Origin of the sequence: Colwellia sp. 12G3 (genome assembly GCF_002836775.1) — a bacterium.
Taxonomy (GTDB): domain Bacteria; phylum Pseudomonadota; class Gammaproteobacteria; order Enterobacterales; family Alteromonadaceae; genus Colwellia.
The window spans coordinates 115,344-173,014 of record NZ_PJAQ01000032.1 but is presented as its reverse complement, the minus strand read 5'-3'; the positions used below and the strand labels follow the sequence as shown (position 1 = coordinate 173,014).

52 protein-coding genes (2 of these 52 cut by a window edge) are annotated in these 57,671 nt (G+C 38.4%); 22 read left to right on the top strand and 30 right to left on the bottom strand.

Going from position 1 to position 57,671, the window contains the following annotated elements:
- The 4 genes from CXF71_RS09635 to radC form a co-directional block, all read right to left on the bottom strand.
- A protein-coding gene (locus tag CXF71_RS09635; RefSeq protein WP_101232740.1) for a hypothetical protein crosses the window boundary here: on the bottom strand, nt 1-358 show its 5' portion. It extends 80 nt beyond the left edge of the window; 358 of the gene's 438 nt are visible here — the first part of the coding sequence; it begins with the start codon at nt 356-358; its stop codon lies off the left edge, out of view.
- Nucleotides 345-1,013 (bottom strand): AAA family ATPase, encoded by a 669-nt coding sequence (locus CXF71_RS09630; RefSeq protein ID WP_101232739.1) that lies wholly within the window; start codon nt 1,011-1,013, stop codon nt 345-347. Before CXF71_RS09630 ends, CXF71_RS09635 begins: the two co-directional genes overlap by 14 nt.
- Nucleotides 1,014-1,122: 109 nt before the next feature.
- The gene (locus CXF71_RS09625; protein WP_101232738.1) at nt 1,123-1,434 is read right to left on the bottom strand and encodes a PilZ domain-containing protein; all 312 of its coding nucleotides are present in this window, start codon (nt 1,432-1,434) and stop codon (nt 1,123-1,125) included.
- 97 nt (nt 1,435-1,531) lie between these two features.
- A complete protein-coding gene (gene radC, locus CXF71_RS09620) occupies nt 1,532-2,269 on the bottom strand; it encodes a RadC family protein (RefSeq protein ID WP_101232737.1) in 738 nt (245 codons plus the stop codon).
- Nucleotides 2,270-2,403: 134 nt separating this feature from the next.
- On the opposite strand from radC, the gene coaBC reads away from it, so the two are divergent.
- The 3 genes from coaBC to CXF71_RS09605 all read left to right on the top strand — a co-directional run bounded on the left by coaBC (nt 2,404) and on the right by CXF71_RS09605 (nt 5,834).
- Complete coding sequence (coaBC, locus tag CXF71_RS09615; protein WP_101232736.1) at nt 2,404-3,615, top strand: bifunctional phosphopantothenoylcysteine decarboxylase/phosphopantothenate--cysteine ligase CoaBC; 1,212 nt, start codon at nt 2,404-2,406, stop codon at nt 3,613-3,615.
- Nucleotides 3,616-3,695: 80 nt separating this feature from the next.
- Entirely contained in the window at nt 3,696-4,292 is a 597-nt protein-coding gene (gene slmA / locus CXF71_RS09610) for a nucleoid occlusion factor SlmA (RefSeq protein ID WP_101232735.1), read from the top strand.
- Nucleotides 4,293-4,370: 78 nt separating this feature from the next.
- A complete protein-coding gene (locus CXF71_RS09605) occupies nt 4,371-5,834 on the top strand; it encodes an aminoacyl-histidine dipeptidase (RefSeq protein WP_101232734.1) in 1,464 nt (487 codons plus the stop codon).
- 287 nt (nt 5,835-6,121) lie between these two features.
- Here the strand turns inward: CXF71_RS09605 and CXF71_RS09600 are convergent, their stop codons facing one another.
- Nucleotides 6,122-7,204 carry a GGDEF domain-containing protein gene (locus CXF71_RS09600; protein ID WP_101232733.1) on the bottom strand — a complete coding sequence of 361 codons (1,083 nt, stop codon included), beginning with the start codon at nt 7,202-7,204 and terminating at the stop codon, nt 6,122-6,124.
- A 357-nt stretch (nt 7,205-7,561) separates the two neighbouring features.
- Between CXF71_RS09600 and CXF71_RS09595 the strand changes: the two genes are divergently transcribed.
- Nucleotides 7,562-8,221 carry a response regulator gene (locus tag CXF71_RS09595; protein ID WP_101232732.1) on the top strand — a complete coding sequence of 220 codons (660 nt, stop codon included), beginning with the start codon at nt 7,562-7,564 and terminating at the stop codon, nt 8,219-8,221.
- A 98-nt stretch (nt 8,222-8,319) separates the two neighbouring features.
- On the opposite strand, the gene fre is transcribed toward CXF71_RS09595, so the two are convergent.
- From fre to trxA, 4 genes are all read right to left on the bottom strand, one after another.
- Entirely contained in the window at nt 8,320-9,039 is a 720-nt protein-coding gene (fre, locus tag CXF71_RS09590; protein WP_101232731.1) for an NAD(P)H-flavin reductase, read from the bottom strand.
- Nucleotides 9,040-9,158: 119 nt separating this feature from the next.
- Nucleotides 9,159-10,640, bottom strand: coding sequence for a 4-hydroxy-3-polyprenylbenzoate decarboxylase (ubiD, locus tag CXF71_RS09585; RefSeq protein ID WP_101232730.1), 1,482 nt, complete (start codon nt 10,638-10,640; stop codon nt 9,159-9,161).
- Nucleotides 10,641-10,985: 345 nt separating this feature from the next.
- Entirely contained in the window at nt 10,986-12,245 is a 1,260-nt protein-coding gene (rho, locus tag CXF71_RS09575) for a transcription termination factor Rho (protein WP_101232729.1), read from the bottom strand.
- 244 nt (nt 12,246-12,489) lie between these two features.
- Nucleotides 12,490-12,816, bottom strand: a complete 327-nt coding sequence (gene trxA / locus CXF71_RS09570; RefSeq protein ID WP_101227478.1) for a thioredoxin TrxA — start codon at nt 12,814-12,816, stop codon at nt 12,490-12,492.
- Between the two features lie 164 nt (nt 12,817-12,980).
- On the opposite strand from trxA, the gene rhlB reads away from it, so the two are divergent.
- Nucleotides 12,981-14,267 carry an ATP-dependent RNA helicase RhlB gene (gene rhlB, locus CXF71_RS09565; protein ID WP_101232728.1) on the top strand — a complete coding sequence of 429 codons (1,287 nt, stop codon included), beginning with the start codon at nt 12,981-12,983 and terminating at the stop codon, nt 14,265-14,267.
- 29 nt (nt 14,268-14,296) lie between these two features.
- Nucleotides 14,297-15,265 carry a Ppx/GppA phosphatase family protein gene (locus CXF71_RS09560; RefSeq protein ID WP_101232727.1) on the top strand — a complete coding sequence of 323 codons (969 nt, stop codon included), beginning with the start codon at nt 14,297-14,299 and terminating at the stop codon, nt 15,263-15,265.
- A 37-nt stretch (nt 15,266-15,302) separates the two neighbouring features.
- Here the strand turns inward: CXF71_RS09560 and CXF71_RS09555 are convergent, their stop codons facing one another.
- Both CXF71_RS09555 and CXF71_RS09550 read right to left on the bottom strand, forming a co-directional pair.
- Complete coding sequence (locus CXF71_RS09555; protein WP_101232726.1) at nt 15,303-15,593, bottom strand: hypothetical protein; 291 nt, start codon at nt 15,591-15,593, stop codon at nt 15,303-15,305.
- Nucleotides 15,583-16,197 (bottom strand): TetR/AcrR family transcriptional regulator, encoded by a 615-nt coding sequence (locus tag CXF71_RS09550; protein ID WP_232771434.1) that lies wholly within the window; start codon nt 16,195-16,197, stop codon nt 15,583-15,585. The genes CXF71_RS09555 and CXF71_RS09550 overlap by 11 nt, the downstream gene beginning before the upstream one ends.
- A gap of 79 nt (nt 16,198-16,276) precedes the next feature.
- On the opposite strand from CXF71_RS09550, the gene CXF71_RS09545 reads away from it, so the two are divergent.
- Nucleotides 16,277-16,933 carry a glutathione S-transferase family protein gene (locus tag CXF71_RS09545; RefSeq protein ID WP_101232725.1) on the top strand — a complete coding sequence of 219 codons (657 nt, stop codon included), beginning with the start codon at nt 16,277-16,279 and terminating at the stop codon, nt 16,931-16,933.
- Between the two features lie 62 nt (nt 16,934-16,995).
- Here CXF71_RS09545 and hemB read toward each other — a convergent pair whose 3' ends face one another.
- From hemB to ftsY, 12 genes are all read right to left on the bottom strand, one after another.
- On the bottom strand, nt 16,996-18,042 hold the full coding sequence (hemB, locus tag CXF71_RS09540; protein WP_101232724.1) for a porphobilinogen synthase: 1,047 nt from the start codon (nt 18,040-18,042) through the stop codon (nt 16,996-16,998).
- Nucleotides 18,043-18,072: 30 nt separating this feature from the next.
- Nucleotides 18,073-18,954 (bottom strand): GGDEF domain-containing protein, encoded by an 882-nt coding sequence (locus CXF71_RS09535; RefSeq protein ID WP_232771433.1) that lies wholly within the window; start codon nt 18,952-18,954, stop codon nt 18,073-18,075.
- A gap of 12 nt (nt 18,955-18,966) precedes the next feature.
- Nucleotides 18,967-19,767 (bottom strand): TatD family hydrolase, encoded by an 801-nt coding sequence (locus CXF71_RS09530; RefSeq protein ID WP_101232723.1) that lies wholly within the window; start codon nt 19,765-19,767, stop codon nt 18,967-18,969.
- Between the two features lie 41 nt (nt 19,768-19,808).
- Nucleotides 19,809-20,306 carry a hypothetical protein gene (locus CXF71_RS09525; RefSeq protein ID WP_232771432.1) on the bottom strand — a complete coding sequence of 166 codons (498 nt, stop codon included), beginning with the start codon at nt 20,304-20,306 and terminating at the stop codon, nt 19,809-19,811.
- The gene (tatC, locus tag CXF71_RS09520) at nt 20,290-21,066 is read right to left on the bottom strand and encodes a twin-arginine translocase subunit TatC (protein WP_101232722.1); all 777 of its coding nucleotides are present in this window, start codon (nt 21,064-21,066) and stop codon (nt 20,290-20,292) included. The genes CXF71_RS09525 and tatC overlap by 17 nt, the downstream gene beginning before the upstream one ends.
- Nucleotides 21,063-21,518 carry a Sec-independent protein translocase protein TatB gene (tatB, locus tag CXF71_RS09515; RefSeq protein ID WP_101232721.1) on the bottom strand — a complete coding sequence of 152 codons (456 nt, stop codon included), beginning with the start codon at nt 21,516-21,518 and terminating at the stop codon, nt 21,063-21,065. Before tatB ends, tatC begins: the two co-directional genes overlap by 4 nt.
- Nucleotides 21,519-21,521: 3 nt before the next feature.
- Nucleotides 21,522-21,779 carry a twin-arginine translocase TatA/TatE family subunit gene (tatA, locus tag CXF71_RS09510; RefSeq protein ID WP_101232720.1) on the bottom strand — a complete coding sequence of 86 codons (258 nt, stop codon included), beginning with the start codon at nt 21,777-21,779 and terminating at the stop codon, nt 21,522-21,524.
- Between the two features lie 285 nt (nt 21,780-22,064).
- Nucleotides 22,065-24,563, bottom strand: a complete 2,499-nt coding sequence (locus CXF71_RS09505) for a TonB-dependent receptor plug domain-containing protein (protein WP_101232719.1) — start codon at nt 24,561-24,563, stop codon at nt 22,065-22,067.
- A gap of 296 nt (nt 24,564-24,859) precedes the next feature.
- Nucleotides 24,860-25,717 (bottom strand): RNA polymerase sigma factor RpoH, encoded by an 858-nt coding sequence (gene rpoH / locus CXF71_RS09500; RefSeq protein ID WP_101232718.1) that lies wholly within the window; start codon nt 25,715-25,717, stop codon nt 24,860-24,862.
- 192 nt (nt 25,718-25,909) lie between these two features.
- A complete protein-coding gene (gene ftsX, locus CXF71_RS09495; RefSeq protein ID WP_101232717.1) occupies nt 25,910-26,884 on the bottom strand; it encodes a permease-like cell division protein FtsX in 975 nt (324 codons plus the stop codon).
- Nucleotides 26,868-27,575 carry a cell division ATP-binding protein FtsE gene (gene ftsE / locus CXF71_RS09490; RefSeq protein ID WP_101232716.1) on the bottom strand — a complete coding sequence of 236 codons (708 nt, stop codon included), beginning with the start codon at nt 27,573-27,575 and terminating at the stop codon, nt 26,868-26,870. The genes ftsX and ftsE overlap by 17 nt, the downstream gene beginning before the upstream one ends.
- A gap of 138 nt (nt 27,576-27,713) precedes the next feature.
- Complete coding sequence (ftsY, locus tag CXF71_RS09485; RefSeq protein WP_101232799.1) at nt 27,714-29,186, bottom strand: signal recognition particle-docking protein FtsY; 1,473 nt, start codon at nt 29,184-29,186, stop codon at nt 27,714-27,716.
- 156 nt (nt 29,187-29,342) lie between these two features.
- Here ftsY and rsmD point away from each other — a divergent pair, with 156 nt between their 5' ends.
- Nucleotides 29,343-29,978: a 16S rRNA (guanine(966)-N(2))-methyltransferase RsmD gene (rsmD, locus tag CXF71_RS09480; RefSeq protein WP_101232715.1), complete on the top strand. Its 636-nt coding sequence runs from the start codon at nt 29,343-29,345 to the stop codon at nt 29,976-29,978.
- Nucleotides 29,979-30,023: 45 nt separating this feature from the next.
- Entirely contained in the window at nt 30,024-30,587 is a 564-nt protein-coding gene (locus tag CXF71_RS09475; RefSeq protein WP_101232714.1) for a methylated-DNA--[protein]-cysteine S-methyltransferase, read from the top strand.
- A gap of 117 nt (nt 30,588-30,704) precedes the next feature.
- On the opposite strand, the gene CXF71_RS09470 is transcribed toward CXF71_RS09475, so the two are convergent.
- The 4 genes from CXF71_RS09470 to CXF71_RS09455 form a co-directional block, all read right to left on the bottom strand.
- Nucleotides 30,705-32,285, bottom strand: coding sequence for a serine hydrolase (locus tag CXF71_RS09470; protein WP_101232713.1), 1,581 nt, complete (start codon nt 32,283-32,285; stop codon nt 30,705-30,707).
- Between the two features lie 63 nt (nt 32,286-32,348).
- The gene (locus CXF71_RS09465) at nt 32,349-32,984 is read right to left on the bottom strand and encodes a YjaG family protein (RefSeq protein ID WP_101232712.1); all 636 of its coding nucleotides are present in this window, start codon (nt 32,982-32,984) and stop codon (nt 32,349-32,351) included.
- Nucleotides 32,985-33,304: 320 nt separating this feature from the next.
- Nucleotides 33,305-34,954, bottom strand: a complete 1,650-nt coding sequence (locus tag CXF71_RS09460; protein ID WP_198559865.1) for a hypothetical protein — start codon at nt 34,952-34,954, stop codon at nt 33,305-33,307.
- A gap of 138 nt (nt 34,955-35,092) precedes the next feature.
- Nucleotides 35,093-35,872, bottom strand: a complete 780-nt coding sequence (locus CXF71_RS09455) for a SapC family protein (protein WP_101232710.1) — start codon at nt 35,870-35,872, stop codon at nt 35,093-35,095.
- Nucleotides 35,873-36,099: 227 nt separating this feature from the next.
- Here CXF71_RS09455 and CXF71_RS09450 point away from each other — a divergent pair, with 227 nt between their 5' ends.
- The 6 genes from CXF71_RS09450 (at nt 36,100) to CXF71_RS09425 (ending at nt 46,759) form a co-directional block, all read left to right on the top strand.
- Nucleotides 36,100-36,342 (top strand): hypothetical protein, encoded by a 243-nt coding sequence (locus tag CXF71_RS09450; protein ID WP_232771431.1) that lies wholly within the window; start codon nt 36,100-36,102, stop codon nt 36,340-36,342.
- A 610-nt stretch (nt 36,343-36,952) separates the two neighbouring features.
- Nucleotides 36,953-40,108, top strand: coding sequence for a glycosyl hydrolase family 18 protein (locus tag CXF71_RS09445; protein WP_101232708.1), 3,156 nt, complete (start codon nt 36,953-36,955; stop codon nt 40,106-40,108).
- A gap of 109 nt (nt 40,109-40,217) precedes the next feature.
- Nucleotides 40,218-41,810, top strand: coding sequence for a lytic polysaccharide monooxygenase (locus tag CXF71_RS09440; protein ID WP_101232707.1), 1,593 nt, complete (start codon nt 40,218-40,220; stop codon nt 41,808-41,810).
- 98 nt (nt 41,811-41,908) lie between these two features.
- A complete protein-coding gene (locus tag CXF71_RS09435; RefSeq protein WP_101232706.1) occupies nt 41,909-44,527 on the top strand; it encodes a glycosyl hydrolase family 18 protein in 2,619 nt (872 codons plus the stop codon).
- 270 nt (nt 44,528-44,797) lie between these two features.
- Complete coding sequence (locus CXF71_RS09430; RefSeq protein ID WP_101232705.1) at nt 44,798-46,054, top strand: leucine-rich repeat-containing protein kinase family protein; 1,257 nt, start codon at nt 44,798-44,800, stop codon at nt 46,052-46,054.
- Between the two features lie 99 nt (nt 46,055-46,153).
- Nucleotides 46,154-46,759: a DUF1294 domain-containing protein gene (locus CXF71_RS09425; protein ID WP_101232704.1), complete on the top strand. Its 606-nt coding sequence runs from the start codon at nt 46,154-46,156 to the stop codon at nt 46,757-46,759.
- 65 nt (nt 46,760-46,824) lie between these two features.
- On the opposite strand, the gene CXF71_RS09420 is transcribed toward CXF71_RS09425, so the two are convergent.
- The 3 genes from CXF71_RS09420 to CXF71_RS09410 form a co-directional block, all read right to left on the bottom strand.
- Complete coding sequence (locus CXF71_RS09420) at nt 46,825-47,712, bottom strand: alpha/beta fold hydrolase (RefSeq protein ID WP_101232703.1); 888 nt, start codon at nt 47,710-47,712, stop codon at nt 46,825-46,827.
- Between the two features lie 232 nt (nt 47,713-47,944).
- Nucleotides 47,945-48,874 (bottom strand): NADP-dependent oxidoreductase, encoded by a 930-nt coding sequence (locus CXF71_RS09415; protein WP_101232702.1) that lies wholly within the window; start codon nt 48,872-48,874, stop codon nt 47,945-47,947.
- A 59-nt stretch (nt 48,875-48,933) separates the two neighbouring features.
- Complete coding sequence (locus CXF71_RS09410) at nt 48,934-49,356, bottom strand: organic hydroperoxide resistance protein (protein ID WP_101232701.1); 423 nt, start codon at nt 49,354-49,356, stop codon at nt 48,934-48,936.
- Nucleotides 49,357-49,751: 395 nt separating this feature from the next.
- On the opposite strand from CXF71_RS09410, the gene CXF71_RS09405 reads away from it, so the two are divergent.
- From CXF71_RS09405 to CXF71_RS09375, 7 genes are all read left to right on the top strand, one after another.
- Complete coding sequence (locus tag CXF71_RS09405; RefSeq protein WP_101232700.1) at nt 49,752-51,047, top strand: alpha/beta fold hydrolase; 1,296 nt, start codon at nt 49,752-49,754, stop codon at nt 51,045-51,047.
- Between the two features lie 51 nt (nt 51,048-51,098).
- On the top strand, nt 51,099-52,184 hold the full coding sequence (locus CXF71_RS09400) for a sensor histidine kinase (RefSeq protein WP_101232699.1): 1,086 nt from the start codon (nt 51,099-51,101) through the stop codon (nt 52,182-52,184).
- Between the two features lie 6 nt (nt 52,185-52,190).
- Nucleotides 52,191-52,919 (top strand): LytR/AlgR family response regulator transcription factor, encoded by a 729-nt coding sequence (locus tag CXF71_RS09395; RefSeq protein WP_101232698.1) that lies wholly within the window; start codon nt 52,191-52,193, stop codon nt 52,917-52,919.
- Nucleotides 52,920-53,160: 241 nt separating this feature from the next.
- Complete coding sequence (locus CXF71_RS09390; protein WP_101232697.1) at nt 53,161-53,850, top strand: ABC transporter ATP-binding protein; 690 nt, start codon at nt 53,161-53,163, stop codon at nt 53,848-53,850.
- 4 nt (nt 53,851-53,854) lie between these two features.
- On the top strand, nt 53,855-56,350 hold the full coding sequence (locus CXF71_RS09385; RefSeq protein ID WP_101232696.1) for an ABC transporter permease: 2,496 nt from the start codon (nt 53,855-53,857) through the stop codon (nt 56,348-56,350).
- A gap of 88 nt (nt 56,351-56,438) precedes the next feature.
- Nucleotides 56,439-57,575: a type 1 glutamine amidotransferase domain-containing protein gene (locus tag CXF71_RS09380; RefSeq protein WP_101232695.1), complete on the top strand. Its 1,137-nt coding sequence runs from the start codon at nt 56,439-56,441 to the stop codon at nt 57,573-57,575.
- 81 nt (nt 57,576-57,656) lie between these two features.
- A protein-coding gene (locus tag CXF71_RS09375) for a response regulator transcription factor (RefSeq protein WP_101232694.1) crosses the window boundary here: on the top strand, nt 57,657-57,671 show its beginning. 687 nt of this gene lie beyond the right edge of the window; the window shows 15 of its 702 coding nt (coding positions 1-15); its start codon is at nt 57,657-57,659; its stop codon lies beyond the right edge, outside the window.

The following is a 57,671-nucleotide window of genomic DNA, read 5'->3' as shown; positions in this document are numbered from 1 at the left end:
ATATATGTGATTTAGCTAAGTCTGAACCTTCCGATAAATCTTGTAACTGACCTATCGCTTCTTCACTTAGCGTAAATGTTGCTCGTCTAAAGGGTTTCTCAACACGAGATCGAACTCCTGCTATCACTTCTGCCGCGTGTTGATGTTCGATTTCAGTCATTTCAACATAACGCTTAGCTTCACTAATCGCTTGTTTTAGATTTAATTTCTGATTCGCTTTTTCATCGTTAGTTAATTCACTAACAATTTTAGGCGCACCTTTTGCGTAATCTTCAGCATCAGAAATAAATTCATCAATGGTGAAGTTTTTCCTTTTAGTTTTGCTATCCTTGCCCTTTTTTAAATCAGTTAAACTCATGTGAATTATCCGGTTCCATCGCCAATAATTCTTCGGCAATAGTAATCATCTCTTGGGCTGCTTTACCTGTGGGCTCTATTTCAATAACAGAAGAGCCTAACTCTTCACTATCATCATATACGTTTCGACTATAGGTTACGGCATCTAAAACATTAATTCCATAAGAGCTGCACACTTCTTTTGCTTCAAGTATTCGTCCTAGTTGGTTTGGTAATGATGGGCATTGAGTAATAACAAAAGAAGCCATCATTTTCGGGTTCACCATTTTACAAGTGCTTAGCATATCTTCCATATGGGGCACCGTTTTCAAATCACGCCTTTTTGGCCTTAAGGGAATAATTACGTGATCCGCAACAGACATAGCAGCACGTAGGGCTAGGTTATCTTGACCACCACAATCGACAATAACATAGTCATAGTGTTGAACTAGACTTAATAAGTCATTACGAATTTTTCCATACAATTGAATACAGTTAATTGCAGGTAGTGACGGATCACCATTTCTTGCTTGTATCCAATCAGAGGTCGTTCTTTGAGGATCGCAATCAACCATTAAAACAATGGCTTTCTTATTACTGGCGAAATAGACTGCTAAATTTTGAGCCAAGCAGCTTTTCCCACTGCCACCTTTTTCACCACCCACTAATATCATCATGTTTAGTACCGTCCTTTACCACTATATAATTAACATATTACCGTGCTAATTGTAGTTCACTTTCAGGAAATTGCTTTTAGCACAATAAGCGCAGTGCTGCTTTAAACTGTTAAGCGTCTTTGTCCAATATCAAGCCGATTTCAAACCAGCCATTCTCTTGCTTAACACTTCTCAGAACTTTACCGTAAAGCTTTTGATTACCAGCATTTGCTGATTTAAATACCACAGTTACGGCTGTATTAACGGGTAAACTTTGGTCACAATCTAATTTCAATCCACCACGTGCAAAGTCTAGACAAGCAATTTTTTTATTATGCTCTTTACCCTTTTCATCAGTCCAAACAATATCCACCAACTCTTTTTCCATATCTAAACGAAACGATGTACGGCGTTCCATTCCCTCGCTACTACTATCAGTCATCACATGTTCCTTCTTTTCTTATTTTTACCAAAGTCTTACTTTAAAAGTAATTGCCTTTCATGCTTTTAGCAAATTATCCGCTCAATACCGCTCAAAATTAAAATAATTCATGATGTTCGGCAAAGGAGTAACATTGATTTCCAGCCACAATAATATGATCCAATACACGAACATCAATCAACTGTAGAGCTTGAATTAATTTTTCTGTTATTTGCTTGTCTGCAAGGCTTGCTTCCGCGACCCCAGAAGGATGGTTGTGTGTTAATATTACCGCTGCCGCATGATGCTTTATTGCTTGCTCGACAACAATTCTAGGATAAACCGCCGCCGCATTAAGGGTCCCAAAAAATAAGCGTTCAAATGTTAAAACTTGATGCTGATTATCCAAAAATAGTACGGCAAATATTTCACGACTTTCTAAACGCAACTCACTCAACAAATAATCGCACGTAGCTTTTGAAGAAGTTAAAGCGCAATCTGTCTCTTTCATCTTCTCAGCTAAATAACGTTTAGACATCTCTAAACAAGCTTGTAGTTGCACATACTTTGCCGTACCAAGCCCATGTCTTGCACAGAAATCTTCCTGACTTGCCGAAAATATAGCGCCGAGACTCCCAAAACTGCCCAATAATTTTCGAGCAAGATCTACCACATTACATCCTTTAACGCCGGTACGTAAAAATATGGCTAAAAGCTCCGCATCACTTAAACTCGATGAACCTAAATGTACTAGTTTCTCTCGTGGCCGTTCCGATTCAGGCCAATTTTTTAAAGTATTTTGGTTTAAAGTAAGTTCATTTAACGATGATTCTTTAAATCTTGAGTCTTTTAACATAAGTGCATCCTTGCTTTACATTTTTGTATTTATCATCACTTGTAAATATGACTTATTTAGCAACTCCTATTTCTAAATAAAGGCAATAAATGTTATCTTATCGACCATATTGCTTACTTTAATATTAGCAGGTTATGCAGATTCTTCAGGACAAAAAAATAGTACTAGGTATTACAGGTGGTATCGCTGCCTACAAGACTCCAGAATTAGTGCGTCGACTCAAAGATCATGGTGCAGATGTACGTGTGGTGATGACAGAAGGCGCGAAAGCTTTTATTACCCCATTAACGCTTCAAGCCGTATCGGGTAACCATGTTAGTGATAGCTTGCTAGATAGCCAGGCAGAACTTGCTATGGGCCATATTGAATTAGCAAAATGGGCTGATTTGATTATTATAGCTCCTGCTACGGCTGATATTATTGCCCGCATAAACGCAGGTATGGCCAATGATTTACTGTCAACATTATGTTTAGCAACTAGCGCACCAATCGCTATTGCTCCTGCGATGAATCAACAAATGTGGCATGCCAAAGCAACACAAAATAATATTAAGCAATTAAAGCAATGGGGACTTCATATATGGGGCCCTGGTGCTGGAGAACAGGCTTGCGGTGATATCGGTTTAGGCCGCATGTTAGATGTTAATGAATTGGTTACCCTAAGTAGCGATTTTTTTGCCGACAAATACTTACAAGGTCAACATTGGGTTATTACTGCAGGGCCAACACGTGAAGCAATAGATCCTGTTCGTTATATATCCAACCATAGTTCGGGTAAAATGGGCTATGCCATTGCCCATGCAGCATTGCGTGCTGGTGCTCAAGTGACATTGATTTCTGGTCCGGTGAATATCTCTGCACCAATAGGCTGTGAACTTATTCAAGTGACCAGTGCCGCACAAATGCACCAACAAGCACTCACTTATGTTCCACAGGCAACTACCTTTGTAGCCTGCGCGGCCGTAGCCGATTATCGAGTTGCCAATATTGCTGATGAAAAAATTAAAAAAGATAATGAGCATATGCAACTTTCTCTTATCAAAAACCATGATATTGTTGCAGATGTAGCAAAGTTAACTAACAAGCCTTTTATTGTCGGTTTCGCTGCAGAAACGCAAAACGTTGAACACTATGCACGCAGTAAGTTAATGCGTAAAAACTTAGACTTAATCGCAGCCAATGATGTTGCTAAAGCTGGACAAGGCTTTAACAGTGATGATAATGCTTTAACCCTTTATAGTGCGATTGATAAAATTGAAATACCTCTAGCCAATAAAAAAATAGTCGCCAAACAGCTAGTATCATTAATCAATCAACATTACTTAGCAAAAAGCACTAATAAATAAGACAATTTAAATTATTTTAAGAGCAGGCTAAAATCACCTAGCTTACCGGATAGAACAATAACAGTAGAGAATATTTTTATATGGTCGCCACACAAAATAAAAACCAAAAACCAAACCGTAAACACCAAATATTAGAATCCTTAGCGTTAATGTTACAAAACTGTCCAGGGCAGCGTATCACTACCGCAAAGCTAGCAGCTGAAGTCGGTTTTTCAGAAGCAGCTTTATATCGTCATTTCCCATCAAAAGCACGTATGTTTGAGGGTCTAATTGACTTTATTGAAGAGTCTATTTTTTCGCGTATTAATTTGATTCTATCAGATCACAAAGAGGCCTTAGTACGCTGCCATCATATTCTCCATGTTTTAATGGTTTTTTCTGAACGAAATCCTGGTATGTGTAGGATCTTAGCAGGCGATGCATTAATGGGGGAAAATGAGCGTTTACGTAATAGAGTTCATCAATTCTTTGAAAAATTAGAATCTCAATTTAAGCAAGTATTACGAGAACGAAAACTACGTGAAGGTAAAACCTTTACTATTAGCGAAGCAGCTTTGGCAAACCTATTAGTATCATTCGCGGAAGGAAAAATGAGTCAATATGTTCGATCTGGCTACAGTAAAAAGCCAAGTACTGACTTTAGTGAACAATGGCAATTTTTAATGGCCGACAAATAATAACCGCATAACTAGCTATAAGTTTCTGTAATATCTGCGACTTATAGCAAAAAACCTTACAATTTCTCGAGGAAAATAATGAGTACTCTCTCACAATTAAAGCCTGCTAGCTTATGGCAACTATTTGAAAAAATTTGCAGCATTCCACGCCCTTCTAAGCATGAGCAAAAAATATCTTTATGGATACAAGACTGGGCTAAAGAGCTTAGTTTGGCCATTAAGGAAGATGCTGTTGGTAACTTAATTATCAAAAAACCAGCAACAGCGGGTATGGAAGACCGTAAAGGCATCATTTTACAAGCACACATGGATATGGTGCCACAAAAAAATAACGACACTGAACATGATTTTCTAACCGACTCTATTAAGCCATATATTATTGAATCGGGTGATTGGGTTACAGCAGAGGGAACAACACTAGGCGCAGACAATGGCGTAGGTTTAGCTTCCGCATTAGCTGTTTTAGCCAGCGATGATATCCCCCATGGCCCTTTGGAGGTACTAGTAACCATTGATGAAGAAGCTGGGATGACCGGCGCTTTTGGTCTAGAAGCGGGTTGGCTTGATGGTGATATTTTAATTAACACCGATTCAGAGCAAGAAGGTGAAGTTTACATGGGTTGTGCTGGCGGTATTGATGGTAACGCCAATTTCCCACTAACGCTTGAAGATGTTCCGAGCGATTGCCAAGCGTTCAACTTATCTATCTCTGGCTTAAAAGGCGGCCATTCTGGTGTTGATATTCACACTGGCCGTGCAAACGCTAACAAGTTATTAGTGAGATTTTTACTGAATGCCAGCATTGACTTTGATATCAAACTAACTGAACTAAATGGTGGTAGCTTACGTAATGCTATACCTAGAGAAGCTAATGCGAGTTTCGTGGTTGCTAAAGATAAAATAGAGCCATTACAAGTCGCTTTAGCCGATTATCTAGCAACGATCAGAGCTAATTTAGGTGCTATCGAAACTGATATCGACATGCTATTAATTTCACCTGAAGACTTTGAACAGTGTTGGACACAAGGTACGCAGGCCGCAATTTTACGAGCACTGAACGCTTGTCCTAATGGTGTTATCCGTATGAGTGATGATATTGAAGGTATTGTTGAGACCTCACTAAATTTAGGCGTTATTAATACTCGTGGTAGTAAGCTTAACGCTATGGTTTTAATACGTAGCTTACATGATGACGGTCGTTTAGAAACTCAACGCACTGTTCAATCTGTTTTTGAACTTGCTGGTGCTAACGTTGTTTTCTCAGGTGCTTATCCAGGTTGGAAGCCTAATCCCGACTCTGCCATCATGCAGACTGTTCGAGATACTTACCAAAGCATCTTTAATAAAGTGCCGGCGGTAATGGTAATTCATGCTGGTTTAGAGTGTGGTTTATTCAAAAGCGCATACCCACACTGGGATATGGTTTCTATTGGACCAACAATTAATTTTCCACATTCACCCGATGAAAAAATTGAAATTGCCTCCGTTGAGAAATACTGGCAATTATTAGTTGCTGTGTTAGCAAATATCCCTACCAAATAAGTAATTACTCAATTGAAGAGCTAGCTATATTACTAGCTCTTCAATTTTTATTACTGTTTTCATTCTGTAACGACTCAGCTATAAAATCTATCCAATAAACTTGAATGTTTGACTAGGTTAACGATTTACTTTGAAATCACCATAACAGCGTTAAAGTTTTTTGATTCAAGGCGATATATGCCGTTTGACGACTATCAAGGGAAAATAACTGTGGTACTGGATTGCCTGTAAAAGCATTATGCAATTCAATCACAGCAAGGTTATATTATTCTCTGTTAATCGGTTACTTACGTTAAACTAAAATCTACATTACTTGCTGATATTATCACTTTATTTCTGCCTGCGTTTTTTGCTTGATAAAGTAATTTATCCGCTAGTTCATAAGCGCTTTCTACCGTCATATGTTGGTTGGCATTAATCAATAATAAGCCTGCAGAAATCGTAATTTGTGTCTCGATTTCACAATATTGATCCAAACTTTCTACTGCCCCCCTAATATCCTCTACTAATTTTAAAGCACTCTCTTCATTTTTTGTTTGATATAAAAGTGCAAATTCTTCTCCGCCCAGACGAAAAACAGCATCATTACCCCGCTTCATTCGAATTTTCAATAAATTAGCTAAAGCCACTAAAGCAACATCTCCTGCAGGATGTCCAAAAGTATCGTTATAGTTTTTAAAGTAATCAATATCTATGATTGCTAAAGCTAATAATTCATCACTTCTATTAGCTGCACTCATTTGTTGAGGTAATACTTCATCAAAGTGGCGACGATTAAATAGACCTGTCAGCGCGTCTGTCTTGGTTAATTGTTCTAACATACTCTTAGCGGTAATTAATTTTTCGAAAGTTCTAGAAATGAGAATTTCAGCCAAGTAAGCAAAGAAAAGCGTAAAACATGAAACCATAGTGAAACGTAAAAATTCCATCATAGTGACGGTAGTACTGGTAAATGAAAATAATAATATTAGCAATATAGTTAAAAAACCAATTGATATACGTAGACCTACTTTATGGCCATAAAGTGACATTACTAAGAAAGTATAGAGAAATGACCAGATAGGCGTGTATTCTTTACCTTGATTAAAATATACCACAAACAAAATACCCAATGCCATGAAATGTAGGACAAAGTGTGATGCATATTTACGTTGTTTTCCTGGTAAAGCGAGTATTATCGACATAAGAATGAATAGGGTAAGAGTCACATTAAAGATGGCAGTATTGCTATAAATAAAATTACCAATCAACAAAACAGACAGAATAATAAATGAGAACAATAGAATAAACTTACTCGTCACTTTTTTTCGGTAAAAGTTACTTTCAATATCTTTATCTAATTGTAAGTAGGTTTTAAACCAATTTTTCATTTCATAAATCCCAATTGTTTCTCTTAAACACTGATAAGTCTACCATAGAAAATTATACTCAATTTTTCTTTTACGTTAAATATTACCCAGTAAAACGTTAATTATTAGATATTTATAAATTACTGTTTTCTGTGAGTATCATGCGTAAGTATTAACGGTTTCTCTTCTAGGTGTGAGATACGCCCTAAGAAATACACTGGCCTTAAACATTAGCTAGTCACTGCCGTCTTTACAAATAATAATACGAATTATTCTAATACTGTTACTTTAAGTCGCTATTACGACTATTCACAACTTAGCTTTGTTATTAAAAATTTTTCCGTTAGAATGAACGAATCACTCCTTAGGATACTTGTTATGATTCAGCCAGAAAAAATAATAATAGCTGACGATCATCCCTTATTTAGACAAGCTTTATTAGGGACATTAAAAGCCAAACTAACTTATACCACATGGCTTGAAGCGCAAACAATTGTAGAGCTAGAGCGACAGCTCACTGACAATAATGATAGTGACTTGCTATTGCTGGATTTAAATATTCCTGGTGCTCATGGTTTTAATACCTTAATTCATGTCCGTAATCACTTCCCTCAAATTCCTGTTGTTATTGTATCCGCTCATGAAGATCACGATACCATCAGTAAAGCGATGTCATATGGCGCTGCCGGCTTTGTTCCAAAGTCTACGCCGGTTGATGATATTTATTCAGCGATTGTTGCGGTATTGTCGGGGAGCATCTGGCTACCAGAGTCCTTTGAACAAAAGCAAAGAGACAATAAGGATAAAGGCATCGCTGACCGCGTAGCAAGCTTAACTCAGCAGCAATACCGTATATTAATGATGTTCGCTCAAGGTATGTTAAATAAGCAAATTGCTTATGATTTAAATGTATCTGAGGCAACAATTAAAGCACATGCTACTGCTATCTTTAGAAAACTCGACGTCCGCAATCGAACTCAAGCCGTTATTGCTATCGCTCAGTTAAATTTAACTGAGGCTGGATTTAAACAAAATTAATAGGTGTAAATTGTATATTTCCATAAATTAGCCTGCTCACTATCTAATTTAGACAAAAAAGCACGTCAATGACGTGCTTTTTTATTGAACTGTAACGGTTAAATAAATGCAAATGCATCGGCATACATATGTTCTAACAACGCGCCATGTTCAACAAAATCACTACGAATCGCACCAACCATATCAAAACGGCCTGCCAAATAAATATCGTAAGGTTCAAAACTGACAATATCATGCATAGCGGCTTGATGAACTAAACCTGTTTTCCCCTGCCATGGTTTCTCTGCATTTTCATTAACGTTTTCGATAACAGGAATAAAGTTAGCATGCGCTAGCTTGCCAATAGTACTAATAGTTTTTTCAAGTTCATAAACAGCACTTTCTTCACGTAGTCCCCAATACACCATAATATGGCGCTGTGACTTTTGTTCTGCTAAATACTCAAACATTGATTTGATATATGAAAAGCCAGTACCACCAGCAAGTAACAATAATGGTCGTTCACTCTCGGTGCGCAATTGCGCATTACCTGCAGGTATTTCAATGGTTACCGCTTCGCCACTCTCATAACTCGCTTTAATGCACTCAATTACCTGCATAGGGTAACTATCAGCAACAAAGGCACCTATTTGTAATTCAATTAAATCACTATTTGGCGAGCTAGCAATTGAAAATGGACGTTTATCCTCATCACTCATAACAAAGTTTAAGTATTGGCCTGCGATGAAATCAACTTTTTCACTGGGCTTTAATAGTACTTTATAAACATGAGGCGTTAATGATGATAACGATTGTATTTGACAACTAACTGTCTTCATTCTTGAACCTTTTCTACTTTATTGGTGATTTCTCATCAGCAAACTGATAGTTGTGACAAGAGTTAATAAGCTAAGATTGCTACTGTATCTGAGTATAGTCAGCAATCTATTTATAAGAGCTATAAAATATCTAAGTCGTCCCATAGTTCATCGACTTGATCTTTAATTTCTTGTGTCATTTCGATGGGTTCGCCCCATTCACGATTTGTTTCACCTGGCCATTTATTAGTGGCATCTAGACCCATTTTCGAGCCTAATCCAGAGACAGGTGATGCAAAATCAAGGTAATCAATTGGCGTGTTTTCGATCAGAACAGTATCACGGCTCGGATCCATCCGAGTGGTCATTGCCCAAATAACATCTTCCCAATCTCTGGCGTTAATATCATCATCACATACGATCACAAACTTGGTGTACATAAATTGTCGTAAGAATGACCATACCCCCATCATTACTCGCTTAGCATGACCCGCATATTGCTTTTTAATCGTCACAACAGCTAGACGATAAGAGCAACCCTCTGGCGGTAAATAGAAGTCCTGAATTTCAGGAAATTGTTTTTGTAAAATAGGTACAAAGACTTCATTCAGCGCAACACCTAAAATTGCCGGTTCATCAGGTGGTCTACCCGTATAGGTGCTGTGATAAATAGCATCTTTACGCATAGTGATATGCGTTACTGTCATTACAGGAAAGTTATCCACTTCATTGTAATAGCCAGTATGATCGCCATAAGGCCCTTCTGGTGCCATTTCTTCAGGGTCTAAATACCCTTCCAAAATAATTTCTGCCGTCGCTGGAACCTCTAAGTCATTACTTATTGATTTAGCCACTTCTGTTTTAGCACCACGCAATAAACCCGCGAAGGCGTATTCAGAAAGTGTATCGGGTACGGGTGTTACTGCGCCTAAAATAGTGGCAGGATCAGCACCTAAAGCAACTGAGACTGGATATTTTTCACCGGGATTCTCTTTTTTAAATTCTTGAAAATCAAGCGCACCACCACGATGCGATAACCAACGCATAATAACTTTATTTTTACTCAGAACTTGTTGGCGATAAATACCAAGATTTTGCCGCTCTTTATGGGGGCCTCGAGTAACCGTTAAACCCCAGGTAATTAATGGTGCAACATCACCCGGCCAGCAAGTTTGTACCGGTAATTTAGTCAAATCAACATCATCACCAGATAATACAATTTGCTGGCATAATGGTTTTTTAATGACTTTTACTGGCATATTTAATACTTGTTTATAAACAGGTATTTTACCAATAGCATCACGAAAACCCTTTGGTGGTTCAGGTTCTTTCAACATAGCTAACAATTTGCCAACATCGCGTAAAGCGCCAACATTTTTTTGACCCATGGCCAAAGCCACTCGGTCCGGAGTACCAAAAAGATTGGTCAGCACTGGCATGCTGTATGGTTCGCCATTTTCATTAACTGCGTTTTCAAAAAGTAACGCTGGCCCTTTCGCCTTTAGTGTTCTGTCACTAATTTCAGTCATTGCTAAGTGAGTAGATATAGGCTGAGTTATACGTTTAAGTTGGCCTATTTTTTCAAGCTGACTGATGAAGTCTCTTAAATCACTATATTTCATATAAGTTACCTATTGGTATCATACCCGTTACCATTCAAAGTGCAGGATTACAGTGGGAATTAAAATGACTTTAAGCAAGGCTGATAATTTAAGCGTAGTCATTCTATGCTTTAATTAGTTAACGCAGAATAAAGTCATTTTAAACCCATCGAAGAAGCGTTTGAGCAACATCACGTCATCGTTCCTGTGGCTTATAATGGAACAACCATTATTTCATCACAGCGCCTTGAATTGAAATTGCTCAAGTACTTTGAAACCTGCATCTTGATTGGTAACGGGTATTAAGTAAAAAACCAGTCATTAGACTGGTTTTCATTAATTATGATTGATCATTTAATGCCGCAATTATTTACGCTTCATTGAATCAAAAAACTCATCATTAGTTTTGGTCATGGCAAGTTTGTCGATTAAGAATTCAATCGCACCTATTTCATCCATTTCATGGACTATTTTACGCAAGATCCACATTTTTTGTAATTCATCTGGCTTAGTAATAAGCTCTTCACGACGTGTACCACTACGGTTAATGTTAATAGCAGGGAAAACGCGTTTTTCAGAAATTTTACGTGACAGGTGTAATTCCATATTACCTGTACCTTTAAATTCTTCGTAGATGACTTCATCCATTTTAGAACCCGTTTCTACTAATGCTGTAGCGATAATAGTTAAACTACCACCTTCTTCAATGTTACGTGCAGCACCAAAGAAACGCTTTGGACGATGTAAAGCATTCGCATCAACACCACCAGTCAAGATCTTACCTGATGATGGAATTACCGTGTTATAAGCACGCGCTAAACGGGTAATTGAATCAAGTAAAATAACAACGTCTTTTTTGTGTTCAACTAAACGTTTTGCTTTTTCGATTACCATTTCAGCCACTTGTACATGACGACTTGCTGGTTCATCAAACGTTGAAGCAATAACTTCACCTTTAACAAGGCGTTGCATCTCAGTAACTTCTTCTGGACGCTCATCAATCAACAAGACCATTAATTCTGCGTCTGGATTATTGTGCGCAATACTTTGAGCAATGTTTTGTAGTAATAGTGTTTTACCCGCTTTCGGTGGAGCTACGATTAAACCACGTTGTCCTTTACCAATTGGCGAGGCCAAATCTAAAATACGTGCTGTAATATCTTCTGTAGAACCATTACCACGCGCCAACGAAAAACGATCTGTTGGATGAATAGGCGTTAAGTTTTCAAATAAAATTTTATTACGTGTGTTTTCAGGTCGGTCAAAGTTAACTTCAGTCACTTTTAATAAGGCAAAGTAACGTTCACCTTTTTTCGGTGAACGAATTTTACCTTGGATGGTGTCACCCGTGCGCATACTAAAGCGGCGAATTTGGCTTGGTGATACATAAATATCATCAGGACCTGCTAGATATGAGGAATCTGCTGAGCGCAAGAAACCAAAACCATCTTGTAAAATCTCTAAAACACCACCGCCGAAAATATCATTATCGCCTTCAGCATGTGCTTTTAAAATAGCAAAAATTATGTCTTGTTTACGTGTTCTAGCAAGGTTTTCAAGCTTCATTGTCGCAGCAAGGTCAACCAATTCATTAATGGTCTTTTCTTTCAGTTCGGTAAGGTTCATAGGGGGTTTCTTAAACTATTTTAAGTGATGGTGCCTTGGGGATTGCCGACACTAGTGTGTTTTCAATGTTTTTTATTATAATAAGGATAGAGATAAAGCGATGTTATTTTGTACTCAGGGGGTAAATTTAGCACTAAAACTTGATTAGGTAAAGGTAGAATAAAAATGTAAGAAGATATTTACGCTGTTAAAAACAAAAAGCCTGGTAACTTAGGTATTAGTTATCAGGCTTTTATTTTACAACTTACAAATTTTTATCTAAAAACTCTTTCAATTGAGTTTTCGATAGTGCGCCCACTTTAGTGTCAGCAATTTCACCATCTTTAAAAAGTAATAATGTTGGAATACCACGTACACCGTATTTAGGTGGTGTTACTGAGTTTTGGTCGATGTTTAATTTACCAACAGTTACTTTGCCATCGTATTCTGTAGCGATATCATCAAGTACAGGGGCAATCATTTTACATGGACCACACCATTCAGCCCAAAAATCAACTAATACTAAACCTGATGCTTTTAAGACATCTGCTTCAAAACTATCATCAGTTAGCTGAACAATTTTATCACTCATCATATTCTCCGTTGGTTGTGGCGAAAACGCCTTTGCGGTAATTATACCGTGATTCACTGCTTTTCCAATACTGTTTATGTAACATTCGTATTATTTAAGTCGCTATAATTAATTAATTAATTATTAAGCAACTATTTTGCTAACAAAACTGTTAAGCTAGCGCCATGAAAAAAACACACTTAACAGAAACTAAATTCGCTGACCTAAATCTTGCTCCGCAAGTCGTTACCGGACTAGAAGCCATGGGCTTCGACTATTGTACGTCTATTCAGGCGAAATCTTTACCCGTTCTTTTGCAAGGCACTGATATAGCTGGCCAAGCACAAACAGGTGAAGGTAAGACTATTGCCTTTTTAGCTGCTACGTTCCATCATTTGCTTCAAAAAGAAGCGCCTACACATAATCAACCACGCGCCTTGATCATGGCTCCTACACGTGAATTAGCAATACAAATTCACCGTGATGCTAAAGAGATGGCAGCAAGTACCGGATTACGCCTTGGAGTAGTATATGGGGGCGAGGGTTATGAAAGTCAACGCTTAGAACTTGAAGCTGGTGTTGATATTCTTATTGGTACTTGTGGTCGTTTAATTGACTACATGAAGCAGGGTATTTACAACCTCAAAAATATCGAAGTTATTGTACTTGACGAAGCTGACAGAATGTTTGATTTAGGCTTTATTAAAGATATTCGTTATATGTTTGATAAAATGCCTCCTGCAACAGAACGTTTAAGTATGCTGTTCTCGGCAACCTTATCTTTCCGTGTTAAAGAGCTAGCCTTTGACCATATGAACGACCCTACCAGCGTAGAAGTAGCACCAGGGCAAAAAACAAATATTCGCATCAGTGAAGAACTATTTTATCCATCTAACGAAGATAAAATGACTTTACTACAAACGTTAATTGAAGAAGATTGGCCAGAAAAAGCCATTGTATTTGCTAATACTAAACATGTTTGTGAAAAAGTTTTTGACCATTTACATGCAGATAACATTCGTGTTGGTTTGTTAACTGGTGATGTACCACAGAAGAAACGATTAAAAATATTAGAGCAATTTACTGAAGGTACGGTAGACATCCTAGTAGCAACCGATGTTGCTGCACGTGGTTTACATATTCCTAGTGTAACGCATGTTTTTAACTATGATTTACCTGATGATTGCCAAGATTATGTTCACCGTATAGGCCGTACAGGTCGTGCTGGTGAAACAGGTCATGCAATTAGTTTAGCGTGTGAACAATACGTTTTTAATTTACCAGAAATTGAAGCTTATATTGAGCATGAGTTACCAGTAACCAAGTATGATCATGATGCGTTATTGACTGACTTACCAAGACCTAAACCTCGTCAACGCCGTCCTAGACCTACCGGTAACAGACAAGGTGGTCGTTCTAACACAAGACCGAACAACCGCAGTGGCAATAGCCATAGTGGAAATCGTAGTTAATTAGTTAACTATCTTGGATATAGAGCACATTGACTGATCTAGCGAGCCAAAATCAAGCAATACCACAGTATGATGATAGTCATTATGCTGTGGTCGATTTGGGCTCAAATAGCTTCCACCTTCTTATTACCCAACTAGTTACCTCCCCAACCGGTAAATCTATAAAAACCGTGAATAAGGTTAAGCAAAAAGTCCGCTTAGCTGCGGGATTAGATAATAACAACTTGCTTACCGATGACGCGATAATACGTGGTCTAAATTGTCTTAAAAACTTCTCTTTATACCTTGATAGTATCCCTGTAAATAATATTCTCATTGTCGCAACAGCAGCATTACGCATTGCGAATAATAATCAGGTGTTTTTTGACGCCGCCAAAAAAATTTTACCGAAGAAGATAAAATTATTGAGTGGCGAGCAAGAAGCAAGAACGATTTATTGCGGAGTAGTCCACACTTCACCTATCACTAATACTAAGCAATTAGTGCTTGATATCGGTGGTGCTAGTACCGAGATTATTGTTGGTTTAGCCTGTACACCGAAAAAAGTGGTCAGTTTAGATATCGGTTGTGTTAGTTTTATGAGTAAATATTTTTCTGATGGCCTATTAAAAAAAGAAAGCTTTATTCAATGTATTGCTAATGCCGTGAGTGTTATAAGCACCGTGAAAGAAGACTTTATTCAACTTGGTTGGCAATCTGCTGTTGGTAGCTCTGGTACCATGCAAGCCATGATAGAGATACTTAAGCAACGCCAAAAACCACCTATCATTACCTTAGATTTTCTTAATGAAATCAAGCAAACGTTAGTCCATTGTAAGACTATTGATAATATAGAAATAGCTGGACTAAGGGCGGATCGCAAAGCGGTATTAGCCAGCGGTTTATGTATTTTAATTGCTTTGTTTGAATGTCTACATATTGAAAAGTTATGCCTCTCAAGTGGAGCACTTCGTGAAGGTTTACTTTACGAATTAGTCCCTGACGCTAAAATCATCTAACTATATTTTCATACACTTGTTAACTCTTCAACCTTACTTACCTTTTATTTAATGTTGTCCTGAAATACCAAATTGCTACCGGTATTTCAAGAATACTATAACTAAGTAAGGTAAACCAAAACCAGTTTAGCTCGAACATTAAAAAGTCAAAATGAATCGCTGTACCCCAATATTTATTTGCCACTATGAAAATGGCTAAGCCTGAAGCTACAAAGTCGAATAGTGCTACTTTGTTGATGTTTTTACCCGCTAGTTTGGGATACACCGAGACATAGGCAATGACAATAATCACTGCGTTCAGCAGTAGTATACTTAGTTCAGCTGACATCACGGTCCTCTTCATTTGATAATGAATTAACACCTAGTTTGCAAGCAGCCAAGAGCTCATCACTGAATTTTTCATCATCTAACGCCCTAGACAAGGCCAAACCACCAATCATCAATACCGCGCTTTGCAGGGCTTTTTCTCGACTCACGGTTAATGATTGAGCTTGGTCTATAAAAGATCTAAGAGTCTTAGTATAAGTCTCTTTAACTTGGTCATCTTGCTGATTAATGTCAGAGACTAAAAAAGCTAATGGACAAGGCTGCTGATAATTATTATCTCTATGTTCTTTACTTAAATAATATTTAGCAAAGTCTTTCATATTCAGCGGACAGTTAACTGGTTTACGTTTATAAGCCTCTGTTCCTGCTTTACTTATTGCTTGCGCGTATAAGTCGCTTTTAGAACTAAAGTGGCTATAGAATGCGCCCCTGGTGAGTTCTGCATTTTTCATTACTTGATCTATCGATATTTTTTCAAAACCATGGTGAGTAAACAACATCGCGGCACTTGTTAATATTCTATTCTTGGATTTTTCTTTATGAGTTTCTTGCCACGCCATTATTAAATACCACTTCTCAGCTAAATCATCCAAACAGTATTTCATATTTCCAAAATATGTTCTTGAACATATTTACAATAAGGCTAGATTATTATTAATAACTTTATTTATATAAGAGAAATATATGACAACAACACCTGTACACATTTACGGACCAAGCTTTTCAAATTTTGTTCGTACTGTTATGTTGGTATGCGAAGAAAAACAGATAGCTTATACTGTTGGTTTTGAAGTAAATGGCAGTGAAATTACCTTTAAAGGTGAACAACACCTCAACTGGCATCCTTTTGGTAAAATCCCCGTTTTACTTGAAAGTAAAACACACGCTGAACTAGCTCTAGCAGAAACTGCTAGCATTTGTCGTTACCTTGATACCGATAAACAGTTACAGCCAAGTAATAGTCAGGATTATGCAAAACACGATGCACTTTGTGCGCTTATTTCAATTGATATTGATAAGGTATTAGTACGAGAATATTTGCTTGAATTTTCTTTCCCCAAGGGAGAAAATAACAGTATTCGCTTTGATGTAGTTAAAGAAGTACAGCCCAAAGCTGCTGCCACAATTGCTATCATTGAAAAAATGCTAAATGAAGATACGGCTTTATCTTCTCAACATTTCACTATTGCAGATGCACTATTAGCGCCTATGTTACATTACATTTCCTGCTTACCCGCTGGTTTTAATCTACTCACTGACTTTCCTAAAGTAGCGCAATACTTGGCTGATTTGATGACCAGGCCATCATGTCAGAAAGTACTCATAACTAAGAAGTTATAATAATTTTAGCCCATAAAAAATGCGACCTAAGTCGCATTTACATTAATTCAATCAGTGAAAAATTAAGCGTCTTCTTTCAACCAACGCGCTACTTGCTTAGCGAAATAAGTCAAAATCCCATCGGCTCCTGCACGCTTAAATGCTAATAAACCTTCCATCACACAGGGTTTCTCCGCTAACCAGCCATTTTGAATGGCGGCCATATGCATGGCATATTCACCACTGACTTGATAAGCATAAGTAGGTACTTGAAAAGTATCTTTTACTCGGCGCACTATATCTAAATAAGGCATGCCCGGTTTAACCATTACCATGTCAGCACCTTCTGCAATATCTTGGGCAACTTCATGCATCGCTTCATTGCTATTGGCTGGGTCCATTTGATAAGTGTGCTTATTGCCGCCTTTAATGTTAGCTGAAGAGCCAACCGCATCACGAAATGGACCATAGTAATTAGACGCATATTTTGCTGAGTAAGCTAATATTTTGGTATTAACAAAGCCATTTTCTTCCAATGCCTCTCTGATTGCGCCAACACGACCATCCATCATATCTGATGGCGCAACAATATCTGCTCCCGCTTCAGCATGAGATAGAGCCTGCTTTATTAAAATATCTTTAGTGACATCATTAACAACATAACCTGTTTTACCAGCCTTGTTGTTATCACTTTCACTTAAAATTCCATCTTGACCATGGGTAGTAAACGGGTCGAGGGCAACATCAGTAATCACAGCCAGTTGTGGGAAATTAGCTTTAAGTGCCCGCACTGCTCGTTGAGCCAAACCATCTGGGTTATATGCTTCTTCAGCCATCAGCGATTTTTTGTCACTTGGAGTAACGGGAAACAATGCAATTGCAGGGATGCCTAAATCAACCAATTCTTGTGCTTCTTCTAATAACAGATCAATACTTTTACGTTCGACACCGGGCATTGAAGCGATAGCTTCTCGCTGATTTTCGCCTTCAAGGACAAAAACAGGATAAATAAGATCATTTACTGTTAACTGAGATTCCGCCATTAAACGACGAGTGTGATCATCAACGCGCATTCGGCGCATACGACGAGCGGGATATTGGCCAAAAGCCGAATAGTTACTGTGAGACATAAGAATTCCTAAAATTATTCTGTGAAAATACTAATCAATAAAAGTATATTGTTGTGTTTGATTTCGCCCATTGTGCTTAGCCTGATATAAAGCTTTGTCAGCCCCAGAAAATATTTGCTCGGGGCCAATATCAACTTGTTGGTGATAAGTACAGATACCACAACTAATGGTCAGTGAAACTTCAACCTCTTGAAATTTAAAAACTTGCTCACTTACTAGGGTGCGTAATTGCTCTGCAACTAGTAATGCGCCTTCGGCATCAGTATTAGGTAATATTAAACAAAACTCTTCACCACCGTAGCGAAATGCCTTATCTGCACTTCGCTTCAAACTTTGTTTGATGTATTGAGCTAGCCAAATTAAACACTGGTCACCCGCTAAGTGACCATGATTGTCATTAACTGATTTAAAATGGTCAATATCAATTAACACTAAACTTAGCGAGGTAAGATTACGGCGACTACGACGATATTCGGCTAGTATTTTCTGATCGTAAAAGCGGCGGTTATGTAACCCCGTCAGTTCATCAAGGACATTTTTTCGTTCAAGCTCTTGATTAGCACTTTCTAATTCCTGTAAGGCTATATTTAGCTCTAAAGTACGCTCTTGTACTCTTTCCTCTAGAAAATCTTGACTATCTTGTTGCTCTTTAGCCAAAGTATTCAATGTTTGTTCAGCTAATTGAGCATTGCTTTTTGCCAATTCAAGCTGGCGCAACAGTTTCTGATATTTTCTTCGATAATGTCGATTTAAATACAAACATAACAATAGCGTAAGTAAACAGCCTAAGAAAATCCCCATCCCCAAACATAGGTGCTCGGCGCTCTGTTCAGTCATAGCTTTACTTGCAGGGGAGTATGTCACCAACAAAGAGGTAAAACCTGCAATTTTTACTACAACCAATGATTTCATTTATGAAATTTCTTACTTTGATGGAAAGTTAAACACCTTTTCGGCATTGCCACTAGTTTGCCAAGCTATCTCCTCTTGGTCAAGACCTGTAATAATAGCAATTTCTTTGACGATAAAGGGTAAATAACTTGGTTCATTTCGGCTACTTTTAGGTTTTGGTCGAATCGTTCGGGGGGTTAAGTAAGGAGCATCCGTCTCAATCAGTAATCGATTTAAAGGAATTGAACTCACAATATCCCGTAAGCTCTGACCTCTACGTTCATCACATAGCCAACCCGTTATGCCTATATACATATCCGCAGCTATGCATTGAGTGAGTTCAGCTTTTGAGCCAGTAAAACAATGTGCAACCATCGCCGGAACTTTGTCCAGATAAGGCCTTAAAGTAGCAAACCAAGGCTCAAAGGCATCGCGTTGATGGAGAAATAACGGCATTGTTAATTCAGCCGCTAAAGCGACTTGTTCACTAAATACTTGTTGTTGCTGGATTGGGGCTGAAAAATTTCGATTAAAATCTAAACCACACTCACCTATGGCTTTAACTTGGTCATGTTGTGCTAGTTGTTTGAGTTGCTCTAGATAGTCTGCACTGACATGATCGGCATCATGAGGATGAACACCTGCAGTGCTATATAAAAATCCAGGAAAATGTCCTTGGTATTGTTGGCACAATTCGAATGCTTTTTGGCTTTCTATAACACTAGTGCCGGTAATTAATAAAGCACTAAGATTAGCCATTTGTGCACGGTGAATAATATCTTCACGATCTTTATCAAATCGCTTATTGGTTAAATTGACGCCAATATCTATCAAGGCCTTACCTTCTATACATTGTTATTCAAAGTAATCTCGCTCTATTTAAGCCTTTTAACTTTAATGCGTTTATTGGTATTTTCTTTTTGCAAAAATACGGAGCTAAGCGCTCCCTTGGTAAGAGTTACTTGATCACCTTGTTTTAATCTCAATTTAGTCGCGTCTTTTTGTTGCCACTTTTGACCGTTGTTGAAGGTAATTATCCATTGGCCTCGGGTTGTCATTTCTAGTTTACTGATAGTCAACGATATACTTAAAAGTTCATTCGTTTTTTCTTCAGCTGTTTTTTTGATATGGTCTTTTGAAAAATCATCAACTTGTGCAGCTGAAAATTCAGTTGTCTCTGCTTCGACTATTGTAGCACTTTGTTTCTTTATCAACTGATCAAAGCAAGAAAGTCTTGCTGTATCTAAACTGATTTCCCCACAAATTTGTAATTTATCAGCGAGCTCAGTTTCTTTAGCTAGCACAGATTGTGAAATCAATAAGCTCGAAACTACAGCGTAACAAGCAAGTTTAGTTCTACTTTTCATTTTCATTTTCATTTTCCTTTACATTAATTGACTCGTCTTCATCTTCTTTATGATAAAACGAAGCAATAATAATACCTACTTCAAACAAAAGTAGCATTGGTACAGCAAGCATTGTTTGCGAAATTATATCTGGCGGTGTTAACAACATTCCGATAACGAATGCACCTACAACAACATAAGCTCGCTTTTCTCTTAAGCTGTCTGGTGTTGTAATGCCTGTCCAACACATTAAAATAATCGCAATAGGGATTTCAAATGCTGCACCAAAGGCAAAAAATAGTTTTAATATGAAATCTAGATAACTACTGATATCAGTCGCAATCACAACACCTTCCGGTGCTACTGAAGTAAAAAAGGCAAATACCACCGGAAAAACAAGAAAGTAAGCAAAAGCAATACCACTATAAAATAGTAAGGTAGAGCCAAACATTAACGGGGCAACCAAACGCTTTTCACTCTTGTATAAGCCTGGCGCTACGAATGACCAGATTTGATATAACACAAATGGCATAGCGACAAATAATGAAATAACTAAAGTTAACTTAAAAGGAGCAAAAAATGGCGAGGCGACATCGGTCGCTATCATTTGTGACCCTTCTGGCATCGCAGATAACAATGGTTGTGCGACAAATTGATAAATATCTTGTGCAAAATAAACTAGGCAACAAAAGACAATTAACACCGCTAAAATTGCGCGTAATAAACGGTTACGTAACTCTAAAAGGTGATCAAAAAGGCTTGCTGCTTGGGCAGGAGGAGTATTCATGGATGAAGTTTATCACTTTTTTGATGAACTGATTTAGCTGTTACTTCGTTTAATATCTTAGAGTCATCTGCCTCAACAGTTAGCTCAGATTCAGCAATAACTTTCGGAGCTGAGGCTAATGAAGATGAAATCATTGAGTCTAATGGTCCCCTATCCACTTTTTTGAACGGTTCGGTGACAGAAGCGGCTGCTTCTTGCAAGGTTTTCAAGGATTCAGCAACCTCAGGACTTAAGTTTTGCAAATTGCTTTCTTCTGCTTTTTTTAAATTAGCATGTAATTCATGTATGCGTAATTCTTCTGTAAGCTCAGACTTGACCGTATCACTAAATTTTCGAGCGCCAGATATCCAACCACGAATAGTTCGGATTGCTATAGGTAATCGCTCAGGGCCTAAAATAACTAGACCCATAATTGCAATAAGGATTAATTCCCAAAAGCCAATATCAAACATCAATTAGGCCTGATCAGTGTCTTTAGTCTTACTTTCAGTTGTTTTACTCATATTTTCTGAAGCAGTTGTTGAGTTGTCCGCTAAAGTATCCGATGTTTTTTCTGCATTATTTTTTTGCTCTTTTTCTTCACCTATAGCACTTTTAAAACCTTTTACAGCTGAGCCTAAGTCACCACCCAAATTACGTAGTTTTTTAGTACCAAATAATAACACCACAATCACTGCAACAATGACTAGTTGCCAAATTCCGATTCCACCCATAATAATTTAACTCCTGCTATTTAATACTCACATGTCTAACCTATGTGCTAGTGCATGCCTTTAGTGCAAACATTATATACCTAAATAATACTGGGAAACGAGTAAAAGCAGTAAATGAATCGGAAAATGATGAGCTAAAACAATATTTTTTTTGAGTAAAGACTTATTGGTTCCAAAGCGAATTAAAATAGACCGTCAAATAATGCAATCAAAAAAGGCGACTATGAAGTCGCCTTTAATTTGAGTTACTGAATTATCTATAATATAAGCAGCTGTTTATACTTACTAGAATTTATATGAAGTATTAATGAAGAAAGTACGGCCAACCACATCATAGATGTTTGGTACTGTATTCATATCATTACCATCGGGAACTTCTTCAGGTTCAGTATCCAATAAGTTTTTAATACCCCCCGTTACTTGCCAATCATCATTAATATGGTATGCCGCTGAAACATTGTGATAAATAACATCATCTGTCGCGTACTCATCTCCCCACGCATTACCTTCCATGCCTTGGATATAATTAGCCGTATACAGCAAGGTCAAATCGTCAGTTAGCTCTGTACTAACGGTTAAGTTAGACTTTAACTGCGAGTAGCCACCCATATTGCCATCAATAGTGCCTTCATAACTAATACCATCTTCTTCAAACTCAAGTAAGTAGGTAGTATCAAGTTGCACTTTAAACATGTCATTAGCATAGCTAATATTCCAATCAATACCTGACGTATTCTGTTGGCCAATATTAGTTAGTGTTGACGTCATGTCAGATAAATCACCACCTGGTGTGATGTTAATCGTTTCACAAGACGCTGGATTTGTACCAGAGAAACATTGACCCATCTCATTTTGCACATTTACTCGGCTAATGGCATTAGTAATATCAAATTTCCAGTAGTCCATGGTAGTAGAAAGACCTTCGGCTACTTCCCACACTACACCGGCAGTAAATGACTCACTTTCTTCCGGCTGTAAATCTGCATCACTGGTATAGTTCACTTTGATTTGTTCGTCTTCTTCTCTGCCCCAAGGGTCAGTTAAATAATCAAAAGAACCTGAGTCACCGCCGTATAATTCACTCACACTCGGTGCTCTAAAACCTGTTGCAGCCACGGCTCTAAGCATTAACCCGTCGGTAATACTATAAGTAGCACCTAATTTCCATGTCGCTGCACCACCAAATGTTGAATAATTATCATAGCGAGTTGCAGCCTCGACTGTGAAAGCATCTGTTACGGGTAAAGAAATTTCACCATAAATAGATTGTACCGAATAATTACCTTCAGTTGGGTCTTGTTGCGCTGCAGTACTCTCACCCGCTTGAGTAATTAAGTCTGGTGTGTAATAACCACTTTCAAAACGGCTTTCAACACCAACAGCGTAACCAAGGTCATATTGATTAACGCCACTGTAACCTGCCGCCAAGATAAACTGCTCATTGCCACCTTCATTTTGTTCGGTGTACATAATGCCTTCACTTGCTAAGAAGTCACTATTCATTGGATCGCCACTAAACCACTCATCTTGGTTTAGATAAATGCTTTGTTCCATATTACCTGCATGAATTGAGTTACCAACGCTGTCTTTTGAGTCATTACGTCCATAAGTGGCCGACATATCCCACTGAGAATCATTGCTTAAAAAACCGGTTAAACCTATAGAAGCACGGTAAGTATCGGTAGTTTGCTCATAAATCCGAGGACCGGCATCTGTCATTCTGCGTTTATATAATAACTCATCTGGCAAGTTACCATCTTCATCTACAAATTGGCCTGTATGCTTTTCATCAATACAGTTACCTATATTTGCTTCACCTGGCAGACATACAGCTAAATCAATTGCTGCTGGTTGTGGAGCCATTTGCTGATTTGATTCACGACGTGTATACATCAAATCAAAACTTAACTCAGTATCATCCGCAATTTCTGTATTAAAACTACTAAACAAACTAAAGAGCTCATTTGGTGTTTGTGCATAACTATCATCGGTATAATCATAAGACGTATCACGTTCTTTCCAGCCACCATTTTCTTTATCTGGCACCATGCCACCTAAGGAGCCTTCTGGTACATAGGATGATTCACCTGCAGGTACAAAATCACGGTCCGATTGAATAATCTCACCACGATTTGAATATTGTAAGCCAACAACTAAGTTACCACCGGCAACTTCACTGCCATGTAAAATACTAAGACCGCCACTTTCGCCATCACCTTTATCAGTAATGCTGCCGTCAGCAGTTATTTCTGTACCGACATAATCTTTCTTGGTAATGATGTTAACAACACCAGCGATAGCGTCAGAACCATAAACAGCAGAAGCACCATCTTTTAAGATTTCAATGGATTGGATCATTGATACCGGAATAGTATTTAAATCTACTGAAGAGTCCGCACCTGTACCCGAGGCTACCATGCGGCGACCATTCATTAAAACTAACGTACGCTGAGTTCCCATACCACGTAAGTTAACTGTTGCTGAACCACCTGAGCCGTTGTTAGATGTAGCACCTAAGCTCATACCTGCAGCAGCGGGTTGCATTGAGAGTATTTCTTGTACTGAAGTAAAACCACTCTGAGCGATAAAATCTGAAGAAATCACTGTTACTGGGCTAGCACTTTCTATGTCAGTTCTGTTGATACGAGAACCGGTTACGGCAATACGTTCTACTTCTTCTACGCCTTCTTCGGCAAAGACTTGTACTGTTGTGACCGATGTTGTTGCAAGGGCAAACATTACTGCACGGTTAACTATATTCTTTCTGGCTGTTCTTAGGCTCATTACTTCTACCTTTTATCGTTAGTTTATTGGAAACTGATGTTTATCAATTACCAACAATACTGCGTGATTTATTTGCAAAAGTTCGTGTTCAAGTGTTGTAACTTAGTTAAGCCTGTAACGAAGTGGTGACTTTTGCGTTAGTAGGTATAACTACTTGTAAACAGGATGGTCGTTTTTTAGCTTGTCTATTGAGGTCGGTCCACTTAAAGAAGCATTTAACAAAGTTAAATTGATATTGCGGACATAAAAAAACCGACATTACGTCGGTTCTTTTGAGTGCTTTTTATTACTGAACGTTAATCAAATACCATAGTATTTTTTAATTTTGATAAGGCATTTTTTTCTAATTGTCTTACACGTTCTGCTGATATTTCATACTTATTCGCTAGCTCTTGTAACGTCGTTTTATCTTCCGTTAACCAGCGCGTCTTAATAATATCCTGGCTGCGTTCATCAAGCGTAACAAGTGCTGTTGATAAACGTTTATTAGCGTGATTGTCCCAATTGTCATTTTCAACTTCAACCGCTAAATCTGATTGTTTGTCTTGAAGGTATTGAGCAGGTGAAAAATTACTAGCGCCAAGATTGTCATCATCATCTTTAGATAATTCAAATGCTTGGTCATAGCTACTCATACGAGATTCCATTTCCATAACATCTTTCGTTGTGACACCCAGGTTTTCAGCTACTGTATTGACTTCTTCAGTGCTAAACCAGCCTAAACGTTTCTTATTTTTCCGTAGATTGAAAAATAATTTACGTTGTGCTTTCGTGGTAGCAACTTTAACAATGCGCCAATTTTTCAGCACATATTCATGAATTTCTGCTTTTATCCAATGCACAGCAAAAGAAACTAAGCGGACACCTACTTCAGGATTAAAACGTTTAACCGCTTTCATCAAACCCACGTTGCCTTCTTGTACTAAATCAGCATGGGGTAAACCATAACCTGAGTAACCTTTAGCAACATGAATAACAAAACGTAAGTGCGACATAATTAATTCTTGTGCCGCTGATAAATCATTGTCGTTATAGAGACGAGTAGCCAGATCATGCTCTTTATCTGCAGTTAGCATAGGGATGCTGTACGCGGATCGCTGGTATGCTTCGATACTTCCACTTTGTGGTAAGGTAAGTTGCATTGTTTGACTCATAAAACTCTCTCCATTCTAATCTATTCTTTAATTCGCCGGCGATAATAACACATATCGACACTCTTTGCGATAAAGGCGACATGAACATTAGCCTAATAGAAAGGGCTTCACAAGGCGATCTTTCAATTTTTTTATGAATTAAATGTGACTATTTGTAAGTCTACGAAATTATTACTAAGAAACAGCTAGTTATCAATCTGCATTAGGCTCTATCGCTTTAATATGTTGACTTACTGATATGTAACTACCGACAAGGGCAAGTATGATAGCAAAACCGATCAGCATTAATGCTTCACTTACTGCTAAGCCCTGTAATTGGAAATTACTTTGATAAAGCTCACTTAAATCACTTATAGCGTAACCTAAGTACCAAGCAAGCAGTGTCACTGTGATACAAGAAAGTATGCCACCAAAAATACCATACCAAATACCTGAATATAAAAAAGGTCTCTGAATGAAGCTATCTGTCGCGCCAACCAACTTCATAATAGCAATGGCATCTTTTTCATTTACTATGGCTAATCGAATAGTATTACCAACAATAAGTACAACAGATAAACATAACAATAATGCTACGCCTAAGACAATATTTTCTATTAAACGTGCCATGGCTTCTAATCGCGTTAACCACTCTAAATCAAGCTTGCCTTGTTCGACTTCACGTTCTTTACTCAGCTTCGCTAATAAAGCATTGGCAGCTTGTGCTTGGCTAGCTCTTTGTGTGGGCGTTACTAGCAGTGTTGCGGGTAATGGATTTTTATCTAAATATTCAAGTGACTGACCAAAACCTGATAAAATCTTAAATTCTTTTAAGGCTTGCTTAGCCGAGATATAACGTACTTCTGCAACGTCATTATATAAACTGATGCGTTTTACTAAATTTTGTGCGCTCTTTTCACTGGTTGATAGCTTTAAAAACAAGGTGATTTGAGAGGCGCTATCCCATTGCTCACTGACTTGTTGAGCATTTTTCACAAACAGGTGTAAAGTTGCTGGTAATGCCAAGCTGATACCTAATACAAAAATTGTCATTACGGTAGTAAAAGGTGTTCGCCATAAATTACCTAAACTGCCTACGGCTTGTTGAACATGTCGAATAGGTAACGTTAACAGGCGAGTTAATAAACTTGATCGATCTTTTAACCCACTACTATGAATATTGCTCATCAGCCGCCCCCTGCGCTTGTAGACCTTCAATAATGCCATCATTAATCATAGTGCCCTCTTTAAGGGTCAACGTACGGTATTTCATACGGGCAATTAAACCTAAGTCATGAGTAGCAATTAATACAGTTACACCCGCAGCATTAAATTCTTCAAATAAACGAATAATATCTAAAGACAATTTAGGATCTAAATTTCCGGTCGGTTCATCGGCAAGCAGAATGGGTGGTTTATTAACAATAGCGCGAGCTATACCAACACGCTGTTGCTCACCACCCGAGAGCATATGAGGGTAACATTTCAACTTGGCACTTAAATGTACCTTGTCTAAAGCGGTTGCCACACGTTTTTTAATTTCTTTGTGACTGACACCTTCAATAATCAAAGGTAAAGCAACATTATCAAAAACAGTGCGATCTTTAAGTAGGTTATGACTTTGAAAAATCATGCCGATACCGCGACGTACATAGGGAACTTGCTTGTACTGAATGTCGGATAGCTCAGTATGATTGACTTGAATACTGCCAGAGCTAGGCTTTTCCATTAAGGATATTAGTTTTAATAAGGTACTTTTACCTGCACCGGAATGGCCTGTTAAAAACGCCATTTCACCGCTTTCCAGACTAAAACTTACTTGTTTTAATGCCAGAAAACCGCCTGGGTAGGTTTTATTTACCTTATTGAAATTAATCATATTATTTTTTATTTATTGCACGAGTAAGCTGGCTAACTTAGCACAATTCCGCTGGTATACTCAAACGACTTCAAAGCGCTTATTTCATATAGCGAATAAATTCATTAACCTAGAAGCTGTTTGAGTATGCATTTAAAGCTACTTACTAAACAGAGCCTCAATAAAATCATCACCATTAAAAGGTCTTAAATCATCGATACCTTCACCAACGCCTAAATATCGGATAGGAATACTGTGTTTATCTGCCACGGCAAAAATAACACCACCTTTGGCGGTACCATCGAGCTTCGTAATGGTTAAGCCCGTAAGACCAACAGCTTCGTCAAACAACTTGGTTTGACTTAAGGCATTTTGACCTGTGCCAGCATCAAGGGTTAGCATTACCTCATGAGGCGCGTTAACGTCTAACTTTTTCATTACTCGCACGACTTTTTTCAATTCTTCCATCAAATGCGCTTTATTTTGTAAACGCCCTGCAGTATCGGCAATGATGACATCAACTTTACGCGCTTTTGCGGCGCTGATAGCATCAAAAATAACCGAAGCACTATCTGCACCGGTATGCTGAGCGATAACAGGGATATTATTGCGCTCACCCCACACTTGCAATTGCTCAACGGCAGCGGCTCTAAAAGTATCGCCCGCGGCAAGTATTACCGATTTACCTTGTGCTTGAAATTGCTTAGCGAGCTTACCAATGGTCGTAGTTTTACCAACACCATTAACGCCAACCATAAGTATAACAAAAGGTCCTTCACCTTCAGGAATAACTAACGGCTGGCTAACATCAGCAATAATTTTCTTTAATTCTATTTTAAGCAATTCATACAAGGCTGAAGCATCTTTTAACTGTTTTCGACTAGCACTTTGCGTTAATGAATCGATAATTTTCATGGTGGTTTCAACACCGACATCAGCCAATAGCAAATGGGTCTCTAATTCTTCAAACAAGTCATCATCAATTTGTTTACCACGAAACAAATCAATTAAACCGTCACCTAAATTTTGTCTCGTTTTACTTAAGCCCTGCTTTAAGCGAGCAAAGAAGCCAAGCTTAGTTTCTGCTTTAACCTCATCAGTCTCTTCGTCTTTTGGCTCTGATACTGTAGGGGTATCAACTGACGGCTGCTCTACAACCTCTAACGCTGGTTCGTCAACAACAATAACTTCATCAAGGGGTTCAACTTGCTCTGCAGCTTCCATTGCGGCTAATAATTTAGCTTCGGGTAACGCTTCAATAGCAAGTTCACTCGCTAATTCAGGTTCAGCAAGCGAAACAATTTCTTCAATTACAGGCTCTGTTATTGGCTCAACGGCTACTGGCTCTGTAATATCGACACTTGCATCTTCGATAATGGGATCAAGAGCACTGACATCTTCAGCAACATTACCAGGGCTTGGAATAACAGAAACGGAAGTTTCTTGCTCTTCAGTTTGCTCTATTACCGGCTCAACCGTTAGTTCGACAACTTGCTCGACTGACTCAGCTAAGGGTTCAACTGCGTCTACTACAGTGGCCACTTCGGCTTCAACAGCGGATTGAATTTCATTTTGACTTTCTTCAGTGCTTGGTTGCTTTTCTTTTTTGCCAAAGCCTAACCAAGACAACATACCTTTTTTCTTCGACACTTTTAGTTACCTAAATATATTACAGACTGAATTTGTTTACTGTGATACTAAGAGGATTAATTAATCTACTTGGTATAAAGAGTAAACAAGGATAAAATTGGCGCTATATTAGCACTTAATAGCAAAATTGTCAGTGATATGAATCAAGTAAGAACACAACTAAGTAAAAAGCCCCTTTCAGGGAAAGGTCAGGGTAAGTCTGCCGGTAAAATACGTATTATTGCAGGTAAATATAAAGGCAGAAAATTACCTGTTTTAATGGCTGAGGGATTAAGACCCACAACCGATAGAGTTAAAGAAACTGTATTTAACTGGCTCATGCCTTATATTGCTCAAGCTAACTGCTTAGATTGCTTTGCTGGCTCTGGTGGCTTAGGCTTTGAAGCTTTATCTCGGGGTGCCGATCAAGTCACCTTGGTTGAATTAAATAGAGCGGCAGCAAAACAGCTATTAGAGAATAAGGAATTACTCCAGGCTGATAATCTTAACGTTGTTCATAGTGACGCTCTTGTGTTCCTTAAAAAAGGTTTGCTTAAACCGGGGTCAACAAGTGAACACAAGCCCTTTGATTTAGTGTTTCTCGATCCCCCTTTTAGAAAACAATTAGTAGAGCAAGCCGCGCAATTATTAAATCACTGTGGTTTAGCTGAAGACGCTCTCATTTATGTAGAAATGGAAGCAGAAAGCGAGCAAGTTATACCAGCGAACTGGCAATTACTTAAAGAAAAAGTAACTGGTCAAGTTGTCTATCGCCTCTATCAATATCAACCTTAGCATTAGCATTAGCCTTAGCGACATTTTAGCCTTGGAGACACGACCATGTTTATTGATTACCTCGACACACCGTTAGGCTTATTTGAATTTATGGCAACCGAACAAGGTATTTGCCAAGCCATCTTTTGCGGTGATAAGCCTTCTGGTGATAAAGCTTCTGGTGACCAAAAAGCCCAAAGCAAGGTTAATGACATTACAGTACAGTGCAAAAAACAATTAACAGAATACTTTGCTGGGCAGCGTCAAGTGTTTACTGTACCACTAGACCCTCAAGGCACACCATTTCAGCAGACCGTATGGGACTGTTTAGCAAAAATTCCTTTTGGTACTGTAAAATCCTACGGTGAAATAGCCAAGATGATTAATAAACCAAAAGCCTCTCAAGCGATTGGTGGTGCTAATGGCAGAAACCCCATTACACTGATTGTACCTTGTCATCGCGTTATCGGTGGTGATGGTTCATTAACAGGTTATGCGGGAGGTATTGAACGGAAATTATGGTTATTGAACCATGAAGGCGCTAAGCTCAAAACATCAAATAACAATAGCCAATTAAATATTAATGATGTTATTCATAAGCGCCAAGGTAAAACTCAATTTCTGCGCTAACACACCCACTATATTGATTAATTATCTCTGCGATAAAAACAAAAAAGGAGTACTTATCAGTACTCCTTTATAAAGTCTACTTTCACCAAAATAAACCAGATCATTAATATATAGTGCTTATTTTTTGGGTCTTAGTTTTAAGTCATGAAAATCAAAACTAAAGTCTGTTGCCTTTGATACTGCTTTCATCGTGGCGTAGTTAATAGTCCCTTCTTCATTAAGATTAAAGTTAACAAAAGCATCAGCCTCAAGCGTTCTATCATGCCAACGAACAATAAAGGTATTATGCTGATAATGCTCTAAAGTACCTTTTAAATCTTCGGTATTACTGAACTGCATGTGTAGTTTATTATTTTTAAAGCTAACCTTAATTTCGCCATACCAGTTATCAACATACGTCTGTGCATAATCACGTAATGCTAATGAATGCGCTGAATTTTTATGAACTGAATCAGCCGCTTTCGCTAAGCGCTTCTTTTCTTTCTCAGCATTTTTTTGCTGTTTTTCGTGATAATACGCAATCCAATCTTTTTCTGGTAATTCAAGATACTCATTTAAGATTTGCTGATAAATAGCATTGAAGGCATAACCCGACTGTTGGTTAGTTAGAATTACCATAGCGAGATCTTCTTCTGGTACCAGTACCACTTTTGACACCATACCTAAAATACCACCACTGTGATGAATTAACTTCACCCCATGATAGTCTTTCATAAACCAGCCTAAACCATAAGCAGAAAAGTGAGTTTTATCTTGCTGGGTTTCTTCTTCTTTAACAGGCAATATAGTACGCGCTTGCCACATAAATCGACTTTGTTCAGCTGAAAACAATCGGGCCGACTTACCACTTAATTCATTACCGTATGCGCCGTGATTTAACTGAGTCTGTAACCACAAACTCATATCATTAACGCTAGATGCTACTGAAGCTGCTGCACCAAACCTTTCGATGAAGTTACCACCGACAACATTTAGCTTTCCTTTAAGAGGCACATGAGCTCTGGCAACATTTTTATTATTCTCACCAATCAATGAAAAAGCTGCACGGGTATTTTTCATACCCAAGGGGGTAAAAATACGCGCTTGCACTACCTCGTTCCAAGTTTGTCCCGTAATACGAGCAATCACCTCTCCACCAACAATATAGAGCAAATTATCGTAAGCAAACTCACTACGGAAGCTTGAGGCTTCAGGTAAATATTTTAGCCCTTTAATAACATCAGCATTCGTTAGCGTAGTATGTGGCCAAATCATTAGGTCACCTGCACCTTTACCTAAACCTGAATTATGAGCTAGCAAATCCGTGATGGTAAATTCACGGGTAACATAGGCATCAGGCATTTGAAATTCAGGGATGATATCAATAACCTTGGTTTGCCAAGTTAGCTTACCTTCGTCGACTAAATTGGCCAATAACGCTGCGGTCATTGCTTTAGTGTTTGAAGCAATACCAAACAAGGTATCAGCGGTAACTTTGGCGGATTTACCCTGCTCAATCACACCAAAACCTTTGCTCATTACTACTTTATTATCTTTGATAATGGCTACTGCTACACCGGGTACTTGGAAAGTACTCATGGCGAGGGCAACAGCTTGTTCAATCTTGATATTTTTTTCAGCCGTGCTACTTGCATAGCTTGTTGCAACAAATGACAAAAGCAATGTCATTAAAAACACGGTACAACTAAGTAACTTCATATTGGCTTCCTATAATAAGGTTATTATTTTTATTTGCGCGTTAGACTAGACTTTACTTAACCGCTAAACAATCTCTATACCTAAATTAGATAAACCTTCAGATAGGCTCATCTGCTTAGCTAGTTTACAGGTGCGTTTATCGGCAGCGGCAAATTTTAGAAAATCGAACAACTCATTTTGTGTGTCTTTTTCCCATTGCATGAGTGGATGTTCGTCCATTTGCTCCGCAGTGATAGTAACATCTTCATCAGCCGACTCTTCAAGGTCTTCAAGTAAAAGCAGCTCGATATAATAACTAACACTGTTATGAGAAAGACGACTGATACTTTGGATGTCATCAATATCAATGTCTATTGCTTTTTGTTTCTTCAATGGCTTAACTTGCATTAATTGCCATAAAGCCGATAACGCCATGCACGTGTCAAGGGCAGGAAATACACCAAAAGAATCAAATGCTTCGGGATCAGGGGTTTCAGCTTCCAATTTAAGTAATTGAGCCTCACTATTAATTTTTACCGTACTGCTGTTATCAAGCCATTGCCAAATAATATCGAGTTGATTACGTAATACTTTAGCATTACCAAAGTCAGCGGCTTCGCTAAACATTTGATAATTAGGTAGCATGCGCTCGAGTAGCGCTGCAGAGAAAGCAATTTGATGCCAATGACTTAACTTGACAAAAGGAAGGTGAATAGCCACTTAGGTACATACTCAGTTGAGATAATTAACGGGATTATACCAAACGGATTAATTAAGTGGTCAATTTTTAATGTGGATAAATTTTCAAGAACAAGGCGCTTGATTGAGTAATAGCTGGCTATTGGGATTGAAAGCAACGATGTTATTGGAGATTTAAACCATTTTAAAAGATTACTTAATTGGTCTGATTGGTATTAACCCAAGCTTATTCAAAATGCGAATAAGCTTGGTTTTATTGTGGTCTAAATGTATATACCCACTCGACTTCAAGATGCAGATTTCAGCATCTTCAAGTGGAACGGGTATATATATCGAAACAACTAGCTGGTTAATTGCTTTTGAGCATATTCGAATTTCAAACGATATTCGGTTAATTTATGCTCTAATTCATTTATTTGTTCGTTAAACTGAGCTTTTTGTTCATTATTATCACTGATTAACTGATGATTCTCATCACGTAAAAATTTAATAGTTTCTCTTACTTTATCGTTTTCGACTTCTTGTTTATCACGATTAGTATTAAAGCGGTTCAAGATATTCTCTTGTCCTTCTTGAGCAACTTTAACTTGGTCATTTAGTACAGTCACTTCTTGCTGATATAGTTTGATATCATTTTGTTCAATTTCAACTTTCTTACTAAGTTGCTCATTAGCTTTTTCTAATTCAATAATGCTTTGCTGCGCTGTTGCCTGCAATTGTTTTACTTGCTCTCCCGCGTCATTAATTGCCTTAATCTCATCAAGGTGTAACTGCTTTGTTTTTTCAGCTCCATCATTAATTGCTTTGATCTCATCAAGGTGCAACTGCTTTATTTTTTCAGCTCCCTCATTAATTGACTTTATTTCATCAAGAAGTTGCTGTTTCTCAATGGCTGCTTGTTCAGTTAACTTAATTATTTGTGATTGATAATCTTGGCTTTTTTGTTCAGCTTGTCTATTTTTATCTTGCTCGGTATCAATCGATTTTTGTTGTGCTGATAACTGCTGTTGTAACTCAGCTTTGCCATTTTGTTCCTGTTGAACTTGCTCTGCTAACTGAGAGACCTTTTGCTCCAACCCTTTGACTGTACTATCACTACTTTGCAATGTTTCAGCTCGAATACGAGCACTTTCACTTTCAAGTTGCTGAAGTTTTTCAGTTAACGCATCAATTTGTTGTTTAGTTGACGCTTCAGCTTGAGTCTTTATAGCGGTCACGGCTTCGTTTTGTTGCTGATCACTTAGCTTGAGTTTTTCAGTTAAGACATCAATTTGTTGCTTAGCTGACGCCTCTGCCTGAGCTTTGATGGCTGTCACTGTTTCGTTTTGCTGTTTTTCATTTAATTGAATTTTTGCAGTTAACGCATCAATCTGTTGTTTGGCTGAGGCTTCAACTTGCACCTTATTGGCAGTCAAAGCGTCATTTTGTTTCTTATCACTTAGCTGAATTTGTTCTTTAGCAACTTTAAGTTGATTTGTTAGACTGTGCTCTTGTTCTGTTAGCACCATGATACGGCCATTTAAGCCATCGATCGCTTGCGTTCTATCATTAAGTTTTTGCTCTGTTTCCAGCAGCTTTTCCTCTAACTTATGATCATTATTTTGCTGTTTGCCTTGCTGCTGAGTTTCTTGCTGCTTTAAGTTAGCTATATCTTTTTCTAAACGCTCAATCGTTTCAGTATAATTAATACTGTTTTGCGTAAGTTCTACTTGGAAATTTTGTTTATGAATATCGGCATCAACCTGTTTCTCAGCAAGCTGTTGCTTAAGTAAGTTAATATCGTTGGCTAAAACTCGTTCATTTTCTGAGGAGTTTTTGCTTTGCTGATCGGTAGTTTGGCTAATTTCCGCTTTAACTGCTGCAGCTATCAAGTTAGTTATCTTATCTTCTACTTGAATGTAAACATCACTTGCTAGACTTTGTATTTGTTCTTCTACGTCCTTAGAAAGTTTACTTTTATCGACCATATTATTCTCGTTATTATAAATCACTACTGCCTGTAAATTAACACAGGTTCACCACCACAGGAATATGAAAAGTAACTTTTTTTTACATTAAGTAACAAAAAAGAGGCCTAGGCCTCTTTTTTATTTTTTGAAAAATCGTTTACAGTCAATCTAATTAAAGGATTAACTCTCGGCAGTTTCAGCTTGTGCTTCTTGCTTAACTAATGGCGCAATTTGAATACCTTTAATTTGAGCCTTACCAGTAAGATTACGCAATTGTACTAAACGGTTAATTTGACCTAAAGAGCCTAACATTGCATAAATTGGGACAAATAAGCCACGTTTATGGAAATCTAAAATTTTGTCGTCAGCCAATGCTTTCACTTTATCTTCACTCACCGTAAAAATACCGGTAAGTTTTTTCTTTTCGCCGCTGCTCAAATCAACATTTAATTCAAGCTCTTGTAATAAATCATTTTCTTCTAATTCTTTAATGAAATTCTCTGTCATTTTTTCATTTTCGTATAAACGACCTAATGAATTTTGTACATTTGTTAATAACTCTGATTCTTTACCGTCGGCTTCAAATATCGCTAAGTCTTTATCTTCACCCACTAAAGTGCTATCTGTATCAATGCAGGCTGTTAAGGTATTTTCTTTATCCGGATCTAGACCTAATGCAAATGGTGCCATACCAACACTTTGTGGTAATGACAAACCACTCCATTTTTCTTCGTTATAGAATAGGTTCTCATTTGCTTCTAAACCTAGCATAACAACACTACGGTAACGTGGTGATTCTGGATTTTTAACAAATACTATAGGAAAACTTGCTGATGCTTGTGCATATTCAGCTGCAGTGACTGAAACAATATGTTGTCCGGCAATATGTGCAAGATCACGTTTGCTAGCAATTTTAAGGTTTTGATGTTGTTCTTTTCTAACTGGTACGAAATTAGCCATGATTTTATCTCTTGTAGATGCTTTTATTGAGCATATTTTTATAATATTGTAATTGAATTTCTATGATTAGAATGAAATTACTGCGCTGTTATAAGTTATGGAGACACTTAAGTCGCTTTCAATGCTAAAATTAATATTATTTTATAAATGTTTTAATAAACAAAATTATGGTCATTAAATTTTTTACTTTTTTCACGATACTATTGCTCTCTATTAATGCGTTAGCTATGCCTAAAATAACAGTGAAAAATCAACGTAATATCAAGGGCTTAGCCGAAATACAAGTGAGCAACGCCACAATGGAAAATTTAATTTGTTATGTTGCTATCGATGGTCATAAGATCCTGTTTCGTCTTAAAGCAATTGAATCTTCAAAATGGTTTACCGCAACCGATATTCGATTTAATCATACCAACTTTAGTGTTTGGTGTGATTATTTGAAGTTATACCCTAAATACCAAGAGCATTAAACGCCGTTAATTTATCAGCAATATATACCTTATTTCTCGGCATTTTTCCCTCTATAGTTGAGCACATTAATAAACTGCTATTTATGGTAGCAATTAGCGCAAATATTACGAGCCAATAAAATGACTCGGTCGATTTAATAAATTAATCTATTAGTTGCAATATCTCATGTCAAATAGCTAAGCTAAAATTTAAAAACCTCAGTGAATAATGTTAAACCCCAAGATAAAAAACAGCTCAAAGCAGACTTGCCTTTAGCTATTTCCTCTAATTGGATCATAAAGGTCAACCACATATATACCAATTAAATATATCTTATAACTATTATTACTGCCGTGTGTTTTTTAACCTGGCGCCCTTGTTAAGCAACACCCTTAAAAATTAACAACTAGTTAACACACCTAAATAACCCCGTATAAACTCATAATTCATCCTGTTTGGTGCCATTCCCAACCTAATGGTAAAGTAATGATATAAAACAACTTTAATAGATCAATAATTAACCTGTACATTTATGTATACAAATGACGACATATTGACCTTTAAGATTTTTGTGTTAATTTGAAATAGTGACATGAAAACAACGTTAATTATATGTTAATAGGAAGTAGTATGAAAAAAACAACAAAAATAAATAAACTCTTCAAGTTAGGTGTTATGTCCGTTGCTTTACTAAGTAACACTGCATATTCGGCCAATTATGACTGTACTAACTTATCTGAATGGCAAACAGAACAAGTATCAGTGGCAGGTCTTATTGTTAAGTCAGCTGATCAAGCCTTCAAATCGAACTGGTGGAACAAAACTAACCCCATGACTCATTCTGGTGAATGGCAAGAATGGCAAAACCTCGGTACTTGTGGTGACGAAATCACTGAGAATACCCCCCCTACGGTCTCTTTAATCTCCCCCGAAAATAATAGTTCTTTCCTTGAAAATGACAGCGTTGTCTTTTCTGTGAATGCGACAGATGCTGATGGTACTGTCGCAAAAGTTGAGCTGTATTTAGGTGAGACTAAATTAACTACCATAACGAGTGAACCTTATCTGTACACTTGGTCTGCAGCGCTTGGTGAGCATATTTTCAAAGCTATTGCGGTTGATGATAAAGGTGCTCAAACAAGTATTGATAATATTGCCGTAACGGTGACAGCTAAAGACATAGATCCAGTAAACACAGCACCAACAGCAACACTCATGGCGAGCTTACCTAGTAACATTTTAGTCGGCAGTGCAATCACCTTCGAATATTCAGGTACTGATAGCGATGGTCAAGTAACCCAATTATCATTACTTGAGAATGGCATAGCGATAAATACGGTTAACGCGGCTTCAGGCAGTTATATTTGGACTGCAACCGCTTTAGGTCAGCAAGCTTTCACCCTTGAAGTAACAGATGATAAAGGCGCAACGTCACTCAGTAACGCTGTTAATTTTACGGTTATTGCTGACGGACAAACAGGTAACGATGCTGATGCCTGTCGCCCGGAAGGTTTATACCAAACACCGGGCGTAAACACGCCCTATTGTACGGTTTATGACACCGATGGACGCGAACTAATGGGCACAGATCACCCTCGCCGCGTTATTGGTTACTTCACTAGTTGGCGCAATGGTGCCAATGAGCAACCGAGCTACTTAGTTAATAACATTCCATGGGACAAAGTTACCCATATCAATTACGCATTTGCTCATGTGGATGCCAATCATAAGGTATCGATTGGCGACCCAAATTCGCCAAATAATGCGGCGACCAATATGGAATGGCCTGGCGTTGCAGGTGCAGAGCTTGACCCTAGCTTGCCTTACAAAGGCCACTTCAATCTGCTTAATAAATATAAAAAATTGCATCCAAATATTAAAACATTAGTTTCAGTCGGTGGTTGGGCTGAAACAGGTGGTCACTTTGGAGCTGATGGTCGTGTTGCTGACGGTGGTTTTTACACGTTAACTACTAACGTTGACGGTACTGTCAATCAGGCAGGTATTTCTGCATTTAGCGCCAGCGCGGTTGAATTTATTGAAAAATACGGTTTTGACGGTATCGATATTGATTATGAATACCCATCATCAATGAATGATGCTGGTCACCCAGATGACTTCACCTTTTCAAATGCACGACGAGCACACCTTAATGCTTCATACCAAATACTAATGAAGTCACTACGTGAAAGCCTTGATAAAGCGGGCGAAGCAGCAGGCAAACATTATTTATTGACTATAGCTTCACCATCTTCAGGTTACTTATTGCGTGGTATGGAAACATTTCAAGCAACACAATATCTTGATTACGTAAATATCATGTCTTACGACTTACACGGCGCATGGAACTCACATGTTGGTCATAATGCTTCGTTATTTGATACTGGCTTAGATTCAGAACTTGCTGCATGGGATGTTTATGGCACTAAAGAGTTTGAAGGCATTGGTTATTTAAATACTGACTGGGCTGTTAAGTACTTCCGTGGTGGTTTATCTGCTGGTCGTATCAATATCGGTATTCCTTATTACACTCGTGGGTTTAGGGATGTTACTGGCGGTACTAATGGACTATGGGGACAAGCGGCTTTTCCTGATCAAGCGAATTGCCCAAATGGCACCGGTGTAGGTGATAAAAATAGCTGTGGTAATGGTGCTGTAGGCATTGATAATCTCTGGCACGATACCGAGAATGATCGTGAAGTTCCTGCAGGATCTAACCCGCTATGGCATATAAAAAACTTAGAAAAAGGCATTGTCGGTAGTTACTCTGCCGCATACGGTCTTAATCCAACAACAGATCCAAGTGATGCTTTAACAGGGTCTTACACGCGCCATTACGACAGTGTTGCTGTAGCGCCTTGGTTATGGAACGACAGTAAAAAAGTCTTTATCTCAACTGAAGATGAAGAATCTATGGCAACCAAGGTCGATTACGTTATCAATAATGGCTTAGGCGGCGTAATGTTTTGGGAGCTAGCAGGCGATTTTGATTATGACGAGGCTAAAGGTGAGTACTTTATGGGCTCAACCATGACCACTATTGCTTATGATAAATTTAACCAAAGCGGTACACCTTACAGCATTGATAAAGGCAATAAAACCTTTGTTAAACCACAAGAAATGGTTGATGTAAGCTTTGTTGCTAAAGACTTCCCAAGTGGTGATGCTAATTACCCAATTAGCCCTACTTTTGCCTTTACCAATAGCTCGGCCATCGACTTTTCAGGTGCAAAAATATCATTTGATGTGCCTGTTTCAACGTCTGCAATATTCAAATCCAACTGGAGTGCGACTAAGAAACTGAAAATGGCGATCGATCAAAACGCTTCTAATAGCGCAGGACATAACATTGGTGGTTTTGAAAATGACTTCCACCGTTTCTCAATTACCTTGACCAACGAATGGGGCGGCGAAGCTGAATCATTCGCACCAAGCCAAACAGTTGATGCTCAAGTGATGTATTACATGCCAATTAGTGGCCCTGCTAATTTCACCATAGAGAAAGACGGTAAGGTTTTTGCTTTCAAAGCTGAGTATCCACAGTTACCCGAAGCAACCTCTGGTGGTACTGGTGGCGGCGATGGAGGAACAGGCACTGGCTGTGACGGCGTTGATATAAGTACATTGTCAGTCTATCCAGAGTTTCCTCAAAAAGATTGGGCAGGGAATTCTAGTCATGCCAACCAAGGCGATATGGTTATTCACAATAATGCTGTTTTCAAAGCAAAATGGTGGACCAGCTCAGAGCCAGGTGGTGCTGACTGGGATGACGTTTGTACTTTATAACTGTCTTTTAAAGACTTTATCAAACCGTATAAATTAACCCGTAAAGTGTAATTATTTTTAACAAATAACCAGCGATAAATACTCCGGTATTTATCGCTAGGGGAAAACTATGTCTAAAATTAAGTTCAACGTTAAGTCTGCCGCCTTAAGTCTCGTGCTAACGAGCATGTTAGGTAGCATGAGTAATCAAGTATCCGCGCACGGCTATATGTTTAGCCCTATGGCTCGACAAGCTTTTTGTGAATTACAGCAAGGTTACTGGTGGCCTGAAGATGGCTCTAACATCCCAAATGCCGCCTGTCGTGCCGCTTATCTGAGCTCGGGTCATTTTCAATTTGTGCAACTGCATGAATTTGCGGTAAACACCCGCGATTATACTAATTTTGTGGAAGTAAAAGCCAACATACCCGATGGCACTTTATGTGCTGGTGGTGATGTTAAGAAAAAAGGTATGAACCTGCCCTCACCTCATTGGCAACGCAGTGATGTTGTGCCCAATGCCAACGGTGATATCAAAATAAAATTTCTGGCCACTACACCGCATAATCCAAGTTTTTGGGAATTCTATTTAAGTCAACCAAGTTATAACGGTGACACTATGCCACTTACTTGGTCTGATGTTTTGCGGGTACAAACTCACGAGAATATTAATTTCATTAAAGATGCTGACGGTACACGTTTTTATGAAATGGATGTCAGTATTCCCGCCGATAGGATTGGCGATGCCATTTTATATAGCCGTTGGCAGCGTGATGATGTGGTTGGTGAAGGTTTCTATAACTGCAGTGACGTTACTATAGTGCGAGATACTGTTGAGCCTGATACGTGGTTTAGCGCAGGTTTTTTCCTCAAACAAGGACAAACACCAACTGTTGGAGAAACGGCTAGCTTACGATTATTTGATGCCTCCGGCCAAGAATTAATAAACCAACAACTCGCAATAACTGAATTAAATCATGCCACCTGGGCGAGCGACTTTGCGCAATCATTAAATATTGATTACAGCCACTTACTTAATATTGGTGTAGAAGATAGCCAGGGTGATATTGCTTTTGATACCGCCAACTTGCTCAGTAATATTAACTACGTGACCCATAACGAGCACACTGTTGTACTTACCATCCAAGCAGCGCCAATTAATACTGCGCCAATCGTACATGACATAGCTAATATTGTTATGACCGAATCTGCTTCAGCATCTATTCATGTTCATGCCTTTGATGATGAACAAGCTAATTTGCTTTTCACTTGGCAAATACCGAGTGAACTCTCTTATACCGGCAGTGATGCCAACCTCGTTATTACCGCTGCTGCGGTTGACACCGATACTGACTTCAACCTAAACGTTGCCGTGCCAGACGGACTATTAACCACGATCAAGACCTTTACCGTCACGGTGAAAAATAGCGTGGTAGACCCAACTGTTCCCTTATGGACAAGTACTCAAGCCTATTCAGCTGGCGATAAAGTCAGTTATGAAAACAAAATCTACTCAGCTAAATGGTGGAACAAAAACCAAGCACCTAATAACAGCAATGCATGGCAACTAGATTCTCCAACCGACGGCGGAACTGCCACGTGGAATGCTCAAAATGAATACTCCCAAGGTGCTGTCGTTAGCTATCAACAAATTACTTATCAAGCCAAATGGTGGACTAAAGGTGAACAACCTGATGTCAGCGATGTTTGGCAAAAGCGTTAAAACTTTACCCTTAGAAATCACAGGACAAAAGAATACCCACAACAATGCTGAACATACCCTTGGTATGCCTGTCAGCAATATTATAATAAGAGGAAATTATGAATAAAAGACTACTCACAGTGTGTGCAATCAGTGCGGCATTATCATCACAAAATGTCGATGCAGCTCCTTCAGCGCCTAGCATAGATTGGACACCGCAAAGTTACTCCTTTGTAGAGGTAAACCTTGAAGGTTTAGGCTCTTATAAAGACTTGGTTAAAGCAAAAGAGTTAGTGGATATCAGCATTAAATGGAATGCTTGGAGCGGCTCCGGGGGCGATAACTACAAAGTTTACTTTGATAACACTATGGTTAATGAAGGTAATTTCGCAGCAGGCACAAAAAGCGGCGTAATTAACTTCCCTTATGCTCAATCAGGTCGTCATCAACTCACTATTGCGTTATGTGAAGGCACCGTTTGTGCAACCAGTGCGCAAAAAGACATCATTATTGCCGATACCGATGGGGGTCATTTAGCACCCCTTACCATGAACATAGATCCAAACAATAAAAGCTATCCAACACAAATAGATAACGTTGTTGGTGCTTATTTTGTTGAGTGGGGAATTTACGGTCGTGGTTATGATGTCAGCCAAATACCTGCTGATAATTTAACGCATTTATTATACGGTTTTATCCCCATTTGTGGCGCTAATGCATCACTGAAAGAAATTGAAAACGGCAATAGCTGGCGTGCTTTAGAGACAGCGTGTGCTGGCTCTGCTGATTATGAAGTCGTCATCCATGATCCATGGGCCGCCGTACAAAAAACCTTACCTGGTATTGATGCAACCGATCCTATTCGTGGTACTTACGCACAATTAATGGCGTTAAAACAACGTAATCCTGATTTAAAAATATTACCATCGGTTGGTGGTTGGACATTATCAGACCCGTTTTATGGCTTTACGCAAAAAGCTAACCGTGATGTGTTTGTCGCCTCAATGAAGAAATTCTTAAAAACATGGAAGTTCTATGATGGTGTTGATATTGATTGGGAATTCCCCGGTGGTGATGGTGCTTCTACCAACTTAGGTGATCCAATCAATGATGGCCCCGCTTATGTAGCCTTAATGCAAGAACTTCGAACTATGCTAAATGAGCTTGAAGCTGAAACAGGTCGTACCTATGAACTTACTTCAGCTATCGGCTCAGGTTATGACAAAATTGAAGATGTCGACTACGCTGCAGCTGCACAGTTTATGGATTATATCTTTGCCATGACTTATGACTTCTTTGGTGGCTGGAACAATGTGACCGGTCATCAAACGGGTTTAAATTGTGGTAGTCATATTAGTGTTGATGAATGTAATGGTACTGGCTTAGATGATAAAGGCGAACCACGTAAAGGTCCTGCTTATACCATCACTAATGCAGTAGATTTATTATTAGCACAAGGCGTTGCTGCTAAAAAGATTGTTGTAGGTACAGCAATGTATGGCCGTGGTTGGGAAGGCGTAATGCCAGACAACACCACTATTTTAGATAATCCAATGACTGCTGACGGTACAGGTAAACTTACTGGCTCTACTGCTCAAGGTGTGTGGGAAGCGGGAATTATTGACTACAAAGGCCTTGCTCAACATATGGTTGGCGCTGCCGGTACTGGTGTTAATGGTTTTGAAGTGGGTTATGATGAAATGGCTGATGCGGCTTATGTATGGAATAAACAATCAGGCAAGTTAGTGACGTACGATAGCCCAAGATCTGTTATCGCTAAAGGCCAATATGTTAACGCGAGTGGCTTAGGTGGTTTATTTGCTTGGGAAATTGATGCCGATAATGGCGATATTCTTAATGCAATGCATGAAGGTTTAGGTGGTGTTGTTGGTCCAATCAACAAAAAACCTGTTATAAACTTAGCCAATAGCTTTTCAGTTAATTCTGGCGAGATAATTACTATTGCTGCCATTGCCACAGATGCAGACAACGATAGCTTAACGTACAGCTGGACTATGGATAGTGCGTTAACGGCGACAGCAACGAACACTGCCAACGTGGTTATTACCGCAAATACCGTAACAAAAACTAGCAATTATGCAGTAACGTTAAGCGTATCTGATGGTAAATCAACAGTAAGCAAATCAACAACATTAACTGTGGTTGCACCAAGCACTGGCAATACCGCTCCTGTTGTTGCTGCAATTAATGACGTAACAATAGAAGAAGCAATGCAAGCGAGCATAGCGGTTTCTGCTACTGATGCTGATAACGACTCGTTAACTTACACATGGCAAGTACCTACGGGTTTAACACTTGTAGGCTCAGGCGCCAATGTAAGCTTAACTGCGGGTGATGTTACTGCTGATACAAGTTACACAGTAACTGTTGAAGTTAGCGATGGTACTGCGGTATCAGCTCAAAGTTTTACCGTGACAGTGACTCACAAAACTACCGGTGGAAACGGTACTTGGGACAGCAGTAAAATCTACAATACTGGCGATACTGTTGTTTATAACGAGGTAACTTACCAAGCTAACTGGTGGACTAAAGGTGAACAGCCAGATCAAAGCGCTGCTTGGTCTGAAGTTATCCCTGATGATGGTCAAGTTCGAGCGTGGCGCGCAGATTTAGTTTATAACGGCGGCGATAAAGTTTCACATAACGGCGAAACTTATACCGCAGGTTGGTGGACTAAAGGTGAAGAGCCAGGTGTTGCTGATGTGTGGAAAAAGTAAGCATACATGTTGTAACTGATTAATAGCCTGCTCACACGGACGTGGAAGGCGACTAATTACCCCCATACTTTTGCACCTAGGTTTGCCCTAGGTGCTTTTTTGGTAAAACCACCCAACAGTACATTATTAGTAATGACATTAAATGATTGCCAACTGGTAGCGATAAAATACCTTAGGTCAGCGTTGCTCTTAATCTCGAACGTTGAAGCATTATGATAAAAATTCCAGTAAACTAGCGCCGTTTTTCATCATTTAATCGGACACTTTATTTTGCATACTCTTTCCCAACTTCGTTCAGGCGAACTCGCCGGCATTAGCCATTTAAAGTTATCTGAAAATTTAACCAGTTTCCCTTTAGAAATTTTAACCTTGGCTGATAGTTTAGAGATTCTCGACTTATCTTATAATGCACTCTCTTCATTACCTGATGAACTGGTACAACTGAGCAAACTAAAAATCATTTTCGCTTCACAAAATAAATTTGAACACCTGCCCGAAGTATTAGGCCAATTGCCTAACTTGGAAATGGTTGGCTTTAAATCAAACCAAATAACACAAGTTGCTGAAGCGTCGCTGCCAGCACAATTGCGTTGGTTGATTTTAACGGATAATTTAATTGAGACTTTGCCCAATAGTTTAGGCGAGCGTCCAAGATTGCAGAAGTTAGCCTTAGCTGGCAACCAATTAACGCATTTGCCGCAAACATTAGCGCAAGCTCATCACCTGGAATTAGTACGTATTTCTGCCAATAAGTTAACCGAATGTCCCGAACAGTTATTAAACTTGCCTAAGTTGGCATGGATTGCCTTTGCCGGCAACCCATTTTCAGCGGTTAAAAATAACAGCGAAACTCAAGTCGAAGTGAAGTCAGTACCTCAAATATCATCGGTAAGTTACACCTTAGAAAAAGTGTTAGGCCAAGGCGCTTCTGGGGTAATTTCAAAAGCACATTGGAATACACCACAATCACAATTTCCTGATGATATTGCCGTTAAAGTTTTTAAAGGTGAAGTCACTAGTGATGGTTATCCACAAGATGAATTACAAGCCTGCTTACAAGTAGGAAAACATCCAAATTTAGTCGAATCCTTAGCGCAAGTAAATGAAGACAACTACCTTGCGTTAATTATGAGCCTTATCCCTGAGAGTTATCAAAACCTTGGCCTACCACCTTGCTTTAACAGCTGTACTCGAGACACCTTTCCGCAAGGTTTCAGCTTATCCATTGTGCTTATTAAAAACATAGTAAGCCAGATGCAAGATGTGTTTGCACACTTACATAAAAACCAAGTCTGTCATGGTGATTTATACGCGCATAACACCTTATTTGACGTGCAAGGCAATATCATTTTTGGTGATTTTGGAGCGGCAACTAGTTATCAAATACTAACGCCTGCCCAGCAAGAAAAAGTACAAAATATAGAACACCGAGCGTTAAATCACTTTATTGATGACTTACTGAGTGTTTGTGCTGAAGAAGATAAAACAAGTGCAACATTTAACGCACTAAAGCAGCTCATTGCATAAATAATAACGGCAAACTAAAACAAGGAAGTTTAGAGCAACGCCACCTTGGAATATTTTAACCAGCACAAGTGGTTAATAACTTAATGGGATTGGCATTAAATGCGCTTAAAAGGAAAAATAATTAAATGGAATAGCGACAAAGCCTTTGGTTTTATTACCCCAAATGGCGGCGGTGATGCTGTTTTCATTCACAAAACAGCCTTAGAAAACCGCAGTCGAACCCCCAAAATAAATGATGTTATTACCTTTTCAATTACAAAGGATAATCAAGGAAGGTTTTGCGCCGATCAAGCAAGCTTTTCAGGTGAGAAAATTAAGAAAAAAGAGGCTAAACAAATCAGTACGTTCTCTATCTATTTATCCATACTATTTATTGCCTTGGTAATCGCGGCTTACTTTTTTGGTCATCTACCTCAGAAACTAGTACTCATTTACCTTGGCGTGAGTTTTATTACCTTTCTCGCTTATGCCTTTGATAAATCTAAAGCACAACGAGGTGCATGGCGTACGCAAGAAAGTACCTTACACTTGTTAGCCTTAATTGGCGGTTGGCCAGGTGCGGCAATTGCGCAACAAATGCTGAGGCATAAATCTAAAAAAGCAGAATTCAGAGTAGCCTTTTGGTTTACCGTAGTTGCTAACTCCGCAGCATTAGCTTGGTTGATGTCAGCGCACGGCGAGCCCTTTTTAAGTCTATTTACTTAGTTATTAGTGAAAAATATAACCGCTTATTATGGTGTCACTCAGTAGTCTCCATTTCATAAGTAATCTTATTGATGAGTTTTTAGCCATTCAACCAACAGTGGAAAATGATCGGTAACAGCCTGAGGATGAGTCAGAATATTAATATGATCATAATCTAAGGCATGACCATTCTTCTTTGAAAGTAAATTAAATTTAGCTTGATGATTCGAGGACTCGGCAATAAACGCTTTTACATCTTGCTCATGCCCTAAAACCTTGTCTTTTACTCCGGTAAAGTGCCACGACGGCGGCCATGATATATCTTTAGCCGCTTCATTATAATCAAAGCCATCATGGGGATCGATCCAAGCACCTTTTTTAACCCAAGCAACACTTTGTGCAAGCGACTTTTTCGTTTCATTATCTGAGCCAATACCATACCTTTTAGCGTCTAAAAAGCCGTTTTTATTGGCTAGTTTTATGGCAAAGTTATTCCAGAACAGATTCACTTTTAAAAACTTTCCTACACTTTTTACGCTTACCGTTCTTTTTGTACCAAAACAGGTGTTACTTAACACTTGTGATAAACTCTCCGGATAACGAGCTAAACAACTCGCCATTAACACACCACCCCATGAATGAGAAACTACATGCATAGCTTTGTTGGTCTTTTTAGTGATGTAATCTAAAAACATCGGTATATCTTGGCTAATCGCTTCAAATTGACCAAAGTCAGAATTAGCACTTATTATTGGCGTGCTTTGTCCACGACCACGAAGGTCTGCAACATAAACATCAAAACCCTGTTCAGCTAAATAGCAGGCTAACCCTTTACCTTTCTTAGTGTAAAAAATATAACCATTTTCTATGGCTCCGTGGATCATTAATACCGGCGTGCCAGCTGAATTTTTGGATATATGACGAAGATGTAGCTGGTAATCTTCACCTTGAATATATAACGATTGTTGCTTCATTGCTTACTTATAGCCTCTATAATATGTCACTGACACCAAAGGTCTGACCACTAACCATTAGCATACAGTTAAATAAAACATCAGCAAGAAGCATCATACTTTTGTGATTAAATTTTTTGCTGCAATGCCAAAATACCTTAGAACTAACCTTATATAGATCTAAAAAGGTCGCATAAAGTATGCGACCTTGGTTTTTAAGTTCAGCTAATTCAACTTGAATTAAATTAAGAAATTAACTCACGTCGATGACGATTTTACCGCGTGTGCGCCCAGATTGACTCTGTAAATGCGCCTCGGCTATTTTATCTAATGGAAAACGATGCTCAATAAAGGGCATAAGCTGATCTTTTTCTACTAAAGTATTTAGCTCACGCAAGATACGACTACTTGGCTGGATAAAAACAAATGCGCCCTTAACGTCATGTTCTTTCGCAAGATCTTCGCTTGGTTGGTCAACGATAGAAACTAACATGCCGCCTGGTTTTAATAATGCCCAAGATTGACTCTGCACTTCTCCACCTAACGTATCAACAACTAAATCAACCGGTTCAATCTGCTCGAGTAAGGTACCTTGATTATAATCAACCGCTTGATCAGCGCCGAATTGCGTTAACAATTCTTGATTTTTTGCCGAGGCTGTTGCAATAACTATTGCACCTTTCGCTTTCGCGATTTGTATCGCTAAATGCCCTACACCGCCAGCACCTGCATGAACCAAGACTCGTTGCCCTGCTTTGATTTGGCCTACATCGACTAAACATTGCCAAGCGGTAATGCCCGCTAAAGGTAAAGCGGCTGCTTGTCCGAAATCTAACTTGGCAGATTTCAACGCAACTTCATCAGCTTTTACCGCGACAAAGTCGGCATAAGTGCCATTTCGGCTAATTTCAGGGCGACTAAAAACTTCATCGCCGACGTTAAAATCAGTCACTGAATCACCAACTGCAGCAACGGTTCCTGCTACATCCCAACCTAAGGTTACAGGTAATTTGTAAGGGATAAAATCTTTTAAATAACCTTCTCTAATTTTCCAATCAACCGGATTAATTGACGAAGCTTTAACTTTAATTAAAATATCATCTGCATTGATTACCGGTGTATCAATCTGCTCTAACTTAAGAGTTTCAATACCACCATATTGGTGAATTCGAACTGCGCGCATAATTTATTCCTTGATTGTCATTAGCTAAATTAAGTGAAAATTAATCCGATGGCTATTAATTATAAAGCAACACCATTTACTATTAATTTCACATCGATATTACCGCGTACCGCATTTGAATAAGGGCAAACCTGATGTGCTGTTTTAACAAGTTGAACCGCTTCACTTTGCTCTAAATCTAATACTATTGATAAGGTAACAGCGAGTGCAAAGCCTTTATTATCATTTGGACCAATGCCAACCGTTGCGGTTGTTGGCGCTGATTTTATTGCCACTTTAGTTTCATGGGCTACATGTAATATAGCATTAGAAAAACATGACGAGTAACCCGCTGCAAATAGTTGTTCTGGATTTGTTGCTTCACCCGTTCCACCCATCTCTTTTGGATAACTTAACGCAAGATCCAATTTCTTATCATCTGTTGTTACTTGGCCATTACGGCCAGCATTTGCAGTTGCTGATGTAGTATATAAAATAGTCATTTGAGTATCCTGTTAATGTATAATAGCCAAAGAAAAATGCGCACAATAAGGTTGTGCGCAACTTAATTACAAGTATATTAATAGAATTATAAGGAACACGCAAGTACATTGTGCGCAACTTATTTGTATATCGTAAATAGTCCAACCAAAAACAAAGCAGAAAAAGTGCCTAATATGATGTTATATAAGTCCAAAATGACCAGAGAGGAGTTAGCCACACTGAAAAAATCTTGTGGCACTTTACTCGGCAATGTAAATAAATGACCATTAAAATTATCATTTAACCGCTCATCATAAATTCCCCTTTGCTACTCAAAAACATCGTTATAGTGCGTACATCACACAATATTGAATGAAAAATTCATTAACGAGTTAACCGAAACGAGGTAATTATCATGAAAGTATTTAAAAACGTTATAAAAGGGCATAAACACAAGTCGATAAAGCAATCACTGGCGCTAATAGTCATTAGTGTCTTTAGTATTTTGTCTTTCCATACTGCTGCTGTTACCGCAAATAAAGCGCCACAAGATCAAATGATAAAATTGACAGATAACGCATTACATATGATGAGCTTAGGCGAAGGAGAGTTTACGGTAATATTTGAATCTGGTTTTGGTAATGACTTATCTCATTGGCGCTTAATTGCCCCACAAATAAGTACTAAAGCCAAAGTGGTTATTTACTCACGTGCCGGTTATGGTAAATCTGACCCTATCGATAACGCGCGTACGTTGGTTGAATCTACTAATGAATTACAGCAACTTATCTCGCAAGCGAACTTAAAACCCCCTTTTATTTTCGTTGGTCACTCGTATGGATCGCACATCATTCGAACATATGCGGCTCAAAATCCAGCGAAGGTTGCGGGATTAGTTTTTGTTGACCCTGCCAATGAAAAATTAATGCAAAGGTTAAAACAGTTAGATAAAGAAAAAACGGAAAGTTTTTTAAAAATATACGAAAAAATGGTACCTAAAAAGCTGCAAGCTGAAAGTAAAATATTAATGGCCATTGATGAAAAAGGTGCTTTACCTGATTTTGGTCCATTGCCTAATGTACCTGCGGTTATATTAACGTCTATGGTTCAAGAGTACCCTCAGTTTATTATTCATTCACCAGAAGGAAAGCAGATTTGGCGCGATTTACATACCCAGTTATTTAATCAATTCAGCAATGCAAGCCATATAGTTACCACTAACAGTGGCCATAACATCGCGCTGAATGAACCAGAACTTGTTATCGAATCAATAAACGACGTGATCAAAAAAGCAACGAGCATATCAAAAAACAAACACTTAGCTGCGACATTGATCGATGCGACCAAACTAATCAACAGCAATCACCTTAAAGAAGCTGAAACAACAGTATTTGAATTATTCAGTGATATCAGCTTAAAAGCAGATCACATAAACACCTTAGGATATAAATACCTTGCTAGAAAAGATGTTGCGCATAATGAAATAGTTTTAGCGTCTCTTATTTTAAAATACAATGTCATTAATAATGCTAACTCTGCTAATGTCTTTGATAGTTATGGAGAGTCTCTCCTTGCCTTAGCTAAACCGATAGCAGCGAAAGAACAATTTTTAATTGCGATAAAAATGACTGAAAAAAACAACAAAAATCATCGAGCACTAAAAGGGTATAAAGCTAATCTAGCCAAAGCTGAACAGGCAATAAATGAATAAAGTAACTCATACCAAATAGCCAAAACAAATAAGCAACGTAAGTAATTAGCCATGACAAATAAAGAAAACTTAGCAGCCACAGCAACTATCTATAATAAACGACTGCGTTTTTGGTTATTTCAATTGTGTGGTTGGTTACCCATCGCCATTTTGCTTTTACCTTTTTTTGGTGAAGATCACTTTCTCAGTGTGAATCCACTCTTATTTTCTTTTTCAGTGACCGCCTTTGCTATCGGTACAAGTACTGCTATAAGATTTTTATATCAGTATCTTAATACTAAATCATTAAAAAGCAGTCTTTGGGTATTACTGATAATAAGTGTAAGTTTGTTGTCTGCCTTATTAGTAGATGGTCTTCATCATACTGTTTGGTTTTTTATCGCTAAGCTAAATAATCAATATACGCCGATATACCAAAACCAACCTTTTTTAGCGATTACTGGCTTACTTTGGTTTGCTTATATTTTGTGGAGTAGTTTGTATTTAGCGATAACGAAACAAGACAAACTAAATAACCTGTTGATGAAACAGCAGCAGTTAGAGTTATTGATTAAAGAAAATAAAATTAAGGGCTTATTAGAACAATTAAACCCACACTTTATGTTTAACACCATTAATAATATTCGCGCACTTATACTGCAAGATACTGATAGAGCAAGAGATATGCTATTAAGCTTTGCCGATATTATGCGTTATCAAATTAATAGTCATGACAATGCTTTGGTGCCTCTTGAAGAAGAGTTAAACTTTGTTTTAGAGTTCATTGAACTTAATCGATTGCAGTTAGGCAAGCGACTGAAATTCAGTCAACGTATCGATTCAACCTTACTGAATAATGTTATTCCTCGTATGGCATTACAATTACTGGTAGAAAACGCAATAAAACATGGTTTTAACCAATCAGCAAAGCCAGCAATGCTACAAATAACAATCAAAACCGAGTATACAAAAGATAAGCCTCAAGCGTGGTCAATCTCCGTTAAAAATGATGGTGTACTTAATAATGAAAAAAGTAATTCAGGTATCGGCCTACAAAATTTAGATGCTAGGCTTAAGTTAAGTTTTGAACATAATTATGAATTAACCTTAATCGAGGAAAATGAAGTAGTTGAATGTAAAATATTATTCAATTATTAAACCGTTATGATAAATACCGTCATAGTAGAAGACTCTGAACTTGCACGTTTAGAGCTTAAGAATTTATTGCTCGCTCATCCTGAAATAAAAATTATTGCAGAAGCGGAAGATGTTGATTCTGCAGTAGCCATTATTACTGAAAAGTCACCTGATCTCATTTTAATGGATATCGACTTACCGGGTGGTAATGCCTTCGATATATTATCTCGTTTAGACGTTATTCCTCCTCTTATTTTTACCACGGCATTTGATAACTTCGCACTTGATGCGTTTGAATTTAATACCGTTGACTACCTACTAAAACCAATCAAAAAAGAACGGCTCGAAAAAGCACTCACTAAGTTACTTGCCAAGGAGGATGCTAATACCAGTAAACAACCGACTAATGCAGTTGAACTTTTATCAGGTGAAAGCCAGTTTTTCGTTAAAGACGGTGAGAATTGTTGGTTAATAAAAGTTAATGAAGTACGTTATATTGAAGCGATTGGTAATTACAGCCGCATTCATTTTTCTGAGCATTCCCCAATGCATTACAGCTCAATACAGAAGATTGAACAACGACTTGATCCAAAAACCTTTTTTCGAATAAACAGGCAAGAGTTAGTAAACTTAAACTATGTTGTGGCGATAGAGCCATGGATAACAGGTGGCTTAAGGCTAACACTCTCCTGCGGGAAGGAATTGGATGTATCTCGACGACAATCCAATCATTTTAAAAGTTTGCTGATGTTATAGCCGTTCATCTGATAAATAATTAGGTAAATTTTTACACTCCAAAGCGGCCTAGAGCCTCAATACTAGCCCTAATCTAGCCAAGTTCTACCAACACTGGGGGACAATATCGCTAATGCCATTATCACTTTCGGGTTAAAGGATCGGAAAGTAATAGCTTGATGTACATGTCTTGATTTCACATCCATTTCACAATACGAATCTTAAACTAAGCGCATACCATTGTTAATAATAAGTATTGCCCATGTCCAGCTACATTGAATTAAAAAATATAAGCCAATCGTTTCACGTTCACTCATCGAAAATCACCTTATTCAACGATCTCAATTTATCCATTACTCAAGGTGAGTCTTATGCCATAACGGGTCCTTCTGGCGCGGGAAAATCAAGTTTACTGATGTTAATGTCAGGTTTAGACCAACCGACAACAGGACAAAGTAGCTATGTTAAAGCGGGGATAAGTAGAACATTAGATTTTTTAAGAGCTGATATAGGTTTTATTTTTCAGCAATTTCATTTATTGCCAGAACTCACAGCGCTTAACAATGTGGCTTTACCGTTAAAATTAAGAGGCGACAAACAGGCAATAAATAAAGCGTTAATTTGGCTAGATAAAGTTGGTTTGAGCCATCGAAAGGATCATAAACCAAGTGAGTTAAGTGGCGGTGAACAACAGCGCATAGCGATAGCGAGAGCTCTCGTTTTTGAGCCCCGTTTCATTTTTGCCGACGAACCAACCGGTAATTTAGACCAGCAAAGCGCAACAGAAATTGCTGATCTATTGTTTGCTTGTTGTCATGAAAATAATGCTGGTCTCGTTGTAGTTACCCATAGCGATATTTTGGCTAGTCGGGCGCAACATGCTTTCTTACTGGCTAACGGTGCATTGCTCGATGCCCAGTTCAAACAAACATCAACTAAACGCTTAGGGTGATGTCATGTTAACAAATAATATCAAACTTTCCTGGCACTTTTATAACCAAGAGTATCAACATCCCCATCAACGGCTATTGCGTTGGACCCAAGCTGTATTGTTGTTGTTTATTGTTACCTTAAGTCAATCAAGTGACAGCATACAAAGTTACCTTCATAAAAATCTACAAGGATTACTGGGTGCTGACGCGGTGATCAGTCAGCAACAAACATTAACTGCTGCGCAATTTTCAACAGTATCGGCATTAACCAATAAAATTATTGCTACCCAGCAAATTCAGGCAACGTTGACCCATAATGGTCAATGGCAACAAGCCAAAATCAAAGCTGTTGATAACCAATACCCACTCCAAGGGGAACTGTTAACGTCTCGACAATTGCAAAGCAATAATCAGCAAACATCAGGCGGACCTGAGTTGGGCGAAATATGGCCAGATAGCAGACTATTTGCCAGCTTAGCACTCAAGATTGGCGATCATTTAGTGCTGGCAGAACAACGTTTTTTGGTCTCACGAGTATTACAACATGAACCTGACAGATTGATGGAAGGTCATAGTGTTGATATGCGTGCCATGATTAATAGCTTGGATCTGAACACCTTGAATTTTTCTTCTGACCTTATTGATTATCGCTACCTAATCGAAGCAACTACCGATCAAATGAGTAACCTTATCAAATGGCAGAATAAAAATTTACCCGCGGCACAAATACATCATAAACAGGGTGACCATCCGTTAGCACTTTTTTGGCAACGAACAGAAAACTTTATCGGCTTGGCATCCATCATATTGTTTTTTATGGCAGCAATTGCTATTGAACAATTAACGCAAGTACATATGAAAAAGGACCAATATTTTTCAGCGATATGCATGAGTCAAGGTGCGTCAAATGCTACAGGTATTCAAGTGTCATTCTTTAAGTGGCTAATTGGCATAGTCTTATTATTTCCTGTGGTAGTGTTGTTATCGACTGGCTTTCATTGGTTAATTATTGACTGGTTAAATGATGCATTTGTCGATTTAGTTTGGCAGTGGAATTATTGGCCAACACTAAAAGCGATCATTGCCGTTGTAGCTGCTTTTGCCGTGTTTCATGCTCCGGTTTGGTTTTCTCTGCACTCTAGCTCTGTTGCTAAGTTATTTATCGGCAATACCAAAGGGTTAGGTCATTGGTTTACCCGCATAAGCAGTATATTGGTATTGTCCTGCGTGGCGATAACCTACTCAGATAATGGCCTGTTAACCTTGATGATGGTTGCAGCAATAGTCATCACCATAGGATTACTGATACTGATCAGTTGGGCCACGTTAACCTTTGGGGAAAAACTGACTCAAAATATTTCTGGGTTAGTTCCTTTTACCTTATTTATGATGAAGCAACGACTAATAAGTAAAAGTACGCAAATATTAGGGGTCGGTCTCTGTGCTTTTTTACTGCTGTTTACGCTGATGTTACTAAAAGACCTTGGGTCAACTATGGCGTCGTATCAACGACAACATGATGGTAATGTCATGGTCTCACAAGCTACTCAGTCGCAACTTGCTTTTATTGAGAGTTTGGCACAAGAACCGGGGGTCACTATTCGGCAAGTAAAACCTTATATATACGCCAAATTAATTGCAGTAAATGCGCAGTCACTCGACCAGTTCAGCCAAAAACCAAGTGATAGTATGGCTACATTTACTCGCGCTATTCGATTACATTGGCACGAGTCAATTCCACAAAACAATAAGCTGGTTGATGGCCACTACTGGCAAGCAACAGGGAAGTCCACTAGTCAAAATTGGCAGCAAATTTCTGTTGAACAAGAAGTCATGACTGATTTGGGATTAATCATTGGCGATAACTTAACCTTTTTTATTGGTCAGCAAAGTATCACATTTAACATTACCGCCAGCCATGCGTTTCTACCCGGAGCTGGTTCTATTACTTTTTGGGTGCAAATGCCAACGGCTGCATTGGCACATATTCAATCACCTCGTTACAACATGGCGAGTATCGAGCTTGATGCAGAGCAATGGCCATTGTTAGCCGTACTATGGAAAAAATTTCCAACACTGCGTATGATTTCATTAAAAGAAATGACCGTGCGATTTGATAGTATTTTGGCAATGATTACCCAAGTGATTAGTGGTTTTTCTCTTATGATTATTTTACTCGCTGGTATTGTTATTCTGGCGTCAATTAATGCGCTGGAATCCAAAGAAAAGAAGAAGAATAGCATTATTATGAGCTTTGGCTTTTCTCGAACAACATGCTTTAAACTCAATGTAATCGAATGGTTAGTTACTGCTAGTATTGCAGGCATAGGAGCCATAGTAGGTACTTACATTGCTGGATTGTTAATATATCAATCTCAGTTTTCATTAACCTACAAACCTGACTTTATCTGGTTAGTTTTCACCTTATTTACCCTTTTATTTTTGGTCACCGCCTTAGGCGTTTATGCCAGCAGGAATAACCTGCGTAGTTCCATCAGGCAATTAATGTCCGACACTTAAGGTCAGACAACTACTGTCCAATATTACCATTTCACATTATTTTCACATCATGTTTGTCATGCTGTATGAAATTCTTAGGAGAATAAACATGAAAGTTATAAAACGAATAAAACACCTAGTGACCTTAGTAGTGCTATCACTGATCTCAGTGCAAGTAAGTGCTATGGGGGTAAATAAAAAAATCATCATGGTTGTGAGTGGTTATGGTCAGCAGCAGGGTGAAGCAAGGCCAGGTTATGAGTTTGATGAATTTGCCAAAGCCTATTCAGTGTTTAAAAGCAATGGCATTGCTGTCGATATTACCAGCCCAAACGGTGGTAAAGTTGAAGCTGATAAATATGACCCGGGTAAGTCATACAATGCAACAGTTTTAGCCGATACGGCGATTATGGCGAAACTGAATAACACCATACCAACCGCTAAACTTGACACCAAGACTTATGACGCAATATTTATCGTTGGCGGCAAAGGGGCTATGTTTGATTTACCAAAAGATGAAGCCCTTAAATCGGTTATAGCCGATATTTATCAACAACAAGGTGTGGTTGCTGCTGTTTGTCACGGTCCAGCGGCGCTAGTTGACGTAAAACTTAATGATGGTAGCTACCTTATTGCCAATAAAGCGATTAATGGTTTTACCAATAAAGAAGAAAAATTATTTGGCCAAAAATGGATTAATCAATTTGATTTCATGTTGGAAGATAAACTAACCGAACGTGGCGCTAAGTTTCAATCAAGTGAGATCATGTTAAGCCATGTGGCCATTGACGGTCGACTTATTACCGGACAAAACCCGACATCGACAGTAGCTGTTGCGACACAATTAGTAAGGAAACTAGGATTAACGCCAGTTAACACAAAACAGGATGTTGAAGATAAGACCATGGCACTCATAGCAAAATTCTTAACAGGTGATACGTCAGCAGCAAAAACGCTGTCTGCCCTTCAGGACAAAGACCAAAATGAATACCATCTAGCATTAGTTGGTATGTATGGCTTCTATTACTTAAAAGTAGCTGAAACGAATGAGCACTTTGAAAAGTCACTGACGTTGATGACCGTTGCCCAAAAGGCAATTAATAGTCCTACGTTAGATATGAAAATAGCCCAAACTCAGTCTAAGCTGGGCAATGAAAGTGCTGCCAAGGCCACCTTAAATCAATTATTGTTAACAAAACCTGATTACAAACCAGCAGCAGATATGTTAAAAACCTTAACCCTGTAATGAACTAAAAATAAATGGATGAGTGCCTCAACATTGCGTGTTGAGACACTCACTTCCTACGTTGAGACTTTGGTATTTGCTATGACAAAACAGACA

What these genes read in the sequence shown, in the direction of transcription:
- CXF71_RS09630 (WP_101232739.1), bottom strand. Translation starts at nt 1,013, where the DNA reads ATGATGATATTAGTGGGTGGTGAAAAAGGTGGCAGTGGGAAAAGCTGC.
- CXF71_RS09625 (WP_101232738.1), bottom strand. Translation starts at nt 1,434, where the DNA reads ATGACTGATAGTAGTAGCGAGGGAATGGAACGCCGTACATCGTTTCGT.
- radC (WP_101232737.1), bottom strand. Translation starts at nt 2,269, where the DNA reads ATGTTAAAAGACTCAAGATTTAAAGAATCATCGTTAAATGAACTTACT.
- coaBC (WP_101232736.1), top strand. Translation starts at nt 2,404, where the DNA reads ATGCAGATTCTTCAGGACAAAAAAATAGTACTAGGTATTACAGGTGGT.
- slmA (WP_101232735.1), top strand. Translation starts at nt 3,696, where the DNA reads ATGGTCGCCACACAAAATAAAAACCAAAAACCAAACCGTAAACACCAA.
- CXF71_RS09605 (WP_101232734.1), top strand. Translation starts at nt 4,371, where the DNA reads ATGAGTACTCTCTCACAATTAAAGCCTGCTAGCTTATGGCAACTATTT.
- CXF71_RS09600 (WP_101232733.1), bottom strand. Translation starts at nt 7,204, where the DNA reads ATGAAAAATTGGTTTAAAACCTACTTACAATTAGATAAAGATATTGAA.
- CXF71_RS09595 (WP_101232732.1), top strand. Translation starts at nt 7,562, where the DNA reads ATGATTCAGCCAGAAAAAATAATAATAGCTGACGATCATCCCTTATTT.
- fre (WP_101232731.1), bottom strand. Translation starts at nt 9,039, where the DNA reads ATGAAGACAGTTAGTTGTCAAATACAATCGTTATCATCATTAACGCCT.
- ubiD (WP_101232730.1), bottom strand. Translation starts at nt 10,640, where the DNA reads ATGAAATATAGTGATTTAAGAGACTTCATCAGTCAGCTTGAAAAAATA.
- rho (WP_101232729.1), bottom strand. Translation starts at nt 12,245, where the DNA reads ATGAACCTTACCGAACTGAAAGAAAAGACCATTAATGAATTGGTTGAC.
- trxA (WP_101227478.1), bottom strand. Translation starts at nt 12,816, where the DNA reads ATGAGTGATAAAATTGTTCAGCTAACTGATGATAGTTTTGAAGCAGAT.
- rhlB (WP_101232728.1), top strand. Translation starts at nt 12,981, where the DNA reads ATGAAAAAAACACACTTAACAGAAACTAAATTCGCTGACCTAAATCTT.
- CXF71_RS09555 (WP_101232726.1), bottom strand. Translation starts at nt 15,593, where the DNA reads ATGTCAGCTGAACTAAGTATACTACTGCTGAACGCAGTGATTATTGTC.
- CXF71_RS09550 (WP_232771434.1), bottom strand. Translation starts at nt 16,197, where the DNA reads ATGAAATACTGTTTGGATGATTTAGCTGAGAAGTGGTATTTAATAATG.
- CXF71_RS09545 (WP_101232725.1), top strand. Translation starts at nt 16,277, where the DNA reads ATGACAACAACACCTGTACACATTTACGGACCAAGCTTTTCAAATTTT.
- hemB (WP_101232724.1), bottom strand. Translation starts at nt 18,042, where the DNA reads ATGTCTCACAGTAACTATTCGGCTTTTGGCCAATATCCCGCTCGTCGT.
- CXF71_RS09535 (WP_232771433.1), bottom strand. Translation starts at nt 18,954, where the DNA reads ATGAAATCATTGGTTGTAGTAAAAATTGCAGGTTTTACCTCTTTGTTG.
- CXF71_RS09525 (WP_232771432.1), bottom strand. Translation starts at nt 20,306, where the DNA reads ATGAAAATGAAAAGTAGAACTAAACTTGCTTGTTACGCTGTAGTTTCG.
- tatC (WP_101232722.1), bottom strand. Translation starts at nt 21,066, where the DNA reads ATGAATACTCCTCCTGCCCAAGCAGCAAGCCTTTTTGATCACCTTTTA.
- tatB (WP_101232721.1), bottom strand. Translation starts at nt 21,518, where the DNA reads ATGTTTGATATTGGCTTTTGGGAATTAATCCTTATTGCAATTATGGGT.
- tatA (WP_101232720.1), bottom strand. Translation starts at nt 21,779, where the DNA reads ATGGGTGGAATCGGAATTTGGCAACTAGTCATTGTTGCAGTGATTGTG.
- CXF71_RS09505 (WP_101232719.1), bottom strand. Translation starts at nt 24,563, where the DNA reads ATGAGCCTAAGAACAGCCAGAAAGAATATAGTTAACCGTGCAGTAATG.
- rpoH (WP_101232718.1), bottom strand. Translation starts at nt 25,717, where the DNA reads ATGAGTCAAACAATGCAACTTACCTTACCACAAAGTGGAAGTATCGAA.
- ftsX (WP_101232717.1), bottom strand. Translation starts at nt 26,884, where the DNA reads ATGAGCAATATTCATAGTAGTGGGTTAAAAGATCGATCAAGTTTATTA.
- ftsE (WP_101232716.1), bottom strand. Translation starts at nt 27,575, where the DNA reads ATGATTAATTTCAATAAGGTAAATAAAACCTACCCAGGCGGTTTTCTG.
- ftsY (WP_101232799.1), bottom strand. Translation starts at nt 29,186, where the DNA reads ATGTTGTCTTGGTTAGGCTTTGGCAAAAAAGAAAAGCAACCAAGCACT.
- rsmD (WP_101232715.1), top strand. Translation starts at nt 29,343, where the DNA reads ATGAATCAAGTAAGAACACAACTAAGTAAAAAGCCCCTTTCAGGGAAA.
- CXF71_RS09475 (WP_101232714.1), top strand. Translation starts at nt 30,024, where the DNA reads ATGTTTATTGATTACCTCGACACACCGTTAGGCTTATTTGAATTTATG.
- CXF71_RS09470 (WP_101232713.1), bottom strand. Translation starts at nt 32,285, where the DNA reads ATGAAGTTACTTAGTTGTACCGTGTTTTTAATGACATTGCTTTTGTCA.
- CXF71_RS09455 (WP_101232710.1), bottom strand. Translation starts at nt 35,872, where the DNA reads ATGGCTAATTTCGTACCAGTTAGAAAAGAACAACATCAAAACCTTAAA.
- CXF71_RS09450 (WP_232771431.1), top strand. Translation starts at nt 36,100, where the DNA reads ATGCCTAAAATAACAGTGAAAAATCAACGTAATATCAAGGGCTTAGCC.
- CXF71_RS09445 (WP_101232708.1), top strand. Translation starts at nt 36,953, where the DNA reads ATGAAAAAAACAACAAAAATAAATAAACTCTTCAAGTTAGGTGTTATG.
- CXF71_RS09440 (WP_101232707.1), top strand. Translation starts at nt 40,218, where the DNA reads ATGTCTAAAATTAAGTTCAACGTTAAGTCTGCCGCCTTAAGTCTCGTG.
- CXF71_RS09435 (WP_101232706.1), top strand. Translation starts at nt 41,909, where the DNA reads ATGAATAAAAGACTACTCACAGTGTGTGCAATCAGTGCGGCATTATCA.
- CXF71_RS09425 (WP_101232704.1), top strand. Translation starts at nt 46,154, where the DNA reads ATGCGCTTAAAAGGAAAAATAATTAAATGGAATAGCGACAAAGCCTTT.
- CXF71_RS09420 (WP_101232703.1), bottom strand. Translation starts at nt 47,712, where the DNA reads ATGAAGCAACAATCGTTATATATTCAAGGTGAAGATTACCAGCTACAT.
- CXF71_RS09415 (WP_101232702.1), bottom strand. Translation starts at nt 48,874, where the DNA reads ATGCGCGCAGTTCGAATTCACCAATATGGTGGTATTGAAACTCTTAAG.
- CXF71_RS09410 (WP_101232701.1), bottom strand. Translation starts at nt 49,356, where the DNA reads ATGACTATTTTATATACTACATCAGCAACTGCAAATGCTGGCCGTAAT.
- CXF71_RS09405 (WP_101232700.1), top strand. Translation starts at nt 49,752, where the DNA reads ATGAAAGTATTTAAAAACGTTATAAAAGGGCATAAACACAAGTCGATA.
- CXF71_RS09400 (WP_101232699.1), top strand. Translation starts at nt 51,099, where the DNA reads ATGACAAATAAAGAAAACTTAGCAGCCACAGCAACTATCTATAATAAA.
- CXF71_RS09395 (WP_101232698.1), top strand. Translation starts at nt 52,191, where the DNA reads ATGATAAATACCGTCATAGTAGAAGACTCTGAACTTGCACGTTTAGAG.
- CXF71_RS09390 (WP_101232697.1), top strand. Translation starts at nt 53,161, where the DNA reads ATGTCCAGCTACATTGAATTAAAAAATATAAGCCAATCGTTTCACGTT.
- CXF71_RS09385 (WP_101232696.1), top strand. Translation starts at nt 53,855, where the DNA reads ATGTTAACAAATAATATCAAACTTTCCTGGCACTTTTATAACCAAGAG.
- CXF71_RS09380 (WP_101232695.1), top strand. Translation starts at nt 56,439, where the DNA reads ATGAAAGTTATAAAACGAATAAAACACCTAGTGACCTTAGTAGTGCTA.